General features: G+C 63.6%; 56 protein-coding genes (2 of these 56 cut by a window edge). 40 read left to right on the forward strand and 16 right to left on the reverse strand.

Annotated features, from left to right (window positions below):
* Together minD and minE are read left to right on the forward strand one after the other, a co-directional pair.
* On the forward strand, positions 1-77 hold the final stretch of the coding sequence (minD, locus tag ACTJK6_RS22070) for a septum site-determining protein MinD (RefSeq protein ID WP_232041433.1). 742 nt of this gene lie to the left of the window's left edge; the window shows 77 of its 819 coding nt (coding positions 743-819); its start codon lies off the left edge, out of view; its stop codon occupies positions 75-77.
* A gap of 12 nt (positions 78-89) precedes the next feature.
* Positions 90-344, forward strand: a complete 255-nt coding sequence (gene minE / locus ACTJK6_RS22075) for a cell division topological specificity factor MinE (RefSeq protein ID WP_147214336.1) — start codon at positions 90-92, stop codon at positions 342-344.
* 16 nt (positions 345-360) lie between these two features.
* Here the strand turns inward: minE and ACTJK6_RS22080 are convergent, their stop codons facing one another.
* Entirely contained in the window at positions 361-1,593 is a 1,233-nt protein-coding gene (locus ACTJK6_RS22080; RefSeq protein WP_440840179.1) for a citrate synthase family protein, read from the reverse strand.
* 107 nt (positions 1,594-1,700) lie between these two features.
* Between ACTJK6_RS22080 and ACTJK6_RS22085 the strand changes: the two genes are divergently transcribed.
* Positions 1,701-3,134: a CoA transferase gene (locus ACTJK6_RS22085; RefSeq protein WP_440840180.1), complete on the forward strand. Its 1,434-nt coding sequence runs from the start codon at positions 1,701-1,703 to the stop codon at positions 3,132-3,134.
* 60 nt (positions 3,135-3,194) lie between these two features.
* Positions 3,195-4,052, forward strand: coding sequence for a 23S rRNA (adenine(2030)-N(6))-methyltransferase RlmJ (locus tag ACTJK6_RS22090; protein ID WP_232041436.1), 858 nt, complete (start codon positions 3,195-3,197; stop codon positions 4,050-4,052).
* 27 nt (positions 4,053-4,079) lie between these two features.
* On the opposite strand, the gene ACTJK6_RS22095 is transcribed toward ACTJK6_RS22090, so the two are convergent.
* Positions 4,080-5,351 carry an AVRPPHE avirulence protein gene (locus ACTJK6_RS22095; RefSeq protein ID WP_440840181.1) on the reverse strand — a complete coding sequence of 424 codons (1,272 nt, stop codon included), beginning with the start codon at positions 5,349-5,351 and terminating at the stop codon, positions 4,080-4,082.
* Between the two features lie 168 nt (positions 5,352-5,519).
* On the opposite strand from ACTJK6_RS22095, the gene ppk2 reads away from it, so the two are divergent.
* Entirely contained in the window at positions 5,520-6,422 is a 903-nt protein-coding gene (gene ppk2, locus ACTJK6_RS22100) for a polyphosphate kinase 2 (RefSeq protein ID WP_440840182.1), read from the forward strand.
* A gap of 16 nt (positions 6,423-6,438) precedes the next feature.
* Here ppk2 and ACTJK6_RS22105 read toward each other — a convergent pair whose 3' ends face one another.
* Entirely contained in the window at positions 6,439-6,726 is a 288-nt protein-coding gene (locus tag ACTJK6_RS22105; protein ID WP_440840183.1) for an acylphosphatase, read from the reverse strand.
* A 289-nt stretch (positions 6,727-7,015) separates the two neighbouring features.
* Here ACTJK6_RS22105 and ACTJK6_RS22110 point away from each other — a divergent pair, with 289 nt between their 5' ends.
* From ACTJK6_RS22110 to ACTJK6_RS22145, 8 genes are all read left to right on the forward strand, one after another.
* Entirely contained in the window at positions 7,016-8,800 is a 1,785-nt protein-coding gene (locus ACTJK6_RS22110) for an ABC transporter permease (RefSeq protein WP_316880692.1), read from the forward strand.
* A gap of 149 nt (positions 8,801-8,949) precedes the next feature.
* Entirely contained in the window at positions 8,950-10,323 is a 1,374-nt protein-coding gene (locus ACTJK6_RS22115) for an ABC transporter ATP-binding protein (RefSeq protein WP_232041441.1), read from the forward strand.
* A gap of 749 nt (positions 10,324-11,072) precedes the next feature.
* Complete coding sequence (locus ACTJK6_RS22120) at positions 11,073-11,546, forward strand: hypothetical protein (RefSeq protein ID WP_260798525.1); 474 nt, start codon at positions 11,073-11,075, stop codon at positions 11,544-11,546.
* A 719-nt stretch (positions 11,547-12,265) separates the two neighbouring features.
* Entirely contained in the window at positions 12,266-13,228 is a 963-nt protein-coding gene (locus ACTJK6_RS22125) for a mannuronate-specific alginate lyase (protein WP_440840254.1), read from the forward strand.
* Between the two features lie 208 nt (positions 13,229-13,436).
* Entirely contained in the window at positions 13,437-14,399 is a 963-nt protein-coding gene (locus tag ACTJK6_RS22130; RefSeq protein ID WP_232043070.1) for a chromate resistance protein ChrB domain-containing protein, read from the forward strand.
* Positions 14,400-14,425: 26 nt separating this feature from the next.
* Positions 14,426-15,598 (forward strand): chromate transporter, encoded by a 1,173-nt coding sequence (locus ACTJK6_RS22135; protein ID WP_440840184.1) that lies wholly within the window; start codon positions 14,426-14,428, stop codon positions 15,596-15,598.
* Positions 15,599-15,776: 178 nt separating this feature from the next.
* Entirely contained in the window at positions 15,777-16,952 is a 1,176-nt protein-coding gene (locus ACTJK6_RS22140; RefSeq protein WP_440840185.1) for a DUF4382 domain-containing protein, read from the forward strand.
* A 39-nt stretch (positions 16,953-16,991) separates the two neighbouring features.
* Positions 16,992-17,141 (forward strand): hypothetical protein, encoded by a 150-nt coding sequence (locus ACTJK6_RS22145; protein ID WP_186829252.1) that lies wholly within the window; start codon positions 16,992-16,994, stop codon positions 17,139-17,141.
* 75 nt (positions 17,142-17,216) lie between these two features.
* On the opposite strand, the gene ACTJK6_RS22150 is transcribed toward ACTJK6_RS22145, so the two are convergent.
* From ACTJK6_RS22150 to ACTJK6_RS22165, 4 genes are all read right to left on the reverse strand, one after another.
* Positions 17,217-17,456, reverse strand: coding sequence for a hypothetical protein (locus tag ACTJK6_RS22150; protein ID WP_440840186.1), 240 nt, complete (start codon positions 17,454-17,456; stop codon positions 17,217-17,219).
* 134 nt (positions 17,457-17,590) lie between these two features.
* The gene (locus tag ACTJK6_RS22155) at positions 17,591-17,896 is read right to left on the reverse strand and encodes a panthothenate synthetase (RefSeq protein WP_440076431.1); all 306 of its coding nucleotides are present in this window, start codon (positions 17,894-17,896) and stop codon (positions 17,591-17,593) included.
* A 175-nt stretch (positions 17,897-18,071) separates the two neighbouring features.
* Positions 18,072-18,893: a hypothetical protein gene (locus ACTJK6_RS22160; RefSeq protein WP_440840187.1), complete on the reverse strand. Its 822-nt coding sequence runs from the start codon at positions 18,891-18,893 to the stop codon at positions 18,072-18,074.
* Positions 18,894-18,915: 22 nt separating this feature from the next.
* Positions 18,916-19,908: a lysozyme inhibitor LprI family protein gene (locus ACTJK6_RS22165; RefSeq protein ID WP_440840188.1), complete on the reverse strand. Its 993-nt coding sequence runs from the start codon at positions 19,906-19,908 to the stop codon at positions 18,916-18,918.
* 312 nt (positions 19,909-20,220) lie between these two features.
* On the opposite strand from ACTJK6_RS22165, the gene ACTJK6_RS22170 reads away from it, so the two are divergent.
* From ACTJK6_RS22170 to ACTJK6_RS22205, 8 genes are all read left to right on the forward strand, one after another.
* Positions 20,221-20,520, forward strand: a complete 300-nt coding sequence (locus ACTJK6_RS22170) for a hypothetical protein (protein ID WP_440840189.1) — start codon at positions 20,221-20,223, stop codon at positions 20,518-20,520.
* A 293-nt stretch (positions 20,521-20,813) separates the two neighbouring features.
* Positions 20,814-21,164, forward strand: coding sequence for a lysozyme inhibitor LprI family protein (locus ACTJK6_RS22175; protein ID WP_260803624.1), 351 nt, complete (start codon positions 20,814-20,816; stop codon positions 21,162-21,164).
* Positions 21,165-21,651: 487 nt separating this feature from the next.
* Entirely contained in the window at positions 21,652-21,975 is a 324-nt protein-coding gene (locus ACTJK6_RS22180; RefSeq protein WP_260803625.1) for an ArsR/SmtB family transcription factor, read from the forward strand.
* Positions 21,976-21,986: 11 nt separating this feature from the next.
* A complete protein-coding gene (locus tag ACTJK6_RS22185) occupies positions 21,987-22,475 on the forward strand; it encodes an ArsI/CadI family heavy metal resistance metalloenzyme (RefSeq protein WP_440840190.1) in 489 nt (162 codons plus the stop codon).
* Between the two features lie 10 nt (positions 22,476-22,485).
* Complete coding sequence (locus ACTJK6_RS22190) at positions 22,486-22,980, forward strand: arsenate reductase ArsC (RefSeq protein WP_260803626.1); 495 nt, start codon at positions 22,486-22,488, stop codon at positions 22,978-22,980.
* A gap of 15 nt (positions 22,981-22,995) precedes the next feature.
* Positions 22,996-24,069, forward strand: coding sequence for an ACR3 family arsenite efflux transporter (gene arsB / locus ACTJK6_RS22195; RefSeq protein WP_440840191.1), 1,074 nt, complete (start codon positions 22,996-22,998; stop codon positions 24,067-24,069).
* Between the two features lie 255 nt (positions 24,070-24,324).
* Positions 24,325-25,233 carry an alpha/beta fold hydrolase gene (locus ACTJK6_RS22200; protein WP_440840192.1) on the forward strand — a complete coding sequence of 303 codons (909 nt, stop codon included), beginning with the start codon at positions 24,325-24,327 and terminating at the stop codon, positions 25,231-25,233.
* A gap of 60 nt (positions 25,234-25,293) precedes the next feature.
* Positions 25,294-25,623, forward strand: coding sequence for a hypothetical protein (locus tag ACTJK6_RS22205; RefSeq protein WP_440840193.1), 330 nt, complete (start codon positions 25,294-25,296; stop codon positions 25,621-25,623).
* A 55-nt stretch (positions 25,624-25,678) separates the two neighbouring features.
* Here ACTJK6_RS22205 and ACTJK6_RS22210 read toward each other — a convergent pair whose 3' ends face one another.
* Entirely contained in the window at positions 25,679-26,050 is a 372-nt protein-coding gene (locus ACTJK6_RS22210) for a hypothetical protein (protein WP_316870473.1), read from the reverse strand.
* Positions 26,051-26,826: 776 nt separating this feature from the next.
* On the opposite strand from ACTJK6_RS22210, the gene ACTJK6_RS22215 reads away from it, so the two are divergent.
* On the forward strand, positions 26,827-29,052 hold the full coding sequence (locus tag ACTJK6_RS22215; protein WP_440840194.1) for a copper-transporting P-type ATPase: 2,226 nt from the start codon (positions 26,827-26,829) through the stop codon (positions 29,050-29,052).
* A 41-nt stretch (positions 29,053-29,093) separates the two neighbouring features.
* Here the strand turns inward: ACTJK6_RS22215 and ACTJK6_RS22220 are convergent, their stop codons facing one another.
* Both ACTJK6_RS22220 and ACTJK6_RS22225 read right to left on the reverse strand, forming a co-directional pair.
* Positions 29,094-29,261, reverse strand: coding sequence for a hypothetical protein (locus ACTJK6_RS22220; RefSeq protein ID WP_440840195.1), 168 nt, complete (start codon positions 29,259-29,261; stop codon positions 29,094-29,096).
* A gap of 347 nt (positions 29,262-29,608) precedes the next feature.
* Positions 29,609-29,983, reverse strand: a complete 375-nt coding sequence (locus tag ACTJK6_RS22225) for a hypothetical protein (RefSeq protein WP_440840196.1) — start codon at positions 29,981-29,983, stop codon at positions 29,609-29,611.
* 670 nt (positions 29,984-30,653) lie between these two features.
* Here ACTJK6_RS22225 and ACTJK6_RS22230 point away from each other — a divergent pair.
* Positions 30,654-31,127 carry a hypothetical protein gene (locus ACTJK6_RS22230; RefSeq protein WP_316880728.1) on the forward strand — a complete coding sequence of 158 codons (474 nt, stop codon included), beginning with the start codon at positions 30,654-30,656 and terminating at the stop codon, positions 31,125-31,127.
* An 84-nt stretch (positions 31,128-31,211) separates the two neighbouring features.
* Here the strand turns inward: ACTJK6_RS22230 and ACTJK6_RS22235 are convergent, their stop codons facing one another.
* A complete protein-coding gene (locus ACTJK6_RS22235) occupies positions 31,212-31,742 on the reverse strand; it encodes a hypothetical protein (RefSeq protein WP_440840197.1) in 531 nt (176 codons plus the stop codon).
* A gap of 209 nt (positions 31,743-31,951) precedes the next feature.
* Between ACTJK6_RS22235 and ACTJK6_RS22240 the strand changes: the two genes are divergently transcribed.
* The 14 genes from ACTJK6_RS22240 (at position 31,952) to ACTJK6_RS22305 (ending at position 48,153) form a co-directional block, all read left to right on the forward strand.
* Entirely contained in the window at positions 31,952-32,311 is a 360-nt protein-coding gene (locus ACTJK6_RS22240; RefSeq protein ID WP_440840198.1) for a CHAP domain-containing protein, read from the forward strand.
* A gap of 9 nt (positions 32,312-32,320) precedes the next feature.
* On the forward strand, positions 32,321-32,776 hold the full coding sequence (locus ACTJK6_RS22245) for a DUF3828 domain-containing protein (protein WP_316880732.1): 456 nt from the start codon (positions 32,321-32,323) through the stop codon (positions 32,774-32,776).
* Between the two features lie 96 nt (positions 32,777-32,872).
* A complete protein-coding gene (locus tag ACTJK6_RS22250; protein ID WP_440840199.1) occupies positions 32,873-33,196 on the forward strand; it encodes a type II toxin-antitoxin system HicB family antitoxin in 324 nt (107 codons plus the stop codon).
* A gap of 513 nt (positions 33,197-33,709) precedes the next feature.
* On the forward strand, positions 33,710-34,732 hold the full coding sequence (locus ACTJK6_RS22255; protein WP_440840200.1) for an SGNH/GDSL hydrolase family protein: 1,023 nt from the start codon (positions 33,710-33,712) through the stop codon (positions 34,730-34,732).
* Between the two features lie 232 nt (positions 34,733-34,964).
* Complete coding sequence (locus tag ACTJK6_RS22260) at positions 34,965-35,762, forward strand: TorF family putative porin (protein WP_440475798.1); 798 nt, start codon at positions 34,965-34,967, stop codon at positions 35,760-35,762.
* Positions 35,763-35,793: 31 nt separating this feature from the next.
* A complete protein-coding gene (locus ACTJK6_RS22265; RefSeq protein WP_004628489.1) occupies positions 35,794-35,919 on the forward strand; it encodes a hypothetical protein in 126 nt (41 codons plus the stop codon).
* Entirely contained in the window at positions 35,916-36,005 is a 90-nt protein-coding gene (gene kdpF, locus ACTJK6_RS22270) for a K(+)-transporting ATPase subunit F (RefSeq protein ID WP_037026363.1), read from the forward strand. Before ACTJK6_RS22265 ends, kdpF begins: the two co-directional genes overlap by 4 nt.
* A gap of 19 nt (positions 36,006-36,024) precedes the next feature.
* On the forward strand, positions 36,025-37,797 hold the full coding sequence (gene kdpA / locus ACTJK6_RS22275) for a potassium-transporting ATPase subunit KdpA (RefSeq protein WP_440840201.1): 1,773 nt from the start codon (positions 36,025-36,027) through the stop codon (positions 37,795-37,797).
* Positions 37,798-37,837: 40 nt separating this feature from the next.
* Positions 37,838-40,075, forward strand: coding sequence for a potassium-transporting ATPase subunit KdpB (kdpB, locus tag ACTJK6_RS22280; protein ID WP_440840202.1), 2,238 nt, complete (start codon positions 37,838-37,840; stop codon positions 40,073-40,075).
* Between the two features lie 15 nt (positions 40,076-40,090).
* On the forward strand, positions 40,091-40,705 hold the full coding sequence (kdpC, locus tag ACTJK6_RS22285; RefSeq protein ID WP_440840203.1) for a potassium-transporting ATPase subunit KdpC: 615 nt from the start codon (positions 40,091-40,093) through the stop codon (positions 40,703-40,705).
* A gap of 643 nt (positions 40,706-41,348) precedes the next feature.
* On the forward strand, positions 41,349-44,165 hold the full coding sequence (locus ACTJK6_RS22290) for a DUF4118 domain-containing protein (protein ID WP_440840204.1): 2,817 nt from the start codon (positions 41,349-41,351) through the stop codon (positions 44,163-44,165).
* A 132-nt stretch (positions 44,166-44,297) separates the two neighbouring features.
* Positions 44,298-45,104, forward strand: coding sequence for a MetQ/NlpA family ABC transporter substrate-binding protein (locus ACTJK6_RS22295; protein WP_232041467.1), 807 nt, complete (start codon positions 44,298-44,300; stop codon positions 45,102-45,104).
* Between the two features lie 944 nt (positions 45,105-46,048).
* Complete coding sequence (locus ACTJK6_RS22300) at positions 46,049-47,263, forward strand: EAL domain-containing response regulator (protein WP_322017219.1); 1,215 nt, start codon at positions 46,049-46,051, stop codon at positions 47,261-47,263.
* Positions 47,264-47,505: 242 nt separating this feature from the next.
* Positions 47,506-48,153, forward strand: a complete 648-nt coding sequence (locus ACTJK6_RS22305) for a response regulator transcription factor (RefSeq protein WP_260803641.1) — start codon at positions 47,506-47,508, stop codon at positions 48,151-48,153.
* Between the two features lie 10 nt (positions 48,154-48,163).
* Here the strand turns inward: ACTJK6_RS22305 and ACTJK6_RS22310 are convergent, their stop codons facing one another.
* On the reverse strand, positions 48,164-48,943 hold the full coding sequence (locus ACTJK6_RS22310; protein WP_440840205.1) for an aquaporin: 780 nt from the start codon (positions 48,941-48,943) through the stop codon (positions 48,164-48,166).
* Positions 48,944-49,077: 134 nt separating this feature from the next.
* Positions 49,078-50,544, reverse strand: a complete 1,467-nt coding sequence (locus ACTJK6_RS22315; RefSeq protein WP_440840206.1) for an MFS transporter — start codon at positions 50,542-50,544, stop codon at positions 49,078-49,080.
* 124 nt (positions 50,545-50,668) lie between these two features.
* Here ACTJK6_RS22315 and ACTJK6_RS22320 point away from each other — a divergent pair, with 124 nt between their 5' ends.
* Complete coding sequence (locus ACTJK6_RS22320) at positions 50,669-51,505, forward strand: helix-turn-helix transcriptional regulator (protein ID WP_260803643.1); 837 nt, start codon at positions 50,669-50,671, stop codon at positions 51,503-51,505.
* 4 nt (positions 51,506-51,509) lie between these two features.
* Here the strand turns inward: ACTJK6_RS22320 and ACTJK6_RS22325 are convergent, their stop codons facing one another.
* Positions 51,510-52,109 carry a hydrolase gene (locus ACTJK6_RS22325; RefSeq protein ID WP_433865827.1) on the reverse strand — a complete coding sequence of 200 codons (600 nt, stop codon included), beginning with the start codon at positions 52,107-52,109 and terminating at the stop codon, positions 51,510-51,512.
* 23 nt (positions 52,110-52,132) lie between these two features.
* Positions 52,133-52,567, reverse strand: coding sequence for a PaaI family thioesterase (locus tag ACTJK6_RS22330; RefSeq protein ID WP_232041473.1), 435 nt, complete (start codon positions 52,565-52,567; stop codon positions 52,133-52,135).
* Between the two features lie 291 nt (positions 52,568-52,858).
* On the opposite strand from ACTJK6_RS22330, the gene ACTJK6_RS22335 reads away from it, so the two are divergent.
* Complete coding sequence (locus ACTJK6_RS22335; RefSeq protein WP_440840207.1) at positions 52,859-53,986, forward strand: porin; 1,128 nt, start codon at positions 52,859-52,861, stop codon at positions 53,984-53,986.
* An 18-nt stretch (positions 53,987-54,004) separates the two neighbouring features.
* Here ACTJK6_RS22335 and ACTJK6_RS22340 read toward each other — a convergent pair whose 3' ends face one another.
* Entirely contained in the window at positions 54,005-55,054 is a 1,050-nt protein-coding gene (locus ACTJK6_RS22340) for an ABC transporter substrate-binding protein (RefSeq protein WP_260803647.1), read from the reverse strand.
* A gap of 147 nt (positions 55,055-55,201) precedes the next feature.
* Here ACTJK6_RS22340 and ACTJK6_RS22345 point away from each other — a divergent pair, with 147 nt between their 5' ends.
* Positions 55,202-55,742, forward strand: partial view of a response regulator gene (locus ACTJK6_RS22345; RefSeq protein ID WP_232041476.1) — the 5' portion only. Its footprint extends 140 nt past the window's final position; 541 of the gene's 681 nt are visible here — the first part of the coding sequence; it begins with the start codon at positions 55,202-55,204; the stop codon falls past the right edge of the window.

Genomic DNA, 55,742 nt, shown 5'->3' on the forward strand with positions numbered 1-55,742 from the left:
GCAAGGAGAAGGAACTCCGTTACGTCGAATACAACAAGCCCGGTTTTCTGCAGCGCCTGTTCGGCGGCGGCAAGTAAGGAGACGCCTCAATGTCGATTCTGTCTTTCCTGCTGGGCGAGAAGAAGAAGACTGCAAGCGTTGCCAAGGAACGCCTGCAGATCATCCTCGCCCATGAACGCACCGGCGGCGGTGCTCCGGCCGACTACCTGCCCGCATTGCAACGCGAGCTGGTGGCGGTGATCTCCAAATACGTGAAGATCGGCAACGACGACATCAAGGTGAACCTCGAGCGCCAGGACAACCTGGAAGTGCTGGAGGTGAAGATCGAGATTCCGCAGGCCTGACCCTCGGCCTGCGTCGTTACCTCACGCGAATGATGCGGCCCGCCGGTGTGTCCGGCGCGGCTGGCATCGGCCCCACATAGGCGGCTCTCGGGCGGATCAACTGCCCTGCCGCGCGCTGCTCAAGCGCGTGTGCAATCCACCCTGCCGTACGCCCCGCTGCAAACAGGCCAAAGCCGGCACCTTCCGGCAGCGCCAGCACACGCCGGGTGGCCACCAGCGCGAAATCCACCGATGGCCCATCGCCCGTCAATCCGGCCACGGCATCCATCACGGTTTGCAGCCGCTTGCGCACCGCGCCCGTCTTCGGCAACTGCGCCAGGATCGCATCCGCGCGCGGGTCGGCCTTGCGATACAGCGGGTGGCCAAAGCCCGGCAGCGTATCGCCGCGATCCAGCCGTCGGCGCAATGCCGTTGTCACGGAGCGCTCCCCTTCCAGCTCGTCCAGTAACGCCTCCACACGCGCCGTGGTGCCGCCATGCCGGCCACCGGTGAGCGCGGCCAGCCCGGCGCTGACCACGGCGCCCAGGCTGGCGCCGGTCGATGCCACCACGCGCGCCGCAAAGCTCGAGGCATTGAGTTCGTGATCGGCACACAGCACCAAGGCGACGCGGATGGCCTGGGCGGCGTGCGCGTCAACATTCCACGCCGCCTGGCATTGCAGGTGCACGGGCGCGGCATCGGGCTTGCGGCCGAGCATGGCGGCAAACACGACGCGCAGCAGCGCCCCGGCATCGCGCGCCGTGCGTGCAGCGTCCTGCCGCCACGCGGCTTCATCCAGCGCCGGGAGGGCGAGCGCGCACAACGCCATGCAGCGTTGGCGGATGTCCGCGTCTGCCAGCGACGTGAGCGCCGCGTACCAACTTTTCGGCAACAACGGGGCAGACGTGTTGAAGGCGGCCGCCTCTTCGCACTGCCACAGCCGCGCCGCCACGGTTTCCAGCGTGGCGTGTTTGGCCAGTTCCAGAGCCGGCATGCCGCGGTAGAACAACTGCCCGTGATCGATGAGCGTGATGGCCGACTCCATCACGGGCAGGCCCCAGTCCAGCGCATGGCGCACCACCTGGCGCGGGCGCCGTCCGCCGGAACGCTGATCGGCAAGCCGCGCCACATCGGCCTCGCGATAGCGGCTGCCGCGTCCGTCGGGCGACGGGTACGCCGCGAGCAGCCCGCGGCTTACATAGGCGTACAGCGTTGGACGCGAGACGCGCAGGCGCTCGGCGGCTTCGGCGGCATTGAGGTAAGTGGTCATCAGGCCGGATGCGGTGGGCGGCAATCGAGGTTGATCAGTCTAGTCAATGTTGACGCTATCGGCCGCACAGGACTGTAATGGGCGCACCTCGCTCGCGGAGCCCCGCCATGCCGTCACCCGTTGCTGATGTGGTTGATCCTTCCATGCAGACTGTCAGCGCCACAAGCGCACTCGGCCAGTTGTGGACCGTGCTCGGTCAGCCGGCCGATGTGCTGTCGCGCGCCACGCTCACGGGCGCCGAGCCGGCGCTGCCGTCGTCGTTTGCCGTGGGCACACTGGCGCAGAGCACCATTGCCGCCGCTGCACTGGCGGCCGCACAGGTCGACACGTTGCGCAGCGGAAGGCAGCAGACCGTATCGGTCGACATGCACCACGCAGCGCTGGAATTCCGCTCCGAGCGCTACTTCCGTGTCGATGGCCAGTTACCGCCCGAACCGTGGGACAAGATCGCTGGGCTCTATCGCTGCGGCGATGGCCGCTGGGTGCGCCTGCACACCAACTTTGCGCATCACCGTGACGGTGTGCTGAAGCTGCTCGGCTGCGCGTATGACCGGGCCGCTGTAGCCGCCGCGTTGAACCAATGGCAGGCCGAAGCGTTTGAAGAGGCGGCCGCGCAGGCGGGGATGGTCGTCACCGCTGCGCGCACGTTTGAAGAGTGGGACGCGCACCCGCAAGGCATTGCCGTCGCAAGCCAGCCGCTGATGACGATCGAACGCATTGGCGATGCGCCACCGCAGCAGCTGCCGGCGCATGCCGACGGCCGACCGCTCTCGGGCGTGCGCGTGCTCGATCTCACGCGCGTGATTGCCGGCCCCGTTTGCGGCCGGACGCTGGTCGCGCATGGGGCCGATGTGCTGCTCGTCACGGGGCCGCATCTGCCCGCCATCCCACCGCTGGTGATCGACACCGGGCGCGGCAAGCGCTCTGCGCAGCTCGACTTGCGCGATGCGGCCGGTGCCGACCAACTCCGCACGCTGCTGCGCGACGCCGATATCTTCGTGCAGGGCTATCGGCCCGGTGGCCTGGCTGCGTTGGAGTTTGGTCCCGAGCAGGTTGCCGCGCTGCGCCCTGGCATCGTCTACGTGAGCCTGTGCGCATACGGCTATGACGGCCCCTGGGCCAATCGCCGAGGCTTCGATTCGCTCGTGCAGACCGCCAGCGGTTTCAACTGGGCCGAAGCGCAAGCGGCCAGCGATGCCAAGCCGCGCCCGCTGCCCGCGCAGGCGCTGGATCACGGCGCCGGCTACCTGATGGCGGCGGGCGCCATGACTGCGCTCGCACGCCGCATGACAGAAGGCGGCAGCTGGCACGTGCGTGTGTCGCTCGCCCAGACGGCGCACTGGCTACGTAGCTTCGGCCGCATGGCCAACGGCTTCGATGCGGCCGATCCGCGCTATGAAGAGATCGGTGCGTATCTGGAAACGTCGCCGTCTGGTTTTGGCGCGCTCACGGCGCTGCGCCACGCGGGGCAGCTCTCCGACACGCCGCCGCACTGGACGCTGCCGAGCGTGCCGCTGGGGACGCATCCCGCACGGTGGTAGGATTCGCGCCTACCGTTTTCTCTGCCCGCGCCTGATACTCCGGGCGCACATGGCCCGCCGATGCTCAGTTACCGTCACGCCTTCCACGCCGGCAATCACGCCGATGTCCTCAAGCACGCCGTGCTTGTGCAGATGCTCGATTACCTCACGCAGAAGGACAAGCCGTTCTGGTACATCGACACGCACGCCGGTGCCGGCCTCTACGCGCTGGACCACGAATGGGCGCAGAAGAAGGCCGAATTCGATACCGGCATTGGGCCGCTGTGGCGCGCGGCAGAAGCCGGCGAAACGCTGCCGCCCCTGCTTGATGCGTACCTCGACCAGGTGCGCGAGCTGAACCCCAACGGCGAACTCAGGCACTACCCGGGCTCGCCGTGGCTGGCGTGGCAGATGCTGCGCGACGCCGATCGCCTGCGCCTGTTTGAGCTGCACAGCTCCGAAATCAAGGTGCTGTCCAACAACTTCCGTGGTGCAGGCCGCAAGGTCATGCTCTACGACGGCGACGGCTTTGCCGGCATCAAGGCGATCCTGCCGCCGCCGCCGCGCCGCGCGCTGGTGCTGATCGACCCTTCGTTTGAAGACAAGCAGGATTACGCCCGCACCGTGCACGCGCTGCAGGACAGCCTGCAGCGCTTCGCCACCGGCATGTATGCGGTCTGGTATCCGCTTGTGCAGCGGCGCGAAGCCGCGCAGTTTCCCTCGCGCCTGAAGCAGTTGCGCCCCAAGGATTGGCTGCACGTCACGCTCACCGTCAGGCACCCGGTCGAGGGTGGCCTAGGCTTGCACGGCAGCGGCATGTTCATCGTCAACCCGCCGTGGACGCTGAAGGCGCAATTGCAGGAAGCCATGCCCACGCTGGTGCGCCTGCTCGGCCAGGACGACGGCGCCAAGTTCATGCTGGAAGGCGAGTCGAGCTGAGGCGGCCGCCTCGGCCGGGCCGTACGCCTAGAGATTTTCGGGCGCGGTCTGCGCCGGGTGCGATGCCAGCGGATAGTTCTCCAGATCCGCGGCAACCTGGGCGATGCGTGCAGCCGCTTGCGTGACTTCCCGTATGCCGCTTGCGCCCAAGGTCCGCGCCGTTTGCGTGGCGTGGATTTCCTGACGCAACGGTGCCATCCGGGGTTCGCCGGTGCGTATCCGTTCCTTCGCCTGCCGCACGAGGCGTCGGTTCTTCGGTGCCAGCTTGGCAGCGTCCGGTGCCGCAAACATCTTCTGGTTGACACGTTCAGCAAATTCGCTGGAGATCACCGGCGTGACGGCAAAGATCGCGCTGTCCCTGAGCCGGAAATCAGGGCCCAGATGCGCCATCGCCACATGCAGATTGGTTTGCATCTGCTGGTGGTGATCGCGCTGCAGTTCGCTCATGTCCGCATGGGCCTTGGCACCCGTACTCTGGTCGTATTCGCGCTCGATCCCGACGTCGCGCTCGCCGCCAGCAAACTCACCATCCACCGCGAAAATGGCGGGGCCTTTGCCCCACGGGTCCATGACGAGGTCGTGGTCGGGGTCGCGCCCCCTGGCGGCGTGCCACTGCGCCCAGCGGTGGTCGATTGTCGTGCTGCCCACGGCATACGCGTATTCGCCGCTGCCCAGCTTGGCGGCATGCAGAAACGCCGCCACGTTGGCATGTTCGCCGCAGTTGCCGGCCTGCGCCGCCATGGCGCTCGCCGCGATGCTGACCCCTGGACCGTAGTTGGATGGAAGCTGTGTCCTCACAACACGGCCGGCCACGGCCCGGATCGTGCTCTGGCCGTTGCTGTCATGGATATCGTCGACGACATTGCCGCGGCCATGCGACAGGGCTTGGCGGGTCTCCATGACGGTTTCGTTCGCGCGCACGAGCCGGTCCAGTTGTCGGCCTTCAACGGGACGGCCGTCGGTCTGCCGGGCGTGTACATAACCGCCCAGTTGGCATTCGCCATCGGACAGCGCCCTGCGCGTATCGGGCTCCAAGGCCTTGATCTCGACCTGCCGCTCACGCATGCGTTGGGCAGCAAAGCTGGCCAAGCCCTGCAACGTCACTGGCGCACGGCGTGGCGCGTGGGCGGCCGGATCGGCCGGGCGGCTGTTTGATGTGGAGGCGTGTTCTTCGGCCGGCGGCGTCGGACGGAGGCAGCTTAGGATCGATCGCAATGGGGACGGCATGGGCAGCTCCAGCTCCTGTGGTCCGCCGGATACGCGGCGGCGCAGGCAGATTACGGGCGTGCTGCCGGGCAATAGCGGCGGGAGCCGAAAACCTGGCGCGATGGGCGAAGCTGCCATGTCACTCCCCTGCCACATGCCCGTGCTACCTAGTCGGGCTTAGACTTGCACTGCGTTGTCCGTGCGCAGCGCCCCCCTCGGCAACATCGGCAATATCCGCAAGATCGGCAGGAGCAACACACCATGAGCGAACGCGACGCAGCCCGCCAGGCGCGCCTGCAGGAAGACCTCCTCGACACGCTTGACGAAGAGCTGGAGATGGAAATCGACGACCACCTGCTCGGTGGCGGCGAAGGCATCAGCGACGAAGCGCGCGAAACGCGGCGCATGTACTTTCGCGAGCTGTTCCGCCTGCAGGGCGAGCTGGTCAAGCTGCAGGACTGGGTGATCGAGACTGGCCACCGGCTGGTGGTGATCTTCGAAGGGCGCGATGCCGCCGGCAAGGGCGGCGCCATCAAGCGCATCACGCAACGGCTGAACCCGCGCGTGTGCCGCGTGGCTGCACTGCCCGCTCCCACCAACCGCGAACGTACGCAGTGGTACTTCCAGCGCTATGTGGCGCACCTGCCCGCCGCCGGCGAGATCGTCCTGTTCGATCGCAGCTGGTACAACCGCGCCGGCGTCGAGCGTGTGATGGGTTTCTGCACCGACGAGGAATACGACGAGTTCTTCCGCTCGGTGCCCGAGTTCGAAAAGATGCTCGTGCGCTCGGGCATCCAGATCGTCAAGTACTGGTTCTCGGTGACGGACGAAGAGCAGGAAGTGCGGTTCCAGAGCCGCATCGATGATCCGCTCAAGCAGTGGAAGCTGAGCCCGATGGATCTGGAGAGCCGCCGCCGCTGGGAAGCCTATACGCAGGCCAAGGAGGCGATGCTCGAGCGCTCGCACATCCCCGAATCGCCGTGGTGGGTGGTGCTGGCTGACGACAAGAAGCGCGCGCGCCTGAACTGCATCCACCATCTGCTGGGCCAAGTGCCTTATCACCCGGTGCTGCATCCGCCGGTATTGCTGCCCGAGCGCGTGCACCACGCCGAGTACATCCGCCACCCGGTGCCGGAAGAGATGATCGTGCCGAACGTGTACTGATCCGGCGGGGCGAAAACTACACCGTCGGGCGGATCTCGAAACCGGGGACCGGCGCTTCATGCTCGCCCGTGACCACCTCCAGCTGCGTGACCAGTGCACTGTCCGGTCCCTCCCACATCCATTCCCGCATGCTCAGCACATGGGCCTCGGGTCCGGCCAGGAACGCCTCGACGGCGCCGTTGCGGCGGTTGCGTACCCAGCCGCGCAACCCCAGCAGGCGCGCGCGGTCCGCACAGGCAGCGCGGTAGCCGACACCCTGCACGCGGCCCTGTACGGTAACGATCACTTGCGCAATAACGGACATGGCGGGCCTCCGGTGCAACACGGCAGGAGATGTGTTGGGTAAAACATGACAAACCGACGCTGTCGCATCTCTGTCACATTTCTGGAATGTGACGTCGTCAGACTGACAACCGCGCGGCGGGCTCTGACGTTACGCAAGGTAAACTAGGCGGCTTGCCGCCGAGTGCCAAGCGACGCTTGCGCAAAAGCACTGCGCCCAGCCCCGTAGTACGCCATGCCATGTATTGCGCCTGGGCCTTTGGCTTGAGGCGCCCGAATTTCGTCCGCGGTTTCCGTCCCGGTTATCCAAGATGCAGCAGAACGACAACGAAACCACCATCCGGGGCCGTTTGGGTACCACCTTCGGTACCAACTTTGGCGTCAACTTCGGCCACCTGCTGACGGCGCCGCCCAACCGGTTTGACCTGGCGCTGCTGCCGATCATCCTGGCCGCCATCGTGCTCGTGGCCTATGCCGCCAAGCAGATGAACGTGCCCTACACGCCCGGCGAGCACCTGGACGTGAGTCTGGACATCATTGAGCTGCCCTATTACCTGCTGCGCACCAGTATCCGGATGCTGCTGGCGCTGGGCGCGTCGCTGGCGTTTTCGTTTGCGTTTGCCGCCATCGCTTCCAAAAACCGCACGGCTGAGAAGGTGATGGTGCCGGCGCTGGACATCCTGCAATCGATTCCGGTGCTGGGTTTTCTGTCGATCACGGTCACGGGGTTCATCGCGCTGTTCCCGGGCAACCTCGTCGGCGTGGAATGCGCGGCCATCTTCGCCATCTTCACGTCGCAGGCGTGGAACATGGCGTTCTCGTTGTACCAATCGTTTCGCACCATCCCGACCGACCTGGAAGAAGCCGCCACAGTGTTCCGCCTGTCCAAGTGGCAGCGCTTCTGGCGCCTGGAAGTGCCGTTCGCCATGCCGGGCCTGCTGTGGAACATGATGATGTCGATGTCGGGCGGCTGGTTCTTCGTGGTGGCGTCGGAAGCCATCTCGGTGTCGGGCCACGACATCAAGCTGCCGGGCATCGGCTCGTACATCTCGCTGGCGATCCAGCAGCAGAACCTGCCGGCCATCGGCTGGGCCATCCTGGCCATGCTGATCGGCATCATCCTGTACGACCAGCTGCTGTTCCGCCCGCTGATTGCCTGGGCAGACCGCTTCCGCTTCGACACGATGTCGTCGGAGCGCGAGCCGCAATCGTGGCTGCTTGACCTGCTGCGCCGCTCTGAGTGGGTCAAGGCCCTGCTTGAGCGTACCGCCGCGATGGCCGAGCGCACGCTGTCCTGGGGTGCCGAACGCACGCGGCCCACGGCTGCTGGCAGCAATGGGTTCCTGCCGCGCTTCCCGTGGTCGCACCGCATCGCCGATGTCGTCATCATCCTGGCTGCGCTGGTGGCGGTGGCGCACGTGCTGCAGTTCGTGCGCTCCGAGGTGGGCTGGGCCGAGGTCGGCCACGTCTTCTGGCTCGGCTTCCTGACCATGGTGCGCGTGATCCTGCTGATCGCGCTGGCCGCGCTGGTGTGGGTGCCGATCGGCATCCGCATCGGCCTGAACCCGAACGTGGCGCGCATCGCGCAGCCGGTGGCGCAGTTCCTGGCGGCGTTCCCCGCCAACCTGATGTTCCCGCTGGCGGTGATGCTCATCGCGCGCTTCGCGCTCAACCCGGAAATCTGGCTGAGCCCGCTGATGATTTTCGGCACGCAGTGGTACATCCTCTTCAACGTGATTGCCGGCGCGTCGGCCATCCCGACCGAACTGAAACTGGCCGCCCGCAACTTCGGCCTGCGCGGCTGGCTGCTGTGGAAGCGCTTCCTCATCCCCGCCGTGTTCCCCAACCTGCTCACCGGCTTGGTGACGGCCGCCGGCGGCTCGTGGAACGCCAGCATCGTGTCGGAATACGTGTCCTGGGGCGATCGCACGCTGGTGGCAACGGGCCTGGGCAGCTACATCGCCGAGATGACATCGAAGGGCGACTTCCCGCGCATTGCACTCGGGATTGCCGTGATGAGCCTGTTCGTGGTCGGCTTCAACCGGCTGCTGTGGAACCGCCTGTACGACATCGCGCAAGAGCGCACCCGCCTGTAAGAACATGCTCATGATCCTGCTGCGCACCCGATCTTGACCCTGCGATGCTCGCCGTACTCATGTACGGCTGCGCGTCTCGGGCCAACCTCGGGGCGCTCGCTACGGATCCTGGGCACGTTCCAAGACGACCTATTTAGCTGAGAACACACATGGTTACCACCAGCACCCATAGCCAGAGCGCTGAAAGCGTCATGGAGCTGCGCGGCGTCTCGAAGATCTTCCGCACCGCAGACCACACAGACCGTGCCGTGCTCGAAGGCGTGGACCTCAACCTGCGCCAGGGCGAGATCGTCGCCATGCTGGGCAAATCGGGCTCGGGCAAATCGACGTTGCTGCGCATCATGGCAGGCCTGGTGCGCGCCGATCGCGGGCAGGTGCTGTTTCGCGGGCGTGAATACTCCGGCCCCGTGCAGGGCATTGCGATGGTGTTCCAGTCGTTTGCGCTGTTCCCGTGGCTGACGGTGCAGCAGAACGTCGAGCTGGGCCTGGAAGCGCAAGGCGTGGCCAAGGCCGAGCGGGAAGAACGCGCTGAACAGGCCATCGACCTGATCGGCCTGTCGGGCTTCAACAGCGCCCTGCCCCGCGAACTCTCTGGCGGCATGCGCCAGCGTGTGGGCATTGCGCGCGCGCTGGTGACCGAGCCCGACCTCTTGCTGATGGACGAAGCGTTTTCCGCGCTCGACGTGCTGACCGGCGAGAACCTGCGCGACGAAATGCTCGACCTCTGGGAAGACCGCCGCACCAACATCAAGAGCATCCTCATCGTCTCGCACAACATTGAAGAAGCGGTGATGATGGCCGACCGCATCGTCATCCTCTCGAGCGATCCGGGGCGTATCCGCGCCGAGGTGCGCGTGCCGTTCCCGCGCCCGCGCAACCGGGATTCCGCCGCCGTGCGCAACCTCATCGACGAGGTGTACGGCCTCATGACCTCGCCGGAGCGCGTGGGCGTGCACGTGGGCGTGGAGCCCGCAGCCGAGCAGCTTGCCTACCGCCTGCCCGATGCCGAGATCGGCCAGATGGAGGCCATTCTCGACCTGCTGGTCGAGGCGCCATTCAACGGCCGTGCCGACCTTCCGCACCTGGCAGAAGAAGCCGGTGTGACCGACGACGATCTGCTGCCCGCGTGCGAAGCGCTTGCCCTGCTGCAACTGGCCACCATCGAACGCGGCGACATCATCGTCACGCCGTTCGGCAAGACCTACATGGAAACCGAACCGCCCGAGCGCAAGGTGCTGTTCGGCCAGAAGCTGCTGGAGCGCGTCGCCCTGGCCGCGCACATCCGCGCCGAGCTGGACGCTAACGAAGACGGCGAGATCCGCGAAGAGCACGTGCTGCGCGAGCTGGAGGCGTACCTCAAGCCCGAAGAAGCCGAGCGCGTGCTCAAGATCGGCATCGAATGGGGCCGCTACGGCGAGGTGTATGAGTACGTCTACAACACCGGCATGCTGACCCTGCCCCGGGAAGAGCGCGAGGAACGTGAAGAGCGTGAGGCGCAGGAAGGTGGGGATAATGCGGGCTGAGGTAGCCGTGAGCAGCAATAGCGCTCGCCCCGTGTTCCACGGAACACCCCACTGCACGTGCATGAGCAAACTCTGATCTGTTCTGCCTCTGCCGCCCATTGCTTCAATAGGCGGTGGCGCCGTATTCGCGGTGCTGCTTTTGTGCCATGCGAGAAAGCGGCCGAGGACTGGGACCCCCGGCGGTAACCGACAAGGACTAAGGACAAGTACTTGCCGCCACTCTCGTGTGGCCGCTCCCCTTTATGGGCGAACCCGGTAAGGACGGCTTTACATCGGCTTTACACCGATCGAGCGCTACCGCTCACGTTCCAGCCTTGCTTGTACTCGCCCACCCTCTCCCCGCGTGGCGACCTTCCTCAAGCGTGCTGAACAGCGACCATCGCGTTCACGACGGCCTTCGCCAAGATCAGAACCACAACGATTGCGTTTGGAACCCTCCCCATGGCGTTCGGAACCCAATGGGATGGCGTTCAGAACGCGATAGGGTCGCGTTTCAGACGCATCAGATTCGGTTCTGAACCTCATACATGGCGTTCCGAACGCCAAATGTCGGGCCACAAACGTCATGCATGACGTACTGAACGTGGAGGTGTCGCGTTCGAAACTGCATCGACGTGGTTCCGGACACGGTCTGCATCAGCATTTTCTGAAAAGCGCTGGCTGGCATTGCGTACGGCGTGGGCAGCGTCCACTCTCGCGCAGTCATGCCCCTGAGGCATGACGCTGCCAACCCGTAACAGAGGAATGTGATGTCGCAAAACCTGATTTCATTTCAGATCAGTGCAACCGATCTGGCCGCCGTGGACGGCGCGCTGAAGACGCTGGAAGACAAGCTCACCGGCTTGATCGACCTGACCATCGAACAGCGTCGGTTTCTGACCAAGATGGGCGGCAAATCCGAAGCGTTTGCCCGCACGGCGGTCGAGGTGCTCGGTGCCAACCCAAACGTGCTGCCCGCCAACTTCAACATTGCAGAGCTGCGCCGCGATCTGGCGGCGTTCGACCTGTTGCGCAGCCGCGTGATGCGCCTGGGCCGCATTCACGAACGGATGGCCGATTCGCAACTGGCGCTGGGCAGCGACGTAATGAACGCTGCCTTGGAGGGGTATGCCTTCCTCAAGGTGGCCGGCCACGGTGAGGGGCTGGATGCCGCCCGCAAGGAACTGTCGGTGCGATTTGCCAAACCGTCGAGGAAAAAGGAGGACGCGGTAGGCGTGGAGTAAGGCTCCCTGCGCAAGGAAAACCGCCGCAAGGCGGTTTTCTGCTGTATCCGACCGAAGAATCTAAAGAGGGGCACTCGAAATGAGCACGTCAGACAAGAAGATACATCTCTAGTGCGGGATGAAATTGAGACTGATTAAGGCGATTTTTATCCTATTTGTCATTGCTCTTGTTGCTCAGTACGCTTTCTTTGTCAGAAGTCGGATATATGCGAATGAGTGCAGAAAAGAGGTGGATGACCTTCGTCGATATATTGGCGAGGTTTGCTATCTTCCTTATCGAGACGGTGCGTTGTTCAGGCTGTATGACGCAAAAACAAATAAGCTAGTCGCGGAGAGGACATATAGTGATATCTACCCCCAAATGCTCTTTGATGGTGACCGTGTTTATTACCATCTTGGAGTCTCTCCTGAGGAGTACGTGCCGCTGCCGCCGACATTGCTAGATCGCCTCAGAGCCAAGCTCCCATGACCAAAAAGTGGTGAGGCGCTGAGCCTGCTGCGACGGGCCACAATCGAACGCGGCGTAAGTGCGCGTTGCCGCTGACATAAGAAGAGCCGCTCGATGCGGCTCTTTTTTCATCGTCACTACAGTTTGTAACCCTCGTCAACGTTGCCGCGAACCACGTCGTTTTGCGTGGGCAGGCATCGATTCTCGCAAGCCCGCTCGCTCCAGCCTTCCCTCGCCAGCCGTCCTTTGCCGTCCCGTCCCGGAGGTCGAAATGCGTCGCGCGTACGTTCGAACGTTGTTAGCCGTTTCGCTGGCCGTCGGTGCAGGCTTCGGCCTGGTGCATGCAGCCCGCGCCTGCGAGATCCCTGCCCCAGTGCGGACGATCGATCCCCCAGGCTTTTACGACGACGCAGCGGGCTATGCGCGCGACGTGAAACCAATGCGCAATTTCATCGCGCACCTCAACGCCTCAGCCGACAAGGGCGATTGGACCTGCGCCCTGGCCCAGCTTCGAACCTGGGCCGATGCCGATGCGCTGATGGGCAAGATTTCCGGCTATCAGGGCCACTACGAGCGGTCGTGGGCGGGAACGGATTTCGCCATGGTGCTGCTGCGCATGCCGAGCGACATCCGCAAGCGAAACCAGGCGCAGCTCGATGCCATCGCACCGTGGCTCGAACGCATTGCGATCGCCACCCGCAACGCCGAGGCGATCAATCATCTGCATAACAACCTGGTGTATTGGGCCGGCCTCAACCTGATTGCCATCGGCACCGCAACCGACAACAGCGACCTGATCAACTCCGGACTCCTGCGCGTTCGCGAGGGCATTCGCGATATCGGCCCCGACGGCGCACTCGTACGTGAGATCAAGCGCGGTGATCGCGCGTTGCACTACCACACGTTCGCGCTCATTCCGTTGGTGTTTGCCGCAGAGCTGGTGCAGCGGCGGAATATCGATCTGTATCGAGAGAACGACCACGCCATCGGCCGCCTGGCGAACCTCGTGATCGACGCGGTGGTTGATCCGGCGAGCTTCGGAAAAATCTCGCCGATCAAGCAGGCGCTGTTTCCGTGGACCTTCCAGGATGAGCTGTGCTGGTTGGAGCCCTACTACGCCCACGTGCGAGACCCGCGGCTGCCTGCGCTGATTGCACCGCGCCGCCCGTTTTCTGAATGGCGGCTCGGCGGCAACGTTACGGCGGTGTGGGGCGCGGAGCTGCCCGGCCGCTGAGGGGGGCGGTGTTGTGTGGAATCCCGCTACCCACAAGCGCGCAACCGCGACCCCAGCCCACCGCCAGGCTTCCTCATGAGAAGACTCTCGACCGTCGGCTTGTTGCGCGAACTGTCCCGCGTTGCTTCCGACATGGCGCTGGTCTCCGCGCTGATGTAGGAACCTCTACAACATTGCAGCGGTTATGACGCGCGCCTATCCTGCCGTCATGACCGCCTCCCCCGATTCCTGGCTGCTGCTGATCGTCAGCCTGCCGACTGCCCGAGCGACCGCGCGCATGCGTATCTGGCGCGCCATCAAGGCCATCGGCTGTGCGGCCTTGCGTGATGGCGTCTACCTGCTGCCTGCGCGTGCGGAACACGCGGCGCAGCTCAACGAACTGGCAGACGAGACGTTGCAGGAAGACGGCCAGGCCTGGGTACTGCGCGTGCAGGCCAGCGATGCGGCGGAAGACGCGGCCTACCGCGCCCTCTTCGACCGCACGCCCGACTACGCCGAGTGGCTGGCCGAGCTGTCTGAAGCACGCAAGACGCTTCCCGAGCTGCCCAGCGCCGAGCGCAACCGGCTGCTGCGCCGCCACGCCCGCGCCTACGAGGCCATCCGCAAGATCGACTTTTTCTCCAACGAAGCGACCGTGCGCGCCGATGCGCAATGGCGCGACTTTGCTGCGGCGGCCGAAGCCACGCAATCGCCGGGCGAACCGCGCGCCGCTTCCGGCGGCATCCCGCGCCGTGATCGCACGCAGTACCAAGGCCGCCTTTGGGCAACACGTCGGCACCTGTGGGTGGACCGCGTTGCCAGCGCCTGGCTCATCCAGCGCTTCATCGATCCGCACGCGCGCTTCCTGTGGCTCGACAGCCCGGCCGATTGCCCCGCCGATGCGCTCGGCTTCGACTTTGACGGTGCCGCCTTCACGCATGTGGGCGAGCGCGTTTCGTTCGAGGTGCTCATCGCCAGCTTTGGGCTGGACGACGATGCGGGACTCGCGCACGTAGGCGCCATGGTCCATGCGCTCGACGTGGGCGGCGCGGCCACGCCTGAAGCCGGCGGGTTCGAAGCCATCATGGCGGGCGCCCGCAAACGGCTGGCCGATGACGATGCGCTGCTCGCAGAGATCGGCACCGTGCTCGATTCGCTGTACGTGCACTTTTCCGCCAGCCGGAAGCCATGACCGCTCTCACCCGTTGCAGGTAGCTCATGAACAATGCCCCCGAACGCCCCACCTACACGCTGCGGCAACTGCTGCTGTATTTCCTGCGGCTTGGCGCACTCGGCTTTGGTGGCCCGGTGGCGCTTGCCGGCTACATGCGCCGCGACCTGGTGGAAACGCGCCAGTGGATCACCGAGGCGGACTACAAGGAAGGCCTTGCGCTCGCCCAACTCGCGCCCGGGCCGTTGGCTGCGCAACTGGCCATCTACCTCGGCTACGTGCACTTCCGCATCGTTGGGGCCACGCTGGTCGGCATTGCGTTCGTGCTGCCTTCATTCCTGATGGTGGTGGCGCTGGGCTGGGCCTATGTGCACTTCGGCGGGCTCACGTGGATGCAGTCGGTGTTCTACGGCGTGGGCGCCGCGGTGATCGGCATCATCGCGATGAGCGCGCACAAACTCACCACCAAGAGCGTTGGCAAAGACAAGCTGCTGTGGGCCGTCTACCTGTTGCTGGCGGCAGTGACCGTGTTGACTGAATCCGAAGTGGCGTGGCTGTTTCTGGCGGCTGGCGTTCTGGTGTGGTTCTGGCGTGCGCCGCCCAAGTGGCTGCGCCAGGGCCGCATCAACGCGGTTGCCCTCGCACCCGTCGCGGCCGCCAGTGGTTTGTTGAGCGCAGTCGATTCACCTCTGCTTGCGCAGCTTGGCGCGTTCTTCGCCAAGGCCGGTGCGTTCGTATTCGGCTCGGGGCTCGCCATCGTGCCGTTCCTTTACGGCGGCGTGGTCACGGAGCACCACTGGCTCAACGATAAGCAATTCGTCGACGCGGTGGCCGTGGCGATGATCACGCCCGGCCCGGTGGTCATCACCGTTGGCTTTATCGGCTATCTGGTGGCGGGGCTGCCCGGCGCGTGCGTGGCCGCGCTGGGCACGTTTCTGCCGTGCTACCTGTTCACCATCCTGCCGGCGCCGTACTTCAAGAAATACGGCAAGCTGCCCGCCATCCTGGCCTTTGTCGATGGCGTAACGGCAGCGGCCGTGGGCGCCATTGCCGGCGCGGTGATCGTGCTGGCCAAGCGCTCCATCGTCGATGCGCCGACGGCACTCTTGGCCGTGGCCACCGTGTTGCTGCTGGTGACGTTCAAGAAGCTTCCCGAACCGGTGATTGTGGCGGGGGCAGCCTTGCTGGGCCTGGCGCTGTATCCGCTGCTGCATCGCTGATACACGATCGGCGCCCCCTGTCGCGCGCCGCAATATCTTCGGCGCGCCGCAAGCGTTTGCAACCCAAATGGGTGAGACCACACCCGCCCAAGCAGCGTTACGATTGGTTTCAATTCGACCAAAGTGCGTGCCATGGCCGGGACTATGCTTCGGGCACCCCCAAACTGAGGAGACAACCATGAAAACAACTTATCGGAACATCCTCCTTGCATTGCCCCTGCCATTCCTCATCGCTGCATGCGGCGGCGGGGATGGCGGTACGGCTGCCGGCACGGGCACCCTCCATGTCTCGATGACGGACGCACCGTCCTGCGGTTTTGATCACGTCTACGTCACCGTCAACAAGGTGCGCGTGAACGCCAGCGCGTCAGCCGCCGACACCGACGCCGGCTGGACCGACATCGCGTTGGCCACGCCGCAGAAGGTCGATCTGCTATCGCTCACCAACGGCGTGCTGACTGACCTCGGTACGGCCCCGCTGCCCGCCGGGCAATATCAGCAGTTGCGCCTGGTGCTGTCTCCCAATCAGGGCAACACACTAGCCAATTCCGTGGTGGTGACGGGCTCGTCGACCGAGCAGGCGCTGGCCACCCCGAGCGCCGCACAGAGCGGCTACAAGATCATCCAACCCTTCACGGTGCAGCCCAACACGCTGGTCGATCTGGTGCTGGATTTCAATGCCTGCAAATCGATCGTGCAGCAGGGCAATGGCGGCTACAGCCTCAAGCCGGTCGTCACGGCAACACCCACAGTGGTGAGCGGTTCGATTACCGGCTACGTGCCCACCGCACAGGCCGGCACCACGGTGTATGCCGAACAGAACGGCCAGGTCATCCGCGGCACGGTGGCAGACGCCACGGGCAAGTTCGTGCTGTCGCCGCTGGTGCAGAGCAGCACCAATGGTGCGTATGACGTGGTGATCGTCGATAACGCGCTGCCGACCGGCCATGCCACCGGCATCATCCGCACCGTGCCTGTCACGGCCAGCACGACGACCACGGTCTCCACCACGGGCGCGCCGATCACGCTGCCGGCCTCCACCACCAATACCGCCTCCGGCACGGCCACCGCATCGGCGCAGGCCACGTTGCGCGCGCTGCAAACGGTGAACTCGGTGTCGTACGAGATCACCTCGACCAATGCCAACCTCGATACCGGCGCGTACTCGCTGGCATTGCCCGCAGCCGCGCCGTTGGTCGGCACGTACAGCGCGACGCTGCCGATCGCGCTGTCGGCGGTGTCGGCATCTGCCGGCCAGTATTCGGTGCAGGCCACCAGTGCAACGGGCGCCACGCTGAGCAATCCGGTCAATGTTTCGGCCGGCAGTCAGACCGGGGTCAACTTCAGTTTCTAACCAGGGAAAAAAGGGGCGGAGCCCGCCCCTCACAACACAATGAAGAACATCATCCTCATCCTGTCTTTGGGTGCGTCGCTGCTGGGCGGTTGCGTCTACGTGCCGGTCGATGGTCCGGTCGCACGCCCGCAAGGTGGCCCGGGCAATGGCTTCTGCCCGCCTGGACAGGCGAAGAAGGGCAATTGCTGAGCCTTTGACCTCAGCGCTCGCGCAACAAAAAAGCCGGTCTGCGTGACCGGCTTTTTCTTTGCCGCGTTGCGGTGCTTACTTGCCCTTGCCCGCGTGTTTGTGCTGCGTGGATTTGCCATGCTGATGCGCACGGTCTGCCGCACGCGCCTTGCCTTTATCGCGGTCCAGGCTGTCGGGGCCGTTGGTGTTCGACATGCCGCGGCTGCTCATATGTGCTGCAGAACCACCACCGGCATTGCCCTTGGCCTGCGCCGACAGCGAAACGGTGCACAGCGCTGCCATTGCGGCCGCCACCATCCATTGTGCTCGGGTCATCTGCTTCCTCCTCCTGGTTTTTGGTTCCACCGATTCTAGGCAGGCACAGATGAGAATGTGCGTTTCAGTGCAACCAAACGTAACCACCATCGCGAGCGTGCAGCACTATGGGGCCAGGGCCTCTGGGTCTGACCTCATTTCCACTTGGCGCCAATCTCCGCCAACCCCGCCTGCTGCAAATCCTCCGCACTCATCACGATGCGGAACTCGCAGTCTGCGTTGAACAGCAGGAACCACGGCTCGGCCAGCGCGGGAATGTGCGAAGCCGATTCCACGTTCACGATGAGCACCGCGCCGCGATGGCCGTTCTGCTCGGTGAAGTACACCGCCTCGGGCTTGCTTTCGGCCATCACGCGCGGGATCAGCTCGGCGATGGAACCATCGCGCACGTAGGTGTTGAAGGGTTCGTGCGGGATCCGCACGTTCACGAGCATGCGCATGATTTGCCTCCTGGGTGATGGCCAGGGCAAGCGCCGCGGCAGGGCCGCCACGGCCATGCATGGCCGAACACCGTAGGTATAGAACGGGCGCCGCGTTAGCGTTATCAGCCGTCGGCTAGGCGAGATGGCCTAGAAGCCAGGATGAGGGCGCAGCAAATCCGGCAGCGTCTGCCCCTCAATCCAGCGGCACCAGCGCCTTCGGCACGACGTATTGCTTGCCGTCGTACGCAAGCCGGTAGGTGGTGCGTTGCGGCTTGGCGTCGTGCGTCTGGCATTCGCCGGCCTTGTCGACCGTGTTGGTGGAGGAAGACTTGGTTTCCGACACCGCGATATCGGCGTAGCCGTTGTGGGTGTCCGATGTCATGGTCAGCGTGCGCTTGGTCTGCTCGAACGTGCCGGCGCAGTTGGTATCCCATTCACCGCCCCCGCTTTCCACGACAACGCCGTTCAACACCGGTTTCAGTTGATTGCCCTGCACGGTGTAGAGCCACAAAGTGGTCTCGCTGAAAGGATTGGGCCGCGAGCTGCCCTCCTTGCCGATGCGCACACCAAACGCCATCTGCCCGGGTGCGACCACATAGCGCGCGGTATCGAAGGTGACGGACCGAATGCGCACCGCATCGTCCGACATGCGCGCGGGCAGGCGCAGACGTTGCCGGATGCTGCCGTTGGCCGTGTCGAGCACGAACAGTTCAAGGTCGCCTTCGTTACCTGCGTCAGCATCCTCCTGTTGCATCAGCGGCACCGCCATGAGCGTGAGTTCCGGGTGCGCGGGCCACGTACGGCACACCACTGCATGCGGGTTGAACGCCTCCGACAACTGGATGCGGGCGCCGTCGACCTTGTAGCCGCTGCCCGTGCGCTTCGCAGCGGGGTACGCCCGCTTGATCGCACCTCCTACCTGCGCGGTGCAGGCATCTTCAGCGGCATGGGGGGTTTGCGTGCCGAGCAGCAGGCCAGCAATGCACAGCAGATGAGATACGTTAGCGTGTTTCATGTTTGTTGATGGTGGCGTTCGTTCACTTCGGTATCGGCTCGTAATGCACCTTGCTGCGCCATTTGCCGTTGACGAGCGTTTCCTCTGTGATCTTCATCTTGTCGCCGGAATTCATCACCTCTTCGCTGTAGCGCCCGACGGCGACCGGCACATCGTGGTCGACGCGGTACGTGGTGGTCTCGTGATAACAGCAACCGCCCTTCGCAAAGGTCCGCAGACGCTTGTTTTTGGCATCGACCTCAAAGAAGCCGAGTGTCGAAAGGATCAGCGACGTCATCTCGCTGTTGCGCACAAAGCGCTGCGCCCGCGCATTGAACAGATAGACGTCATAGCTCGGGCCGCCGTAACTGCCTTCGTTGCCGGTCTGGATGCCGAAGTCTTCCTGGCCATCGAAGTTGAAATCGCCAACGTTGATCACGCCCTGGTAGTCATAAAGGTGCGCTGAGTTGACCAGCGGCCCCATGCCCCCCTTGGGCAGGGCGACGAAGACCCTCGGCAGGTTGATGACCTGGCGCACCGCGCGTTGGCCCTTGTCATGAATGACCAACTGGGCGGGGCCTTCGCAGGTGGTGTCCTCTTTGTCGCTTTGCGCCGGGCAGGCTTCGAGCATGCGCAGCACGAAGTCGTGCTGCTTCGCGATCGCCGTCAGCGGAAAGACCTGACCATTGACCGGCTCGCTTGGCTCCGGAAAAGCGGGTTGGGCTTCCAACTCGTCAATCCGCGAGCGGTATGCGGACTTCAATTCTTCCACGTCGATTTGGCCCGATGGCGCGCGCTGTTTCAGCCAATCGCGTTGCGCGGCCTTCAATTCACCGGTGTCGACACCGTGCTTGCTCAACGCAGCGCGGTACGTATCGGCCAGTTCGCTATCCAGCGCGGAGAGTTGCGCGTCAGTGCAGATGGCATGCTCGATTGGGCTGCGCGCAGCGGCGCAATCAAAACTGGCTGCATGCGCGGCCGCGGGCAACACAGCGATGGCAAAAGCGATGGCGGCAATGCCGCGAAATGGCGTCATTGGATAAACCCTTGGGGGCGGGATATGAATGTGTGCGCGATTGTGCTGGGGAATTGGGCGAAGTGGTGTGCTTTCTTTCCGCCATTTGCCGTTGCAAGCATCGTTGGCGAGAACCGCAACCGCGCGAGAACGTTACGCCGACTGCGCACGACCCCAGCGTGATGGCCGCTCAACTGGCCCCATCGTTCTTGAGCCAGAGCAAAGCAAGCATGAGGGTGCCTTCTAACATGGGCTGGCGGAGGCCATGAAAGCAACGATGTTCTGCTGTCGGCGTGCCGCATCGGTTCCAGACACGTTGATAGGAGAGCAACCATGTACAGATTCATCCGCACCGCTACCGTCAAGAATGCCGCGGTGCTGCCGTCGGCATTGGCTTTTGCGGCAGAGGTCACGGCCCACCTCAACAAGGCGTACGCGCTCAACATGCGGTTCGGCGCCGAGCAATTTGGGAGCGGCAATGTTCATTGGCACTTCGATGCCGATAGCCTCGACAAGATGCAGCAAGTGAACGAGAAACTACTGGGGGATCGGGACTACGCTGCCTTGCTCGAAAAGTACAAAGATGTCTGGGCCGAAGGCTCCATGCAGGACACCGTCGTCCGGCTGGCGTGAGATCCAAGCGCAGAAAGAATGTCCCTCTCCCGGCCCGAATGTTCGACTGACCGAGCGCTGGCCGGGCCCGCAGCGACTTCGACAGGTATTCAGCCAGTGCGGCACGGCAAGACTTTTCCTACCATGGCAAGCACCCCCGCAGCGACAACAAAACGAGGTATGCGATGGCCCTTTCTGTCTGCGCACGATGCCCGGCACAAGGCACTTACCTGCCGAACGACACACGCCATCCGGTCCGCCCTGGTCTACGTAATTTCGTAACCGCGTTATCACTCGCGGCGGCGCTGCTCCCCTTGGCCACATGGGCTGCCGACCCCGTCGACGACGCGCTGGAGCAGTGCCTGAAAACCCCACACGGCCAAACCACGGCCGGTATGACCGAGTGCACGCACACCGCGTATCAGGCCTACGACCGCCAGATGAACACGCTGTATCAGGCCGTGATGGCTAAATCCGACCCCGTATCGCGCGAGGCCATCCGCAACGCCCAACGTGCGTGGCTCGCCTATCGAAACGCCCAGAAGACCGCCGACAACGCGCCGTGGCGAGCAGACAGCGGCTCGATGGCGAGCCCCGATATCGAAGGCCTGAACGTCGAGGCGATCCGGACGCGCATTGCAGAGCTGGAGTACTACCCGCACTAGCCGGGCGGGGGAAGACTCCACTGTGGATAACCGCCCTTCCCCCTGTGAATAACTCCAGGGACAAGCGTGTTGGTTCTCCGGGGTCAGCGTGCAGACAGCACGGGAACAACTTCCCACCGTGTCGGGAGGGCCCAACGCGATCCCCCGCACTCATCCACGCAACGGCACACGCTGTCCGATGGGTTGTCCGTTCTGCAAGCCTTTGATGTCAAAGCGCTTTTGGTACTTGTCCACAGGACTTATCCACCGTTATCTACTACTACTATCTGTATACATAAAGAAGTAAACCTATAAACCCTCTGTCGGGCATCGAGCCCGTGGCTGGGTTGTGGGCAAAGCAGCATGCAGGTTCTGGCGATGGGTGGAGCAACCACCGGACGCCACCGCCCAATCTCTCGCGCAACAGCGTCAAGTGCTCCCCAAGCGGTTCCCGATATCGCAGACTGACCGCCTTGCTGTAGCTCTATATTTCGAATATATTGGAAATATGGAAGAAAACGACGTTATCCGATCCCTCGCCGCGCTGGCCCACGGCCTGCGCCTCCAAGTGTTTCGCATGCTGGTGGTCGCAGGGCCTGCGGGCATGACGCCAGGCGCGATTGCCGAACGGCTCGACGTGCCGGGCGCCACGTTGTCGTTCCACCTCAAGGAACTGACGGCCGCGCGCCTTGTGACGCAAGAGCGTGACGGCCGCAACCTGATTTACCGCGCGGCATATGACCACATGAACGCCCTGCTGGGCTTCCTGACCGCCAACTGCTGCCAGGGCGAAGCCTGCCTGGAAGCGAGCGCCACCGACTGCAAGTGCTGAAGGAGCATCCCATGAAACGATTTCACGTCCATCTCCACGTTGACGACCTGAGCAAGAGCATCGCCTTCTACTCCAAGCTCTTTGCCGCCGAGCCGACCCGCGTGGAAACCGACTATGCCAAGTGGATGCTGGATGATCCGCGCATCAACTTCGCCATCTCCACACGTGGCAATGCCCCGGGCGTTGACCACCTTGGCTTCCAAGTCGATGACGCTGCCGAACTGGCCGACCTGAAGGCCCGTGCGGAAGCCGCAGACATGGCGCTATTGGATGAAGGCGAAACCACCTGCTGCTATGCCCGCAGCGACAAGCACTGGATCACCGACCCGCAGGGCATCGCCTGGGAGCACTTCCATTCGCTCAGCAACATCCCGGTCTTCAGCGAAGACAAGAAGGAAGACGCCGCCCCGGAGGCTTCTGCCTGCTGCGCACCGCGTACCCCAAAGGGCAAGCCGATCGGCATTGCCGTGAAGTCGGGCTCCGGCTCATCCTGCTGCTAAGGGCGAACGCATGACCACCAACGTCCTCATCCTCTGCACCCACAACTCCGCACGCAGCGTGCTGAGCGAAGGGATGCTCAACCACTGGGCCAAGCAACTCGGCAAAGACGTGCGCGCCTACAGCGCCGGCAGCGCACCGAGCGGCCGCCTCAACCCATTCGCACTCGAAGCCCTCACCAACGCAGGCATCGACACCACCGGCTACCGCAGCAAGAGCTGGGACGAGTTTGTTGCGGACGGCGCCCCGCAGATGCGCATCGTCATTACCGTATGCGACAGCGCTGCAGCCGAGACCTGCCCGTATTGGCCGGGCAGCCCCGTCAAGGTGCATTGGGGCTATGCCGACCCGTCAAACGCGACCGGCGGCGACGAAGGCAAGCGCCTCGCCTTTGACCTCACACGCCAAGCCATCGGCTATCGCATGCTGCAGTTGCTGGCCCTGCCGCTCGACAGCATGAGCAATGCCGAGCTGCAAACGGCGTTGGAAGGCATCTCGCAAAACTGATCTGCACTCCGTCCAATGACTGCATCCAACGTAGCGCCGCCGGCACAGGCCGAGGCCAAGCCTTCCATCAATTTCTTCGAGCGCTACCTGACCGTCTGGGTGGCGCTGTGCATCGTTGCCGGCATCGTGCTCGGCCAGGTGCTGCCTGACGTGTTTCAGCAGATTGGTCGGATGGAATACGCTCAGGTCAACCTCCCGGTCGGGTTGTTGATCTGGGTGATGATCATCCCGATGCTGGTCAAGGTCGACTTTGGCGCATTGCATGAGGTGCGCCAGCACGTCAAAGGCATCGGCGTCACGCTTGTCGTGAACTGGCTCGTCAAACCGTTCTCGATGGCGTTTCTCGGCTGGCTCTTCATCCGCCATCTGTTTGCGCCGATGCTGCCGGCAGACCAGCTCGACAGCTACATCGCAGGCCTGATCCTGCTGGCCGCCGCACCGTGCACCGCAATGGTGTTCGTCTGGAGCCGGCTCACTGGCGGCGATCCGCTGTTCACGCTGTCGCAGGTCGCGTTGAACGACAGCATCATGGTCATTGCATTCGCGCCGCTGGTCGGCTTGCTCCTGGGCATGTCCGCCATCACGGTGCCGTGGGCGACGCTGCTGACTTCGGTCGTCCTCTACATCGTCATTCCGGTGATCCTCGCGCAGATCTGGCGCAAGGTGCTGCTCGCGAAAGGCCAATCGGCGTTCGACGCCGCAATGGCGAAGATCGGCCCGTGGTCGATCGCGGCGCTGCTGGCAACGCTGGTGCTGCTCTTCGCCTTCCAGGGCGAAGCCATCCTGAAGCAGCCGCTCGTTATTGCACTGCTGGCGGTGCCGATCCTGATCCAGGTGTTCTTCAACTCGGCGCTGGCCTACTGGCTTAACCGTGCGGTGGGCGAAAAGCACAACATCGCCTGCCCGTCTGCGCTGATCGGGGCGTCAAACTTCTTCGAACTGGCCGTCGCGGCCGCGATCAGCCTGTTTGGTTTCCATTCAGGTGCAGCGCTGGCCACCGTTGTCGGCGTGCTGATCGAAGTGCCCGTCATGCTGCTGGTGGTGCGCATCGTCAACCAGACGCAGGGCTGGTACGAGTGCCGGACGTAGCGGTACACGTTTCAATCCGGCGGTCAGCGCGCTTGAATCGCCTGGCGGGCACCCACCCCGGCCATAACGCCTGAGGCGTCAACGCGCGCCTCCTCCTCCCCCTCTCCTTCACGCTTGCGTCACGCGCGGCGCGTACTACTCTTTACGAGGCCCCGCGCTGCCCGTTTGCCCGCGTCGCGCACGGCCCGTACGACCTGATCCACAGGCTGCTTCCTCATCGGCCCGGCCAGCCACCTGCCCCCCGGAGAGAAAGCCATGCGAAAACTGTTTGCCGCCGTCGCGCTCATGCTGGCCATGACGCCCTTTGCGCAAGCGCAGGTCAAGCCCTATCCACCCGGCTTCCGGCACCAGAACATCCAGACTGACGGGGCCACGCTGTTTGTGCGCGTAGGCGGCAGCGGCCCGGCGGTGGTGTTGCTGCACGGCTTTGGCGACACGGGCGACATGTGGGCGCCGCTGGCCGCCGAGCTGGCCCGCACGCACACCGTGGTGGTGCCGGATCTGCGCGGCATGGGGTTGTCGTCGCACCCCGAAGGCGGCTACGACAAGCGCACGCAGGCTGCAGACGTCCGCGCCGTGCTTACCCAGCTGAACATCGACCAGGCCGATGTGGTCGGCCACGACATCGGCACCATGGTGGCGTTTGCCTACGCGGCGCGCTATCCGGACAAGACCACGCGGCTGGTCGTCATGGACGCCCCCGTGCCGGGCGTGCCGCCGTGGGAGCAGATCGTCCGCTCGCCCAAGCTCTGGCACTTCTCGTTCGGCGGCCCCGATGCCGAGCGGCTCGTCAAAGGCCGCGAGCGCATCTACCTCGACCGCTTCTGGAATGAGTTTGCCGGCACCCCCTCCAAGATCGACGAAGCCACGCGCGTCCACTACGCCCGCCTCTACGCCAAGCCGGGCGCCATGCATTCAGCGTTTGCGCAGTTCCTGTCGATCCCGCAAGACGCGGAAGACAACCAGAAATCCATCGCCACCAAGCTGCCCATGCCGGTGCTCGCCATCGGCGGCGCCAAGTCCTTCGGCGAGAACGAAGCCATCGTCATGCGCAACGCCGCCACCAACGTGCAGGAGCTGGTGATTCCGGATGCGGGGCATTGGTTGATGGAGGAGCAGACGCAGGCTACGGTGAATGCGGTTGTTAAGTTTTTGGCGCAGTAGCGTCGGCCTTCTGCATTTTCTTTATTGGTGTTTCACGCATCTCAACGAAAGGAGTTTCCAATGCAGCCAGTCGTCCGAGTTTCGATTCTGCGGTGCCCGCCAGACAAGTTTGCCGAGATGCGGCAGATGATGAACGACCTCGAACCCGTGCTCCGGCCCGGTATCGAAGCCATGCGGGGGTTGGTCGCGTTTTATGTGGGCGAAGACGAGTCGACATCGTCGCTATCGAACGTGAGCCTGTGGACTGACCTCGACGCGGCCAAGCAACTCGATACGTTCCGGCCGATGCTGGATTCGGGCAAGCCCTTTATCGACAAGGGCGGCACGTTTGAGCGGCCGATCATGAACTACCTGCCGATGTGGGAGTTGAAGCCGGTGGAGAGGGTTTGAGGGCTTGCAGGCACCATGGCATTCCCGCCCGTCACGGGAATGCGTCAATCTGTTGTTATTGGCTGTAGCCACGCCGCTCTATGGCGGCTAACACATCCCACGTCTGCGGATCGACATCGCGGCCCCCGAGCGACATCGATACGTACGCATCAATCGCATCCATAAAGCCTTTGATAAAAGCCGGCGGGAACGCGTGTGCAGAGAGGTGTTGAAGCTGCTCACGCAGCATGCCTGGGCGGCATTGGCCGTGTGTGCACATGGCGGTGCGCGTGCGCTTGAGATACGCCTGTGCTGCGATGGCGCCGTTCAGGTACGTGCGGTTCTTGGTGAGCCTGCCTGTGTCGGAGGACGTGGGCGTCGGGCTAGATGGTGCTTGGGGTGGGGATGGATAAGACGCGGGGCGGTGCCCGCTTTTGACAGATGGCATGTCGGCCTCTCTAAGTTGCATCAGAGGCTCGCCATCTCGTTGCTACACGGGGTGGCGGGCCTGACGGCGGGGGTAGCAAACCGGCCCTTAGAGAACGACCGGCAGACCCGAAGGTCTCCCCGCCCGGCCCGCCATGAAAAACACAAGCGAACGAAGGCGGACCGTCGCTGGCGCGACAGTCTCTCTAAGGATGCTATGCGGGTTGCTACGCCCGGCTGCCGTTGGTGCGGCAGCGGGGGAATTATAGCGATGGGGGCCCGTTCCAACTTCTGATTCTGTGCGTTGACGTCAGGGCCATTCCAGGGCGCTAGCGCAACAGACGATCGCTCGCGCGCACTCCACGCAGGCGCATCCAGAGACGGCTTGACGTGCATCAACGGCGCATTTCCTCCGTCCTCTACATTGGCAGTGTGATATCTGGAGCAAATAACACTCAAGGATGGTCATCATTTCAAACACCGGACGGCCCCTTATTGCAACCGCCTCGACCGCCGTCGTATGCATGTGGGCTTCTCTGGCGCTCGCTGCGGGCCCATCGAGCTGTAACGGCTGTGCAGCAACGCAATGCCGACTTTGATGCCCAGCATGAGTAGCGGAATGGGCGGCATGATGTCGAAGTAGGTAGATGGTCGAGTCGCGCAGTGCTGCGCTGGCGCAACGCTCACCGTTGACCCTCCCCGCATGGGAGGGTTTATCGTTTCCTGAGCACCGGAAACGCATGTTGCCCCTCAAGCTAGTGCATTTGGCAGCATGCGAACTGATAGGAGCCGATGTCGATGGAAGAGCACCGCCACATCCACGCAGCCGAGCACGATCACACGCACTCGCATGGTCGGCACGCCGGTCATCGCCTTGACGGACAAAAAGACACTGCCGTGCCCGTCCGCGCGGAGTCCACAACAGGCACCGTCTACACGTGCCCAATGCATCCTGAAATCCGGCAGGACCGCCCAGGGAATTGCCCGATCTGCGGCATGACGCTGGAGCCGGTCATTCCGGAGTTGGGCGAAGAAGAGAACCCGGAACTTATCGACTTCCAGCGCCGCTTTTGGTGGACGCTGCCGCTCACCATTGCAGCGTTCATCCTCGCGATGTTCGGACACCGATACGGCTGGATGGATGCTTCGCAACAAAGCTGGGTCGAGCTGGTCCTGTCGACACCCGTGGTGCTGTGGGCGGGTTATCCCTTCTTCCAGCGGTGCGCACGTTCGTTCATGCATCGCAGTCCGAACATGTGGACGCTGATCGGGTTGGGAACCGGAGCCGCATATATCTACAGTGTGGTCGCGACCGTGGTGCCGGGTGCGTTTCCTGAAACGTTCACCGACCATGGCCGGATTGGCGTCTACTTTGAAGCGGCCGCGGTCATCATCTCCCTCACGCTGGTGGGCCAACTGTTGGAACTGAAGGCGCGGTCGCAGACGTCTGCCGCCATCAAATCACTGCTTGGCCTTGCTCCCAAGACAGCCCGGCGCATCAACGCGGACGGCACCGAAGCCGATGTACCGTTGAGCCATGTACACGTTGGCGACCGGCTGCGCGTGCGACCGGGCGAGAAGGTGCCCACCGACGGTATCGTTGTCGAAGGCACAAGCTCGCTCGATGAATCCATGATTACCGGCGAGCCCATCCCCATTACCAAGCGGGTGGGTGACCACGTCATTGGCGCGACGATGAACACGGCGGGAAGCTTGATCATCGAATCCGAGAAAGTGGGATTCCAAACCGTCCTTTCGCAGATCGTCCAGATGGTTGCGCAGGCTCAGCGCTCCAAGGCGCCCATGCAGCGCATGGCGGACAAGGTCGCGGGCGGTTTCGTTGTCGCTGTGGTGGCCGTTGCCGTGCTGACCTTCTTTGCCTGGGGCTTCTTTGGGCCGCAGCCAAGCTGGGTGTATGGCCTCATCAACGCGGTTGCCGTGCTGATCATCGCCTGTCCATGTGCGCTGGGTCTTGCCACACCAATGTCGATCATGGTGGCGAGCGGCAAGGGCGCATCGAACGGTATCTTGTTTCGGGATGCCGCCGCCATCGAGAACCTGCGCAAGGTTGACACCCTGGTGGTCGACAAGACGGGAACGCTCACCGAAGGCAAGCCTGCTTTTGAACGCAGTGTGGGCGCCAACGGTTTTGACGACGTGGAAGTGCTTCGCTTGGCGGCCAGTCTGGATCAAGGCAGTGAACACCCATTGGCTGCGGCGATTGTGGAGGCTGCCAGAGGGCGCGGACTGCCTTTGCAGAACGCAGATCACTTCGAATCCAGCAGCGGCATTGGCGTACGCGGTTCTGTCGCCGGCAAGAAGCTGGCGCTGGGTAATACGGTGTTGATGGAACAAGAACGCATCGATTCAGCTCCGCTGGCCCACGCCGCAGACGAGCTACGCGCCCGAGGCGCGAGTGTTATGTACCTAGCCGCAGACGGCAGGCTTGCTGGTCTGCTTGCCGTCTCCGACCCGGTCAAGCCGACAACGGCGGAAGCGTTGGCGCAATTGAAGGAAGCGGGCATTCGTGTGGTGATGGCCACTGGTGACGGCACGGCAACCGCCAGAGCGGTCGCTCAATCGCTGGGCATCGACGAATTTCACGGGGAAGTCAGGCCCGCCGACAAATTGGCACTCGTGACGAAGCTTCAAAGCGAAGGCCGGACGGTCGCCATGGCCGGCGACGGGATTAACGATGCGCCCGCGTTGGCAAAGGCCGATGTCGGTGTTGCCATGGGCACGGGCACGGATGTCGCCATGAATAGCGCGCAGGTCACGCTCGTGAAGGGGGATCTGCGCGGCATCGCACGGGCGCGGAACCTGTCCGAGGCAACGATCGCCAACATGAAGCAAAACCTTGGGTTTGCGTTTGTCTACAACGCCCTGGGCGTGCCGCTTGCCGCTGGTGTTCTCTACAGCGCAACCGGGTTGCTGCTGTCACCCATGATCGCAGCGCTGGCGATGAGCCTGAGTTCAGTCTCGGTGGTATCGAATGCTCTGCGTCTGCGTCGGCTAACTATTTAACTCCGGCAGCAGTTGCCATGCTGCCGCGCCAAGCCACCGATTCAATTTTCTGGCGGAAGCTTTGCGCTCAGCCAAGCGAAGAAGGTCGCCGCAACAAGCGCCCAGACCCCAAGGATGACATCGGCATGGGCCGTGCTCCCGAGCGTTGCTTTTCCACTCTGCAGTGTGTGGAAATCGATGCCATGGAACAGCGCCGTCATGAACTGCATGAACGGCTCTGGAAATGCGTACCAGACCATCTTGGCGGGGCGCGGAAACAGGAATTGACCCCGATCAACACGGCAGCCAATGACGTGTTCCCATGCGATACGACATTCACCGAGCCCTTTCTTGCTCGGGCGGTAGCTGCCGTATCCGATCAGTCGCTGAAGTCTCTATCCCCGAGAGAGGCTAGGTCGGGAATGAAGCCGCCGCATCGGGATAGCCGTGGTTTCGTTGTCCTGATTTAGAGGCCGGAAGGCGAGCAGCCTGGGGCTTTCCTTTGGCCACAGCCGACTTCACTGCGCCCTACCCGCTCCGGCATTCCCGCCCGTCACGGGAATGCGTCAATCCGTTGTTATTGGCCGTAGCCACGCCGCTCAATGGCAGCTAATACATCCCACGTCTGCGGATCGACATCGCGCCCCCCGAGCGACATCGATACGTAGGCATCAATCGCATCCACAAAGCCTTTGATGAAGGCCGGTGGAAATGACTGCGTCGAGAACACTTGAAGTTGTTCGCGCAGCATGCCCGGCCGGCATTGGCCGTGTGTGCACATGGCGGTGCGCGTTCGCTTGAGATACGCCTGTGCTGCGATGGCGCCGTTCAGGTAGGTACGGTTCTTGGTCAGCCTGCCTGTGTCGGAGGACGTGGGCGTTGGGCTGGGTGGTGCTGTTGGGGGAGATGGGTAAGACGCGATTCTCCGCGCCGTCTGCTCACTGGTAGACATAAGGACCTCTCGGAGATGGTGAAAGGCCCGACTTTCGTCGCTAAACGAGGGAGGCGGGCCCGACGATGGGGTTAGCGATCCGGCTCTCCGAGAAAACCGGTAGACCCGAAGGTCTCCCCACCCGGCCCGCCATAGAAAGCGCGCGAGTGTGCTGAGGCCTGCCGCGTGTGACGGCGGCCTCTTCGGAGAGTTACGGATCGCTAAACCCGTGCTGCCGTTGGTGCGGCAGCGGGGGAATTATAGCGATGGGGGTCGGCTTTAGCGTCTGATTTGCAGCCAATGGAGTCCCCAACAGCAACGGTGGGGTTCGCAACTGCAACCTTGAGGTTCGGAACCGCAATCGTGTGGTTCCGAACCTCACGCATGGCGTTCTGAACTCGGATGGTGGAGTTCAGAACGCGACCCTATGAAGTTCTGAACCTCTCGGTTGAGGTTCGGCACCTCACCCATGGGGTTCTGAACCCCAACCGCGAGGTTCAGAACCTCACACTTGGCGTTCCGAACCCGGGGCCATGGCGTTCCAAACCGCATCGATGGCGTTCAGAACCCCATCGACGTGGGCAATTTGTGAAAAGGGGTGGCGAACCATTGCTGCTGAGCCAAGCAACGTCCAATCTGCGGCCGTCGTGCCCCCCGGCATGACGTTGCCAACCCCTAAAAAAGGAATGCAATGTCGCAGAACCTGATTTCACTTCAACTCAGCGCAGCAGATTTGGCCGCTTTGGATGGTGCCCTCAAGACGATCGAGGACAAGCTCACCGGCTTGATCGACCTGTCGATCGAGCAGCGCCGGTTCCTGAACAAAATGGGCGACAAGTCCGAGGCGTTCGCCCGTACGGCGGTCGAGGTGCTGGGTAACAACCCCAACGTGCTGCCTGCCAACTTCAACCTTGCGGAAGTCCGCCGCGACCTGGCGGCGTTCGACCAGCTCCGGAGCCGCCTGGTGCGCGTGAACCGCATCCAGGAACGGATGGCCGACTCGCAGCTCGCGCTAGGCAGCGATGTCATGAACGCCGTGCTGGAGGGGTATGCCTTCCTCAAGGTGGCCGGCAAAGGCGAAGGGCTGGATACGGCGCGTAAGGCGTTGTCGGCGCGGTTTGCTAAGTCGCCGAGGAGGAAGGAGGGCGAGACTGTCGTCGAGTGACACGAGGCGTAGTTGCTGCACGTGACGGAAGCCGCCTTGCGCGGCTTCCATGCAGTGAATCCCCCTAGGGCATCGCCCGGTTTTCTATTTCGCCTTGTTTTCGAAATTCCGAATATCCCGCACACCGTAATAGACCGCTTCCATGCGACCACCGCTATGAGCGACTTTCAACGGTGCTATGTAGGCTTGCCGAACATTTTGGAATGATCCGCTCCGACCCAGTCCGCCGAAATTCGACGCAATGCAGAAGTAGTTTTTATGCGCCTTGGTCAGGACAGAATAAATCGCTTTTGAAGAATCAATACGCTGTGGGCGATCCCTTCCTAGCCTCGTTGCTCGAAAAATCGGAACCCGCATCGCTCCAACAACGATCAGGTCACGCGATCCCTTGTTTGCCGTCGCATAGCCGAAAATTACGTCATGACGAGCATAGGAAAAAAGCGAGTAGCCAGGGATTTCGTCGTCGCTGATTGTTCCGTTGCTATCAAGCTCGCTGTATTCGACGTCCGGGCCGCTACTTTCCAGAAGCATGCAGCTTCTCACGACTGATTCTGGGATCTGAGCAAGCGCATTGAGCGAAAACAATCCGAAGAACAACGCTACCAATCGCTTCACAAATGCTCCTGAGGTTCCATGCCCGCATGTCCTAGCTTGTTGTGCATCGCCTTCACATTGCCGTTCTCGGCAAGCTGAAATAGTCACGATCAATCCCAGCTGCAAGGAGGTCTTCGACCTCGGTTGAATTTTCAGAAACGGCTCATGCATTTGCCGATGCGCACCCCGTAAAAGAGAAAGTCCTTCACCAACTTTCTCAGGAGCACGCAATGTATGACGGCATCTTGGCTGCAAACTATGCAGCAAGCAATATCGAGCCGAATAGTGTGGGCCGCTGCGCAGAATACGTGCGCAAGGCGATTGAATGGGGCGGCATTTCTTTGCAGCGCACCCGTTCTGCAAAGGACTACGGCCCATCATTGCTGGCGGCGGGGTTTCATGAGGCGATAGGTTCACCGGTAAAGGGAGACGTGATCGTGATTCAACCCGCCCCCGGTCATCCTCACGGGCACATGGCGATCTACGATGGCTCCCACTGGATATCGGACTTCAAGCAGCTACACGGCTTCTATCCTGGCCCGGCGTACAGAAGCGCCCAACCGGCCTACAAGATCTACCGTTATCACTGAGGCAAGCTCATGACCCGCTTCCTTTCCCTGCTCATGGCTGTGGTTTGCGCCGTCGCGGTTTCGTCGGCGTGCGCTGCACAGGCGGCCGTCTCGCAAAACACGCCAGAAGCCGCAGCCAGCTCGTTCTACACCTGGTTCATTCAGCACGATTCGGATCAAACGTATCCGCTGCGCGAACCGGACATTGAGCGCTATGTCGCCACAGATACCGTTGCCCGGTTGCGCAACGACTACGCACACGCCGGCCCGCCAAATGGCGTGGACTATTTTCTGAAGGTGCAGGACTACGATAGCCGCGACTGGCTTGCCCATATGCAAGTGCAACGCGCACTGATGCTGGGCGATGTTGCAGTTGTGCCAGTCTCTTTTGGCTCGCAAGACCCAGTGCATGTGCTGGTGTTCATGAAGCGAGTGGATGCTGCCTGGAAGATCATCAAAATCGACGACACCTGGGAGTACAGGTAAGCGGCCGCAGTAGTGAAGGAACGATCCCGGAATGGCGAAGGCTTATCAGGTACGGCAGGTTCTGGATGCCATCCACAGACTCAAGGAGCAAAAGTCATGAGGCAAGACCACTTCACTTACCGAGTGACGTGGTCCCCTGAAGATGGGGACCACGTTGGCCTCTGCGCAGAATTTCCGTCGCTCTCGTGGCTCGCTGCCACGCCGGAAGGTGCGCTCGCCGGCATTCGCAAGGTTGTTGCGGAAGCGGTGCGCGACATGGAGGCGAATGGGGAGACAGTCCACGCCCCGATTGCTGACCGTACCTACGGCCGCGAATTCAAGGTCCGAATCCCGCCGCAGGTGCATCGCGCTCTGATCATGCCGGCCGCTGAACAGGGCGTCAGCTCGAATCGCCTCGGGAGCCCCAAGCTCTGTGCATAACTGAGGGATATCAACAGCCCTCTGTAGCCCGCGCCAGCGGGTTTTTTTCTTCGCAGCTCCCGCTAGGCAGCGATGTCATGAATGCCGTGCTGCAAGGGTATGCCTTCCTCAAGGTGGCCGGCAAGGGTGAAGGGTTGGATGCCGCGCGTAAGGCGCTGCCGGTGCGGTTTACTAAGTCGCCGAGGAGCAAGGAGGGGCGGCGACGGTAGAGTGAGGTGATTCGAAGTTGCTGCGCGTAGAGACGCCGCCCCCTAGGCGGCATTTTCGTTTGTGCACTACGCCATCGAGGGCAGTACCTAGATCCCGCATCCACCATTTCTTTGCACCAATGGCTTCTCTGATAAAGCGAGCAGAGGTGTCTCATCGCCCTTCTCGGGTGGCATTTCCGCTTTCAGCAGCGTTCCGGGCATCTTCTATGCTGAACGAAAGTGCCCATCGCACCAGCGATCAACAGGCAGGCAATCTTCCCGCAACGTGAATGCAACGACCCGGCCGACTGGCAAGGGAGGCGCTATGCAAGGAATCAATCACAAGGTTTGTGCAGCCATGCTTGCCGTGATGATTGCGCTACTAAGTGCATGCGGCGGGGGGGGCGAGGGCTCGGATAGCGGCACTGGCGCTGCAGCGCCGGCAAGCGGCGTTCATCTACAGGTCGTCTCGTTCGGCGACAGCCTGTCGGATGTCGGGACGTACGCGCCGATCGCAAGCGCGGTGGGTGGTGGGCGTTTCACGACCAACCCGGGGCAAGTGTGGACGCAGAACGTCGCGCAATACTACGGCGATACGCTGAGCCCGGCGTTCACGATCGGCATTACACATGCGTTGACTGCGCAAGGCGGGCTCGGTTACGCGGAGGGGGGCGCGACGGTAGCAACGCCGGCCAACCTCTACGACTTTCTTACCGACGTGATCGGTAACGTTGAAATGCCCGTCAATGAGCAGGTTTCAAGCTACCTGGCTACCCATGGGAGCTTCAACGCGAATCAACTGGTGCTTGTCTGGGCTGGCTCGAATGACGTGCTACGCGCCGGAGCATTGCCCGCCGCGACGCCGATCGTGCAGACGGCGGCTACCATCCTTGCGCAAATCATTGCGCGGATCGTGCAGAACGGCGCCTCACATGTCGTCGTCGTCAATGTTCCGAACGTTGGGCTATCGCCCAAAGGCGTCACCGCGGGCGATGGCGGAGCCAACCTGACCCAGTTGTCGCAGATATTCAACGACAGCCTAAACGCTGCCCTGCAGGCCAATGGTGTGCAAGGCAAGGTCATCCAGGTCGATTCCTATACCTGGGTGAACCAGATCGTCGCTGGCTTTCAGGCCAACGGCTTTGTCGTGTCAAACACCGGTGTCGCCTGCGACCCCGCGAAAACGCCTCGTGCGACAGCATTGCTATGTTCGCCGGCGACCTACGTAACGGCCAACGCCGATCAGACGTACATGTTTGCCGACGATTTGCATCCGACGACGCACATGCATGCCTTGTTTGCCCAATTCGTGGAACAGCAGATCGCCAAGAGCGGTCTTGGTCATTGAGCCTGCGAAATAATGCGATCGCTCGCCTGCAGACAGCCTGCTGCCAAGGCAATCGTTTACACGGCGTTTACACCCCTCCCCCCCAACCTTTACCCCGTTTTTATCCCCCTTTCCCTACTGTTGCACTGCACGCAGGCCCTGTGACGGGAGCCTGCCTGCACGCCGCATCCGACCCCGTTGACGCGCACCTGCGCCGGGCCGGGCGGCACCCAAAACAACAAGGGAAAGGTCCATGCAAGCCAAGGTTTCTTTGCACGCCACCGTCATCGGTGGCGTTGTCTTCTGTGCCGCAGCGCTGTCGAGCGCGGCCGCTTTTGCGCAGGCGACTGACGCTGCGCCGGCCCCCGCCGCTACACCCGCCAGCCCGTTGACGGCCAACGTCACGCTGGCCAGCCAGTACCGCTATCGCGGTCTCATGCAGACCAACAACAAGCCTGCCATTCAGGGCGGTGTGGATTACGCGCTGCCCAACGGCTTCTACGTGGGCAACTGGAACTCGTCGATCAGCTGGCTGGGGGATTCCAACCCCAACGTCTCCGCCCCCATCGAGATGGATTTCTACGGCGGCTACAAGACCGAGCTGATGAAGGACGTGCCGATTGATGTGGGCGTGCTGCAGTACTACTACCCGGGCAGCTACCCCGACGGCTACACGCGCCCGCACACCACCGAGGGCTATGCGCAGATCGGCTATGGGCCGGTCTCGTTCAAGTACTCGCACGCGTTCTCCAACCTGTTCGGTTTTGCCGACAGCCACCACAGCCAGTACTTCGATCTGTCGGGCAACTTCGACACCGGCTTCTGGGGCCTGACGCTGAACCTGCACGTGGGCTACCAGCAGGTGCCGCATCAGGTGGTGCGCACGTCGTATGCCGACTGGAAGGTGGGCGTGACGAAAGATTTCGGCAGCGGTTGGACGGCATCGCTTGCGTACATCGACACCAACGCTGCACGCGCCGCGTACACCAACACGCGCGGCAACTACATGGGCAAGGCCACCGCGCTGCTGGCCGTGACCAAGACGTTCTGACCAAGACGACCTGAAGGAAAGGGGAGCGCAAATGGACCTCGTTTATCTCGCCGGCCTTGCGGTGCTGGCCCTGGCAGTGGGCGGCTTGCTCGCCCTCTCCGGCCGGCTTGCCACCAAAGACCAACCCACCACGCACGCGATGGAGAAACAGCAATGACCTGGCTCTATGTGCTGTCCGGGGCCATCACGGTGGCCTTGCTGGTTTATCTGTTCGTGGCCCTGCTGTGGCCCGAACGCTTCTAACAACACTGCGAGGCACACCATGAATGCGTTCCTCCTCCAGCTGGCGATCTACCTGGTCGTGCTGCTGGTTCTGGCCAAACCGCTGGGCGCGTATATGACCGGCGTGTTTGGTGACAAGCCATCGCGCGCACATTGGCTCGGCCCCGTCGAGCGGCTGTTCTATCGCGTGGCCGGCGTCAACCCGCAGGCCGAGATGGGCTGGAAGCGCTATGCGCTGGCCGTCATCGTCGTCAACGTGCTGGGCGCGCTGGCGGTGTATGCGCTGCAACGCGCGCAGCAGTGGCTGCCGCTCAACCCACAGGGCTTTGGTGCCATCACGCCGGATTCATCCTTCAACACGGCCATCAGCTTTGTGAGCAACACCAACTGGCAAGGCTATTCGGGCGAAAGCACGATGAGCTATCTCACGCAGATGCTCGGTCTGGCGGTGCAGAACTTCCTGTCTGCGGCCACCGGCATTGCGGTGGTGATTGCGCTCATCCGTGGTTTTGCGCGGCACTCGGCCAACACCATCGGCAACTTCTGGGTCGACTTCACGCGTGCGACGGTCTATGTGCTGCTGCCGCTGTCGATTCTGGTGTCGGTGTTCTTCGTGAGCCAGGGTGTGATCCAGAACTTCGACGGCTACAAGGAGGTGACCACCGTCACCGCCACCACGTACGACAACCCGAAGATGGACGCGCAGGGCAATCCGCTCAAGGATGCCCAAGGCAACCCCGTCACCGAGAAAGCCACCACGCAAACGCAGACCCTGCCGATGGGCCCGGTCGCGTCGCAGGAGGCGATCAAGATGCTCGGCACCAACGGTGGCGGCTTCTTCAACGCCAACTCCGCCCACCCGTACGAGAACCCCAACGCGCTGACCAACTTTGTGCAGATGCTGGCGATCTTCATCATCCCGGCGGCGCTGTGCTTTACGTTTGGCGGCATGGTGGGTGATGGCCGGCAAGGCTGGGCCGTGCTGGCGGCGATGACGGTGCTGTTTGTGGCGCTCGCCACGTTCCTGGCCTGGGCCGAGCTGCATGCCAACCCGATGCTCGCCAACCTCGGCATCGACCAGGCCGTGGGCAACATGGAAGGCAAGGAAACGCGCTTTGGCATCGTGGCCTCGTCGCTGTTTGCCACCATCACCACGGCAGCGTCGTGCGGGGCGGTCAACGCCATGCATGACTCGCTGACGGCGCTGGGCGGCTTCGTGCCGATGTTCCTGATGCAGCTGGGCGAAGTGGTGTTTGGCGGGGTGGGCTCGGGCCTGTACGGCATGCTGGTGTACGCCATCCTGGCCGTGTTCATTGCGGGCCTGATGATCGGCCGCACGCCGGAATACCTGGGCAAGAAGATCGAGGTGTTCGAGATGAAGATGACGTCAATCGCCATCCTCGTAACGCCGCTGCTGGTGCTGGTGGGCACGGCCATCGCCGTGGTGGTCACGCAGGGCAAGGCGGGCATCTTCAACCCCGGCACGCACGGCTTCTCTGAAGTGCTGTACGCCTTCTCGTCCGCCGCCAACAACAACGGCAGCGCGTTTGCCGGCCTGTCTGCCAACACGCCCTTCTACAACGTGGCGCTGGGCATTGCGATGTGGCTGGGCCGCTTCTGGATCATCGTGCCGGTGCTGGCGATGGCAGGCACGTTTGCCGCCAAGAAGCGCCTGCCCGTGACGGCCGGCACGCTGCCCACGCATGGGCCGCTGTTTGTGGTGCTGCTGATCGGCTCGGTGCTGCTGGTGGGCGCGCTCACGTACATCCCGGCCCTTGCTCTCGGTCCGATCGCAGAACACCTCGCACGCTAAGCGCACGGCGAGTCGTCTACCCCATATCAACAGGTGCCTTATGGCTATCCGTTATCCCGAATCCGAACCGGCTGTGCGTACGGTCAAGCACAAGCTTGAGCCGAGCGCCGGTACTGGTACTGCTGCGGCCGCCGAGCCGCACGCACGCAGCACACATACGACGCTGTCCGCCAAGGATGTGCGCAAACTGTCGATGTTCTCGTCGGCGCTGGTCAAGCCCGCCATTATCGACAGCTTCCGCAAGCTGTCGCCGCGCGCGCAGGCCAAGAACCCGGTGATGTTTGTCGTCTACGTCGGCAGCATCCTCACCACCATCCTGTGGATCATGGCGCTACGCGGCCAGGCCGAAGCGCCGGCGGGCTTCATCCTCGCCGTATCGGTGTGGCTGTGGTTCACGGTGTTGTTCGCCAACTTTGCCGAAGCGCTGGCCGAAGGCCGCAGCAAGCAGCAGGCCGCATCGCTGCGCGGCATCAAGACCACGGTGCAGGCGAAGGTGTTGGCAGACCCGCATCGCCACGATGGTGCCAAATCGCGCGTAGAAGCACGCGCCGCCACCGCGCTGCGCCGTGGCGACATCGTCCTCATCGAAGCCGGCGACATGGTGCCCGGCGACGGTGAGGTTATCGAAGGCGTGGCCTCGGTGGACGAAAGCGCCATCACCGGCGAATCGGCTCCGGTCATCCGCGAATCGGGCGGGGATTTCTCGTCCGTGACGGGCGGCACGCGCGTGCTGTCGGACTGGATCGTCGTGCGCATCACGGCCAACCCCGGCGAGAGCTTCCTTGATCGGATGATCTCGATGGTGGAAGGCGCCAAGCGCCAGAAGACGCCCAACGAGCTGGCGCTGACGATCCTGCTGGTGAGCCTGACCATCATCCTGATGCTGGCGACCGTCACGCTGCTGCCGTACTCGATCTTCTCGGTCGACGCGATGAAGGCCGGCTCGCCGATCACGATTACCGTGCTCGTCGCGCTGCTGGTGTGTCTGATCCCGACCACCATTGGCGGGCTGCTCTCCGCCATTGGCGTGGCGGGCATGAGCCGCATGATGCAGGCCAACGTGATCGCCACCTCGGGCCGTGCAGTGGAAGCCGCCGGTGACGTGGATGTACTGCTGCTCGACAAGACCGGCACGATCACGCACGGCAACCGCCAGGCGTCGCGCTTCATTCCCGCGCCGGGCGTGACGGCCAAGCAGTTGGCCGAGGCCGCGTGGCTGTCGTCGCTGGCCGATGAAACGCCGGAAGGCCGCAGCATCGTCACGCTCGCGCGCAACCTGGGCGAGGCGTCCATCGATGAAGCCGCGCTGGCGAAGACGCAGCCGGTGTACGTTGCCTTCTCTGCGCAAACGCGTATGAGCGGCATCAATGTTGGGCAGAACGCGCAGGGGGACTCGGCACGCCAGATCCGCAAGGGCGCGGCCGATGCGATTCGCACGCATGTGACGTTGCTGGCCGGCAAGTTTCCCGATGCCGTGTCGACAGCCGTGGATGACGTCGCGCGCCAAGGCGGCACGCCGTTGGTGGTGTCCGACAACGACCGCGTGCTCGGCGTGGTGGAGCTGAAGGACATCGTGAAGGCCGGCATTCGTGAGCGCTTTGCCGAGCTGCGCCAGATGGGCATCAAGACGGTGATGATCACCGGCGACAACCGCCTGACCGCCGCGTCCATCGCAGCCGAAGCCGGCGTTGATGACTTCATTGCCGAGGCCACGCCCGAGACCAAGCTCGCGCTCATCCGCGAGCAGCAGGCGCAAGGCCGCCTCGTTGCCATGACCGGCGACGGCACCAACGATGCCCCGGCGCTGGCACAGGCCGACGTGGCCGTCGCCATGAACAGCGGCACGCAGGCCGCCAAGGAGGCCGGCAACATGGTCGATCTGGATTCCAGCCCGACCAAGCTGATCCAGATTGTCGAGATCGGCAAGCAGATGCTGATGACGCGCGGCTCGCTCACCACGTTCTCGATCGCCAACGACGTGGCGAAGTACTTCGCCATCATCCCGGCTGCGTTTGCGACGACGTATCCGCAGCTTGCCGCGTTGAACGTGATGCATCTGGCGACGCCCGCATCGGCCGTGATGAGCGCCGTGATCTTCAACGCGCTGATCATCGTGTTCCTGATTCCGCTGGCGCTCAAGGGCGTGAAGTACCGCGCGCTAGGGGCCGCTGCGCTGCTGCGCCGCAATCTCTTGGTCTACGGCCTGGGCGGCCTGCTGCTGCCCTTCCCGGGCATCAAGCTCATCGACATGTTCCTGGCCGCGATGGGCTGGGTTTAAGGAAGGAGTGCATTCATGGCAACCACAACGCAAACCGTGCAGAGCGATGTGCCGCAACAAGGTGGGCTGCTGCGTGCGGCGCTGGTGGTCTTCGTCGGGCTGTCGCTCATCACCGGGGTGCTGTATCCGGTGGTGGTGACGGGCATCGGCAAGGCGCTGTTTCCGGCGCAGGCCGGGGGCTCGATCATTGAGCGTGGCGGCAAGGCTGTTGGGTCTTCGTTGATCGGGCAGAACTTTGACACCCCGGAATATTTCTGGGGGCGGATCTCGGCGACTGCGCCGAATCCGTATAACGCGCAGGCTTCGGGTGGTTCGAACTTTGGGCCGAGCAACCCGGCGTTGACGGAGGCGGCGAAGGCACGTATTGCGGCGCTCAAGGAAGCGGACCCGACGAACAGTGCGCCGATTCCTGCTGATCTTGTCACGGCTTCTGCGAGTGGGCTGGACCCGCACATCAGTCCGGCTGCTGCGGCCTATCAGGTGGAGCGGGTGGCGCGGGCGCGGCACCTGTCGGTGGAAGTGGTTCAGCGGGTTGTGGCTGAGAACACCAAGGGGCCGATTCTTGGGGTGTTTGGGGAGGCTACTGTGAATGTGTTGGAGGTGAATTTGGCGTTGGATGATTTGAGGTGAGGTTGGTGGACTGCTGGGTTTGATGTTGGTGGTCCATCCCCCTTTCGTTCCCTGCCGGGACCGACTTACTTTTCTTTGTCTTGCCAAAGAAAAGTAAGCAAAAGAAAGGCGCGCCCGAGATGGCGACACCCCCTTGGATTTGTGTCGCGGGGAGGGAGGGGAGGCAAACTCGCTGCGCTCAGACAGGCCTCCCCTCTTGATCCTCCCCGCAACAAAAATCCAAGGCGCCATCTAGGGCAGGAACGTCAAAGGCCAAAACGGTGGTTTGCGTGGTCTGTCGGAGTTTCGTTTGTTGCGGTGTGCTGCTTCGCTTCGCTCGCGGTCTCCACCCGGTCTCACTGCTTTGCCTCGCGCGTTGCTGTGCACCCACTACTGCGTTTGTGCTTCGCCGGTGTGGCCGTACCCTGCCCTAGATGGCGCCTTGAATTTCTGTTGCAGGGAGGAAAAAGGAAGGGAAACTGTCTGAGCGCAGCGAGTTTTTCCCTTCCCCTCCCTGCGACATAAATTCAAGGAATCTTTCGCCATCTCGGGCGCGCCTTTCTTTGCTTACTTTCTTTGGCAAGACAAAGAAAGTGAGTCAGCCCCGGCAGGGGATGAAACAAGGGATGCACCACAAGAACAAAAAGCACCCAAAATACAAACCATGCCAGCCGACCAGCGCCCCAACCCAGACCAACTCCTAGCCGAACTCCAATCCGGCAAGGAGCACGCTGCCCGCGGCAAACTCCGCATCTATTTCGGCGCCTCGGCCGGCGTAGGCAAAACCTACGCGATGCTGGCTGCAGCAAAAGCCGCCCGCGCCGCCGGCATCGACGCCGTCATCGGCCTGGTGGAAACCCACGGCCGCGCCGAAACCGCCGCGCTGGTCGCAGACCTCGAACACCTCCCCACCCGCCAGATCGAATACAAGGGCCGCACGCTGCCCGAGTTCGATCTGGATGCCGCGCTAGCCCGCCGGCCCGCGCTCATCCTCGTCGACGAACTTGCGCACTCCAACGTGGCAGGTTCGCGCCACCCGAAGCGCTGGCAGGACATTGAGGATTTGCTCGCTGCTGGCATCGACGTCTGGACCACCGTCAACGTCCAGCACCTCGATAGCCTGAACGAGGCCGTCGGCAGCATCACCGGCATCCGCGTGTGGGAAACCGTGCCGGATGCGGTGTTCGATGCGGCCAACGAAGTCATCCTCGTCGACCTGCCCGCCGATGAACTGCTGCGCCGCCTGGCCGAGGGCAAGGTCTATATGCCCGAGCAGGCGCAGCATGCGGCGCGCAATTTCTTCCGCAAGGGCAACCTCATCGCGCTGCGCGAACTTGCCCTGCGCCGCACCGCCGACCGTGTGGACGACGACGTGCAGGCCTACCGCCGTGCGCGCCGCATTGAAAACGTCTGGCGCACCCGCGAGACCGTCGTCGCCTGCCTGGACCCGCAGGGCGATAGCGAACAGGTTATCCGCAGTGCCGCGCGCCTGGCCGCGCAACTGGAATGCGACTGGCATGCCGTGGCCGTGGTGATGCCGCATCTGCGCGCCGCCGATGCGCGCGCCGAGCGCCTGCACGCGTTGCTCAAGCTGGCCGAAGACGCGGGTGCGCGTGTGGAAACGCTGGCCGGCACCAACGCCGTCGAGGCGATCACCGGCTATATCCGCCGCCACAACATCACCAAGGCGGTGATCGGGCGGCCGCCGGAGAAGCGCTGGCGATCGGCGCGCGCCATCGTGGTTGCGCTGCGATTGGCGATCGGGCTGGAGCGCCGCCTGCCGAGCGGTGACTTTGCCGAAGCGCTGGCGCGGCATTGCCCCGAGGTCGACGTGATCCGTGCGGCGGCGGACCCGGCGCATATCCAGTTGCCGCCGCGCGCGGCGGACATTGGCCGTGCTGACGTGCGCAGCGAAGCGCAGCGTGCAGCGGATGCCCAGGCGGGTTGGCTCCAGCCGGCGTATGTGGCCGCGTGCGTGTACGTGGGCGTGGCGACGGCGCTGTCCAGCCTCGTGCGGCCGGTGTTCGACCTGGCCAACATCGTCATGCTGTTCTTGGCCGCCGTGGTGGCGGTGGCGATGCGCCATGGGCGCGGGCCGGCGGCGCTGGCGTCGGTGCTGTCGGTGGCGCTGTTCGATTTCTTCTTCGTGCCGCCACGTTATTCCTTTGCCGTGAGCGACGTGCAGTACCTGCTGACGTTTGCGGTGATGCTGGCCGTGGGCATGCTGGTGGGCCAGTTGACGGCGGGCTTGCGTGAACAAGCCGAGGTGGCGGTGCAGCGCGAGGCGGCCGCACATGCGCTGTATGAGGCCGCACGGGAGTTGTCCGCCGCGCTCACGCTGGACCAGATCGTCAGCATCGGTGGGCGCTTCGTCAACGCGACGTTTGGCGGGCGCTGCGCGTTCTTCTTCGTCGGACTCGATGGACGGCTTGGTGCGCCGCAGGTCGCCAAGCCGGAAGGCAGCACCGATGCACCGTCCGGCATGCCGAATCTTGACCGCGTGCTGGCCGATTGGACGTATCAGCACGGCCAGCCTGCCGGCACGGGCACGCACACGCTGCCGTCGGGCTCGGTGCTGTATCTGCCCTTGAAGGCGCCGATGGCGATTCGCGGTGTGCTGGCCGTGGAGCCCGAAACCTTCCACGTGCTCGCACAGCCCGACAACCGCCGCCAGATCGACGCCTGCGCCACGCTCATCGCCATTGCCATCGAGCGCGTGCATTACGTGGAAGTGGCCCGCGACGCCCTGGTGCGCATTGAATCGGAGCGGCTGCGCAATTCGCTGCTGGCCGCCGTGTCGCACGATTTGCGCACGCCGCTCACCGGGCTGGTGGGGATGGCTGAGACACTGTTGCGCACGCAGCCACCCCTGCCTGCGCTGCAGGCTGAAGCTGCCGCTGCAATCGGCCAGCAGGCGCAGCGCATGCGCACGATGGTCACCAATCTGCTCGACATGGCGCGCCTGCAGAATCAGGACGTCAAGCTGCGGCAGGAGTGGCAATCGATCGAAGAGCTGGTTGGGGCGGCGCTGCAGGCGAATCCGCTGCCCGATCATCGTGTGGTTGTGGATAACCTCGCGGCCCTGCCGCTCATTCGCTGCGATGGGCCGTTGATGGAGCGTGTGCTGTCGAATCTGCTGGAGAACGCGGGCAAATTTGCGCCGGCCGGCACCGAGGTGCGCATCTCGGGCGAGATCGCCCACGACGAAGCGCGCGGCAACGAATTGCACCTGCGTGTGCGCGACCACGGGCCCGGCGTGCCGGCGGGCTCGGTGCGCACCATCTTCGAGAAGTTCACGCGCGGCGAGAAGGAATCGGCCACCACCGGCGTCGGCCTGGGCCTGGCGGTGTGCGAGGCCATCGTCAGCGCGCATCACGGCAGCATCTGGGTGGAGGCGCCGGCCGATGGCGGCGCGTGCTTCGTCATCGCCCTGCCCGCTGCCGAGCCGCCGCCTGTGGAAGACGCCGAGCCCCTCGCCTAGCTGCACCGTAGTTGGGCATATGGACATGCCGAAAAAGTCGTTCGGTTACGTTCGCCGCTATGACAGGATTTCGTCACATGCCCGCTACCCGCGGGCGGATTTCATTCACGACAAGATCCACGAGGTTTCTCCATGTCTTTGTTCTCCCGCCTTGCGCGCGTGGCCGTACCGGCCATTGCCTTTGCCGTCGCTACCGCCGCCAATGCCGATACCAAGCAGATCAAGCTCGGCACCATGAGCGGCCCCGATGCGCAAATCTGGGAAGTCGTGCAGAAGGTCGCCAAAAAGGACGGCCTGGACGTCAAGATCATCGAGTTCAACGACTACGCTCAGCCCAACCCCGCACTGGATTCGGGCGACCTGGACGCCAACGGCTTCCAGCATCAGCCCTTCCTCGATGGCCAGATCAAGGCGCGCGGCTACAAGATCGTCAACGTCGGGCTGACCTACGTGGCGCCGATGGGCTTTTACTCGAAGAAGATCAAGTCACTTGCCCAGCTCAAGGAAGGCGCCAAGGTCGGCATCCAGAACGATCCGTCCAACGGCAACCGCGCGCTGCTTCTGCTGCAGAAGGCGGGCGTGATCAAGCTCAAGGCGGGCGCCGGCACGAACGGCAACAATGCGACACCGCGTGACGTGGTCGAGAACCCGAAGAAGATCAAGCTGATCGAGCTGGATTCGGCGCAACTGCCGCGCTCGCTGGATGACCTGGACGCCGCTTCGATCAACACCGACTACGCGGTCAAGAACGGCCTGACGCCGGCCAAGGACGCCATCGCACTGGAAGATCGCCAGGGGCCCTATGCCAACCTGATCGCCGTGCGCGAAAAAGACAAGAACCAGCCGTGGGTGAAGACGCTGGTGCACGCCTACCAATCGGAAGACGTGCGCAAGTTCATCGACACGCAGTTCAAGGGTGCAATCCTGCCGGCGTTTTAAGCAGCAGGCGCTAAGTCAGCGGTTACTTTCGCGGATTGTCCCGCGAGTGAGGCGCGGCAGGTTTGGAGCTGGAAGAGTTTTTTAGCGCGCCGCGTTGTTTTGCTGCGCTGCGTCATCGTGTGACAGATGCAATCGTTTTCGTCACGCGTGGCGTTGCGGCAACGCTTGTAGCTTCTCGTTACATTAAGTAGTTCTACGTTATTGCAACGCAACAAACGATTCGCTATAGTAGGAACTGTCTCCTCCACCCTCCTTGGTGGATTGTGGCCCGAGCACCTGGTGCTCGGGCTTTTTTCTTTGGCGCGCGGCTTTTGCTGTTCTTCTGGCCGCCTTGCATCTCAGCCGGTTCCGGCTACCCTGAATTCTCAATTTTTCTGCGCGTTTTGCTCAGCGACGTTGCCCGATAGCAACGAGCGACGATTTTTCAAGCGTGCGCTTCGAGTCGCCCCTCGAACACCTACACGTCTCTCGGTAGGAAAAAGGCAAAGCGCTGCTTGAATCACGTCAACGTGTCGAATGTGCGCGTAACCGCCTGCTTTGTGCGGCTAACATCGCGAAATATCGTCAGCTTTTGTCCTACAAGCCTTTCGGCCAACCCCGGACAGTCTGACTTCACCCCCTCCACTAAACTTCACCTTGCTCTCTCTTTAGAGAGCACTCCCCCCCTTTTGAGCCCGCCCCTGTTGCGGGCTTCATTTTTTTCGGGCACGATTTCCTCCATCCCGACGCCGTCGACACCGGCGCCGGAAGCTCAAAAGGTTGGGGGAATCGCTCAAGGCCCGCGCAGTTGAAAAGCTGCGCGGGCTTTGTTTTTTCTGTCGCCGCGCATCGACTTCGCCTGACAAGGCGCGTGGCCGGTGCTTCAATGGCGGCTGACGGCGGCGTCACACAGCGCAAGCGAGATGCGCCTTGCCTCCGATCCCTACAACAACAAGGACTGGCCGATGGAAGGTTTCGCGCAACTCGCCGTGCTGGTGGTGGACGACCACCCCGTGCAACGGGCCGCGGCCCGGCAACTGCTCCATACGCTGGGTGTGCAGCAGATCCTGACCGCCTGCGACGGCCGCGAGGCGCTCTACCTCCTCCAGCTTTGCCACGTCGATCTCGTGCTGTGCGACATCGACATGCCCGGCATGAACGGCCCCGAACTGATGGAGCAGATGCACCTGCGCGGCGGCCACGTCTTTCCGCGACAGGCGCCTGTGTGGGCGTGGGTCAGCGCGATGGACGCGCCGATCGTCGAGTCGCACATCAGCCTGGCCGATGCGATCGGCTTGACGCGCACGCGCGGCGTGCACAAGCCGCTACGCCCGGCACACGTGCTGCCGCTGCTGGAAGAAGCCGCCGCGCGGGAGCGGGACGGAGCACCGGCTGCAGCCGCTGTCTTGCCGCAATTTTCCGACGACGAGCTGGCCGCGCTCATCCAAGAAACGCCTGAACAGATCGAGGTCGTATTCCAACCCCAGCACGATCTGGCCACCAACCAGATTGCCGGCGCCGAGGCGCTCTGCCGCTGGATGCATCCGCTGCATGGGCGTGTGTCGCCTGCGGCGTTCGTGCCGCGCCTGGAGGCGCTCGGGCTGGCTGATGGCCTGTTCTTCCATGTGCTGGAGCATTGCGTGCGCGTGCAGCACGCGCTGGCCGCGCATGCATATCCCGTTTCGATCGGCGTGAATGCGTCTGCGCAGACGCTCAGCCGCGCCGGCACCATCGAGCGCATCGAAGCCATCGTGCGCGAGGCCCGCATTGCGCCGGCCGCCATCGCCATCGAGCTGACGGAGGATTCGCCCGTGCACGATGCCACGCAACTCACCATCGCACTCAACCGCCTGCGCCTGCTGGGCCATCCGCTGGCCATCGACGATTTTGGTGTGGGCATTGCCACGCTCAAGCTGCTCGCCGACCTGCCCTTCACCATCCTGAAGATCGATCGCTCGTTTACCGCCGCGGTGGACCAGACCAGCCAGCGCGGCGTGATCTGCCGCACGATGATCGAACTGGCGCGCACGCTGCATCTAGAGTGCATTGCCGAAGGCGTGGAAACTGAAGCACAGCGCCAGACGTTGCGCGCGCTGGGCTGTGCGACGGGCCAAGGCTATCTGTGGGCGGCCCCGCTGTCTGTCACCGCGTTTCTCGCACACGTGCAGGCGGCGGCATAAGTACAAACGCTGCAGGGCCATTCAGTTTCTCTCAACCCAGATAAAAGCAGCTTCTGCCCCGAAAGGTTACGCGGCGCCAAAGTAAGAAAAGTCTGATCCCGCAGGGCATATCCGGTGAGTAAGGTACCGGCTCCTTTCAGCGGTGCTCCTGACCTCCATGACGGCTCCGATCTCTTCCACCCTGTTGCTCGTCACGCCGGCCAAGTCTTCCCCGGCGACGCGCCCGGCCTGACGGCGTGCGCATGTGCCCTGTCCTCTCGGTCGTGCTGGCGGACGATCATCCGGTGATCCTCATGGGGCTGGCCGCGGCCATTGGGCAGTTTCCACAGCAGCAGGTCGTCGCGCAGGCGCACGACGGGCGCGAGCTGATGCAGGTGCTCACGTCCGTCGACAGCAACGTCATCGTGACGGACTACAACCTGGGTGGCGAACCGGCCTTCGATGGCATGCAATTGCTGGCACGCCTGCGCAAGCAGCATCCCAGGTGCGGCATCGTCGTCTGCACGATGGTCCACAACCCGGCGCTGCTGCGCGCCATGCGGCAGATTGGCGTGGCTGGCATTGTCAGCAAGAACGATGATTTTGTTCATGTCGGGCACGCCGTCATGGCGGCCGCGCGCGGTGTGCGCTATGACAGCCCCCGCATCCTGGAAGACACGGGCCTCGGGTCCAACGAACGCGATGCGTTCGAGCGGCTGAGCGCGCGAGAGCGCGAAGTGCTTCGCCTGTATGCGGGCGGCGCGGCCGTGTCCGACATAGCGCTCATGCTCGGTTCGAGCGTGAAGACCGTCAGCACGCAAAAGGCTGTGGCACTGCGCAAGCTTGGCCTGGCGCGCGAGATCGATCTTTTCCAGTACGCCCGCGCCAGCGGGCTGACAGCGCTCCGCTGAGCGTCCAGCGTCAGCTTGCCTGGCGGTGCATCGGCACGGCTTGAGCCGGCGCGATGGCGGTGCTGGATCCTTGCGCGGGCGGCGCTTCCACGCCCATCAGCCAACTGAACGACGGCGTTGCCAGCAGCGCGCCGACCAGTTGCGCCAGCATGTAGCCCGGGACATCGCCGGGGCGGATGCCGGAGGGGCCGTCGGTCAGTGCGCAGGCAAAGGCCAATGCCGGGTTGGCCAACGATGACGACGACGTGAACCAGTACCCCGCCGCAATATAGGCGGCCACCACCAGCGGCAATTGCTTCGGCGCGTGACGCCCGCATGCGATGCCCACGCCGATCAGTCCGAACGTTGCCAGCGCTTCGCTCCACCACAGTGCAGGCCCCGTGGTGGCATGCGTGCCCGGCGCCCACGCCGGCATGCCGAACATGGCGTGCGCAGCGGCCACACCCAGCGCGGCGCCCAAGGCCTGTGCAGCCAGATAGGCCAGCGCCTCATGCCCACGCAAGCCGCCCCGCAGCAACGTCGACAGCGTGACCGCCGGGTTCAGGTGCGCCCCAGACACCGGCGCGAACACCGTCAGCAGTGCCAGCAGACCAGCGCCACCCGCCAGTGATTGCGCCAGCAGCGTCCACGTGGCATCGCCGCCGGAGAGCCGGCTTGCGTGGATGCCGGTGCCGATCACCACCGCAATCAACAAGGCCGTACCGAGCCCCTCCGCGACGATGCGGCGCGCCAGGGATGGTGCAGCGGACGCGGCCGAAGCCGCGGTACGAAGGTGGGACACAGTGGTCATGCGGGAAGGAGGCGAACGATGCCAAGCGCATCGCGCGGGAGTTTGGAACCTCCGCCGGGGCCGATCAATGCACAGGGGCGCGCTTGTGTCGCGCGCCCGAGTATCGAATGTCGGGGGTGGTTTGATAGCGTGGTTCAGGCAGGGCTTGCAGCGCCAGCGGCGGCCAGTTGCCGCTGCTGTGCGGCCAGTCGCGCAAAGCCGATGGCCGCTGCGCCAAGCGCTGCCAGCATGGCGATGCATCCCGCCATCGTGCCGTGCGCCATGCCGTTGGCACCGCCGGCAGCGGCAAAGTTGAAATACAGCCCGCCGATGCAGGCGACGCCCAGTGCGCCCGCCAATTGCTGTGCGGTAATCAGCAGGCCTGCTGCGGCGCCTGCCTGCGTACGCACGACACCAGTCAGCACCAGGCCGATCAACGGGACGACGACCAGGCCTTGCCCGGCCCCGTACAGCGCCACCGCAATGCCGATGCGCGCCATGCTCGGCGTGGCGGGATGCGCCCACTCCGTGCCGAAACCCGACAGCAATGCCAGCAAGCCCAGCGCCATCAGGCCGAGGCCTGCCAGCAGGGCGCGGACACCATAGCGCCGCACCAAGGCATTGGCTACCCGCGACGTGATCAGAAACGTGATGGCCAGCGGCAGGATGGCAACCCCCATGCGCACCGCAGACAGCTGCCGACCGTTTTGCAGATACAGGGTCAGCACCAGGAAGAACGCCATCATCCCGATGTAGTGCAGCGCAGACGCCGTCAGGCCCGTCATGAAGGCGCGATGCCGCAGCAAGGTGGGCGGCAGCAGCGGCGTACCGCCGGCACGATCGACACGGGCTTCAAGTTGCTGGAACGTGGCCATGCCCAGCACGCCTACGACAAGCAATGCCAGGGTCCACACCGGCCAGTGCAGTTCGCGGCCGAACAGCAGCGGCACCAGCACGGCAGCCACGCTCACGGCCATCCACGCCACGCCGGCTGTATCGAGATGCACCTTCGCTGCGTTGGCGCTCGGGTGCGGAATCCAGCGCCAGCCCAGCAGCGCGGCAGTCAACCCAACCGGCACGTTGATCAGGAAGGCCGAGCGCCAGCCCAGCCCGGCGATGTCGGCGCTGGTGAGTGCGCCGCCCACCAGCAGCCCGGCCGCGCCGCCGGTGCCCATCACCAGGCCGAAGATCGACAGCGCGCGGTCACGCTCGGCGCCGGCAAAGAGCGCCTGCACGCTCGCCAGCACTTGCGGCACCATCATCGCGGCCGACAGGCCTTGCGCAAAGCGCCATGCAATCAGCGCCGCCGCACTGCCCGCCAGCCCGCAGCCGGCCGAGGTGGCGGTAAAGGCCATGAGGCCAAACAGGAACACGCGCCTGCGCCCGAACAGATCGCCCAGGCGGCCGCCGGTGATGAGCAGAATCGCGTAGCCAAGCTGGTACACCGCCAGCACCGCCTCCAGTTGCGCGGGTGTGGCGTGCAGGCTCGTGCGGATGCTCGGGATCGCCACATTGGCAATGAACGCATCGACGATGAACATGAATTGCGCCGTCACCATCACACCAAAGGCGAGCCAGCGGCGGGGTTCGGATACTGAGGGGGCAGAAGAAACTTGGGTCACGATCGGCTCCGGAGAGAGGGATGAACGCAGCGTAGGTGCGCGAGCCGATTCGATGCAGAGCTAGGATTAACCTAGGATTGGGTTGTCCCTCCCACCTTCACGCGCTGTCGTGTGTAATGCCCCCATGGACGATTTCACCGCCGACCTTGCCCCCTTCCCTGCCGCGCCGCGCAACGAGCTGGGCGAATTCCTGCGCAGCCGCCGCAGCCACCTGCGTCCGCAGGACGTGGGGCTGCCCGAAGGCAGCGGGCGCCGCCGCACCGCTGGCCTGCGCAGGGAAGAAGTCGCGCAGTTGGCCAACATCAGCATCGATTGGTATGTGCGCATCGAGCAGGGGCGCGACGTGCGGCCCTCGGTGGCGACCATCGAGGCGATCGGGCGCGCACTGAAGCTGTCTTCGGATGAGCGCGCGCACATGCGTGGCCTGGCGCGCGCGGAATCGGTCTTTACTGCGGCGGCGACCGGGCGTTCGGCCGCCGAAGCGGTGCCCGATGTCTTGCGCCGCGCCGTTGCCGGCATGGTTTTGCCCGCTCACGTGCGCAGCTACCGCACCGAACTCCTGTGCTGGAACGAGGCGACCTCGCAGCTCTTCATGGATTTCGGCACGATGCCGCCCGAAGACCGCAACTCGCTGGTCTACATGTTTTTGTACGCCAATGCGCGCGAGCGTTTTGTCGAGTGGGAAAACGAGGCGCGGCGCATGCTGGCGAAGTTTCGCGCGGTGTACGATCCGCACGCAGACGACCCGGTGCTCGTGGCGCTGGTCGACCGGCTGCGCAGCAGCAGCCGCGAGTTCGATACGTGGTGGCGCCAGCACGAAGTGCGCGCCCAGCGCGCGGAGCACAAGCTGATCCGCACGCCCGGCGGCAAGGTCGTCCGCTACGACTATATCGGCCTGCCGGTGATGGAAGACCCGCGCCTGCGCATGGTGCTGTACGTGCCGGTTGAGGACGGCGCCTGAACGTTCAGGCCGTCAGCGCCGCCAGGATGGTCTGCGTGTCGCGTACGCGGCCCAGTCGCGGGAACACGTTCTCCACCGACGATCGATGCATCGCCGCATCGTTCGAGCTCATCGCATCTTCGGCCAGCACCAGCGCGTAGCCGTGTTCCCACGCGGCGCGCGCGGTCGATTCCACGCCCACGTGCGTCGAGATACCGCCCAGCACGATGGTGGTGATGCCGCGACGGCGCAGTTGCAGATCGAGTTCGGTGCCGTAGAACGCGCCCCACTGGCGCTTGGTGATCTGGATGTCGGTGGCCGCCACTTCCAGCTCGGCCGGTTGTTCCCACCATTGCGGCGGCAGGCCGCCCGGCTGTGTGGGCGCGGGGCGGTCGACGGGCTGGCGCGGCGCATCGGCGTAGTCGGCCGCCCAGCCCACACGCACCAGCACCACGGGCGCACCCAGCTCGCGAAAGCGCTTGGCGAGCTGTGCAGACGCGCCCAATACCTGCTCGGCCGTGTACGGCCCCTGCGCAAACGGCAGGATGCCGCGTTGCAGGTCGATCAGCACCAGCGCGGTGGTTTTCGCAGACAAGTCGGACAGGGTTTGCAGCGGTTCAGACATCAGGTGCTCCAGGTCAATCGGATTTACGGACGGCGGATCACACACGTTGCGGTGGCATGCGCCAGCAATGTGCCGTCCTGCGTTTTGAGCGTGCCTTCCGACACGCCGATCGTGCGCGAGACATGCAGCACGCGTCCAACGGCCACCAGCGGCGTATCCACCGGCACGGCCTTCACCATCTTCACGTTCAAGTCGACCGTGCCGTAACCGACGCCGGCTTCGAGCATCGAATGCACGGCGCAGCCCGTCACGGAATCCAGCACCGTCGCCGCAAAGCCGCCGTGCACACCACCCAGCGGATTGAGGTGGCGCTTGTCGGCTTGGGCGGTGAAGTGCACGGTGCCCGCTTCGATGGAATCCATCGTCATCGGGATGGTTTCGCTGATGGACGCGCGCGGCAGATCACCGTGCGACATGGCCTGCAGCAATTGCAGGCCGGTCATTTGGGACGGATGCATGGGAAAGGACCGGTGGAGTTGAGATGGGGGCGACTCGACACTCTACCGCGAGGCCGATTGCCAGGGCTGCAATGCGTTGCATTGTCTGGCGCAACAACCCTCGCCTCTGCACATGTCCCAATGCGGGTAGACCCTAGCGTTGCACCTACGCCGACGCGAAAGGCTCCAGAAAGGTGCCCCCTTCTACGCTCGCCCAGCGATTGCATCGGCGGCCTGACCAACCGCTGTTGCGCGTTTCCCAAAGCCGGCATCACGACCGGACACCATCACCCACAAAGGAAGGAGACTTCAATGTCCCGCATCAAGTTTGCCCTTGCGGCAACAGCAGCCGCTGCGGCCACGCTGGCCACTGGCGCCGCCCATGCCCAGTCGAACGTGACGCTCTACGGCCTGATCGACACCACCATCAGCACCGTCAACAACACCAACGCTGCTGGCGCGCGCACCACCGGCTTCCAGATCCCCTGGTTCTCGGGCAGCCGCTGGGGCCTGACCGGCAAGGAAGACCTGGGCGGCGGCACGTCGGCCATCTTCAAGCTGGAATCGGAATATGAAACGCCGACGGGCAACATGGACACCCCGGGCGTGCTGTTCAACCGCGATGCCTGGGTGGGCCTGTCGAGCGAATCGCTGGGCAAGCTGACCTTTGGCCGCCAGAACGCGATTGCCCGTGACGTGTCGGGTATCTACGGCGACCCGTACACCAGTGCGAAAGTCGGTCTGGACGAAGGCGGCTACACCAATACCAATAACTTCAAGCAACTGATCTTCTACGCAGGCAGCGCCACCGGCACGCGCATGAACAACGGTGTGGTGTGGAAGAAGATGTGGGGCGGCCGCTTCCTGACGGCCCTGGGCTATCAGTTTGGCGAAGTGCCGGGCCAGTTCACGCAAGGCACCACCGAGTCGCTCGCACTGGGCTACAACGGCGACAACTTCCATCTGGCGGGCTTCGCGCAACAGGCCAAGGTGGGCGGCTTCATGGACCGTTCGTACTCGGTGGGCGGCAACGTGATCATGGGCATGTTCCGCGTCAACGCCGGCTACTTCCACTACACCGGCGAGCAGCCGGCCGCGATCGGCAACCGCAGCGACAACGCGTACACCGTGTCGCTGAAGGTGGCACCCCCGGGCGCGTTCGACTATGAAATCGGCTACCAGATCATGAAGGCCAACAACGCCGCCTTCAACGCCGATGGCAACACGCTCAACGCATATGCCAGCGTGGTGGGGGCCACCGCAGCGGGCAGCGGCCGCAAGAACACGCTGTACGGCTCGGTGTTCTACCACGTGTCCAAGCGCACGGAGTTCTATGTCGCGGCGGACTACATGAAGCTGAAGGATCAGTACATCGTGGGCGGCACCAACGGCCACAACAGCCAGACCGAGTTCGGCGTTGGTATGCGCACGCGCTTCTAAGCGAGTGTTTGGTTTGAGCTAGCGGCGCTCGCGCACCTGATCGACAAACCTGTTGGTATAGGTGCGCGAGAGATCAATGTGCTTGTCGCGCGCGTTGGCATTGCTGGCGGCGAGGACGCGCAGGACGGTGGGTGGGCCGTCGTCCGGCATGCGTCCGTCGGTGCTGAACGTGGGCAACGCGGCGGCAAGCGCTTTTGTGTACAGCTCTGGATGATCGCGCCTGAATTCAGGCGGCATGCGGGCGGCAATATCTTCAGCACCGTGCGTGCGCATGTAGCGCAGGGTGTGCACGAATGCGCGGGCCAGTCTGGCGGCGACGTCCGGATGCGCTTCCAGCCATTCGGTCTGCAGGTACAGACACGCGGCCGGATACGAACCGCCCAGCGCGGCACGCGTGTTCTCCAGCGTGCGCAGGTCGAGCAGCACGCGGGCTTCGCCGCTGTGCACAAGGCGCGAGACCGTCGGGTCGGTGGTCATGCCGGCATCGATGCGGCCGCCGCGCAGCGCGGTGACGAAGCTGCGCTCAGCGCCGACGGGCAGCATGGTGTAGTCGCCGGCCGACAGCCCCTGCTGCGTCATCAGGTAACGCGTGAGAAAGCTGGTGGATGCGCCCAGCCCCGTCACGCCCAGCGTGCGGCCGCGCAGGTCACGCATCGACTGTACCGTCGCCGGCAACCGTGTCGACACGACTTCCGCCTCGCCCGGCACCTGACTGAATACGACAATGGCGCGCACTTCCTTGCCCTTGGCCTGCAGGTCGATGGTGTGGTCATAAAACCCGACCACGCCTTGCGCAAAGCCGGTGAGCAGTTCACTCTCCGCATCGACGCCGGCGGGCTGCGAGACCAGTTCCACATCGAGCCCTTCGTCACGGAAATAGCCCAGGCGCTGCGCCAGCGTAGCGGGCAGGTAGATCATCTTGGCGGTGCCGCTGACCATGAGCGTCAGGCGCGCCGGGTCTTGCGCGAGGGCATGCGAAGTTGCCACTGCCAGAAGGGCAGCGAGCCACGGCGTGATCCAGCCCCGGACGCCGCGTGCGCGAGCGCTCCTGCAGGTAAAAACACCCATTGAGTTGTCTCCGGCTCTTTTGTAGATATCGGTATCGCGCGGTCCGGATCTGGTGAATGACGCCTCCGGCGCGCGTAGGCAGCCGCCACCATTCTAGGAAGCGGCAACCCACAAATCGCTTTCATTTTTCGGACGCGCTGTTTTCGCATGAAGCTGCTCCTGATCGAAGACAACGCCCCGCTGGCGCACTGGCTGTCTGAAGCCCTGCGCCGCGCCCAGTTCACCGTGGATCACGCCACCGATGGCGAATCCGCCGACACGCTGTTGCTCACGCAACACTACGATGTGGTGCTGCTTGATCTGCAGTTGCCCACGTTGTCAGGGCAAGGTGTATTGCAACGTTTGCGGGGCCGCCGCAACCCGGTGCCGGTGCTGATCCTCACTGCGAGCGGCGGGATCGACGACAAGGTCGCATGCCTGGGTGCCGGCGCCGATGACTACCTCGTCAAGCCGTTCGAGATTCGCGAGCTGATCGCGCGCATCCAGGTGCTGGTGCGGCGCAGCGCGCCCGATCAGTCCGTCGAACTGCAGTGCGGCGACCTCACGTACCACACCGGCAGCCGCACCTTCAATCTGGCCGGCCAGCCTCTGGTGCTGCCCGCGCGCGAGCACACCGTGCTTGAAATCCTGATGCTCAAGCTGGGGCGCACCGTGTCCAAACCGGCGCTGGTGAACGGCGTGTTCGGGA

The organism is Ralstonia sp. 22086 (assembly GCF_052045975.1).
Taxonomy (GTDB): Bacteria; Pseudomonadota; Gammaproteobacteria; order Burkholderiales; family Burkholderiaceae; genus Ralstonia; species Ralstonia wenshanensis.

Bases quoted from the DNA above. Each gene is read 5' to 3' on its own strand.
- ACTJK6_RS22260 (WP_440475798.1), top strand. From the start codon at position 34,965: ATGCAAGCCAAGGTTTCTTTGCACGCCACCGTCATCGGTGGCGTTGTC.
- ACTJK6_RS22325 (WP_433865827.1), bottom strand. From the start codon at position 52,109: ATGTCTGAACCGCTGCAAACCCTGTCCGACTTGTCTGCGAAAACCACC.
- kdpA (WP_440840201.1), top strand. From the start codon at position 36,025: ATGAATGCGTTCCTCCTCCAGCTGGCGATCTACCTGGTCGTGCTGCTG.
- ACTJK6_RS22130 (WP_232043070.1), top strand. From the start codon at position 13,437: ATGACCGCCTCCCCCGATTCCTGGCTGCTGCTGATCGTCAGCCTGCCG.
- ACTJK6_RS22165 (WP_440840188.1), bottom strand. From the start codon at position 19,908: ATGACGCCATTTCGCGGCATTGCCGCCATCGCTTTTGCCATCGCTGTG.
- ACTJK6_RS22320 (WP_260803643.1), top strand. From the start codon at position 50,669: ATGGACGATTTCACCGCCGACCTTGCCCCCTTCCCTGCCGCGCCGCGC.
- ACTJK6_RS22330 (WP_232041473.1), bottom strand. From the start codon at position 52,567: ATGCATCCGTCCCAAATGACCGGCCTGCAATTGCTGCAGGCCATGTCG.
- ACTJK6_RS22300 (WP_322017219.1), top strand. From the start codon at position 46,049: ATGGAAGGTTTCGCGCAACTCGCCGTGCTGGTGGTGGACGACCACCCC.
- ACTJK6_RS22080 (WP_440840179.1), bottom strand. From the start codon at position 1,593: ATGACCACTTACCTCAATGCCGCCGAAGCCGCCGAGCGCCTGCGCGTC.
- ACTJK6_RS22265 (WP_004628489.1), top strand. From the start codon at position 35,794: ATGGACCTCGTTTATCTCGCCGGCCTTGCGGTGCTGGCCCTGGCAGTG.
- arsB (WP_440840191.1), top strand. From the start codon at position 22,996: ATGACTGCATCCAACGTAGCGCCGCCGGCACAGGCCGAGGCCAAGCCT.
- ppk2 (WP_440840182.1), top strand. From the start codon at position 5,520: ATGAGCGAACGCGACGCAGCCCGCCAGGCGCGCCTGCAGGAAGACCTC.
- ACTJK6_RS22115 (WP_232041441.1), top strand. From the start codon at position 8,950: ATGGTTACCACCAGCACCCATAGCCAGAGCGCTGAAAGCGTCATGGAG.
- ACTJK6_RS22135 (WP_440840184.1), top strand. From the start codon at position 14,426: ATGAACAATGCCCCCGAACGCCCCACCTACACGCTGCGGCAACTGCTG.
- ACTJK6_RS22155 (WP_440076431.1), bottom strand. From the start codon at position 17,896: ATGCGCATGCTCGTGAACGTGCGGATCCCGCACGAACCCTTCAACACC.
- ACTJK6_RS22145 (WP_186829252.1), top strand. From the start codon at position 16,992: ATGAAGAACATCATCCTCATCCTGTCTTTGGGTGCGTCGCTGCTGGGC.
- ACTJK6_RS22120 (WP_260798525.1), top strand. From the start codon at position 11,073: ATGTCGCAAAACCTGATTTCATTTCAGATCAGTGCAACCGATCTGGCC.
- ACTJK6_RS22220 (WP_440840195.1), bottom strand. From the start codon at position 29,261: ATGCAGTTCATGACGGCGCTGTTCCATGGCATCGATTTCCACACACTG.
- ACTJK6_RS22190 (WP_260803626.1), top strand. From the start codon at position 22,486: ATGACCACCAACGTCCTCATCCTCTGCACCCACAACTCCGCACGCAGC.
- ACTJK6_RS22160 (WP_440840187.1), bottom strand. From the start codon at position 18,893: ATGAAACACGCTAACGTATCTCATCTGCTGTGCATTGCTGGCCTGCTG.
- ACTJK6_RS22310 (WP_440840205.1), bottom strand. From the start codon at position 48,943: ATGACCACTGTGTCCCACCTTCGTACCGCGGCTTCGGCCGCGTCCGCT.
- ACTJK6_RS22170 (WP_440840189.1), top strand. From the start codon at position 20,221: ATGTACAGATTCATCCGCACCGCTACCGTCAAGAATGCCGCGGTGCTG.
- ACTJK6_RS22185 (WP_440840190.1), top strand. From the start codon at position 21,987: ATGAAACGATTTCACGTCCATCTCCACGTTGACGACCTGAGCAAGAGC.
- minE (WP_147214336.1), top strand. From the start codon at position 90: ATGTCGATTCTGTCTTTCCTGCTGGGCGAGAAGAAGAAGACTGCAAGC.
- ACTJK6_RS22245 (WP_316880732.1), top strand. From the start codon at position 32,321: ATGACCCGCTTCCTTTCCCTGCTCATGGCTGTGGTTTGCGCCGTCGCG.
- ACTJK6_RS22225 (WP_440840196.1), bottom strand. From the start codon at position 29,983: ATGTCTACCAGTGAGCAGACGGCGCGGAGAATCGCGTCTTACCCATCT.
- ACTJK6_RS22210 (WP_316870473.1), bottom strand. From the start codon at position 26,050: ATGCCATCTGTCAAAAGCGGGCACCGCCCCGCGTCTTATCCATCCCCA.
- ACTJK6_RS22200 (WP_440840192.1), top strand. From the start codon at position 24,325: ATGCGAAAACTGTTTGCCGCCGTCGCGCTCATGCTGGCCATGACGCCC.
- ACTJK6_RS22090 (WP_232041436.1), top strand. From the start codon at position 3,195: ATGCTCAGTTACCGTCACGCCTTCCACGCCGGCAATCACGCCGATGTC.
- ACTJK6_RS22105 (WP_440840183.1), bottom strand. From the start codon at position 6,726: ATGTCCGTTATTGCGCAAGTGATCGTTACCGTACAGGGCCGCGTGCAG.
- ACTJK6_RS22230 (WP_316880728.1), top strand. From the start codon at position 30,654: ATGTCGCAGAACCTGATTTCACTTCAACTCAGCGCAGCAGATTTGGCC.
- ACTJK6_RS22205 (WP_440840193.1), top strand. From the start codon at position 25,294: ATGCAGCCAGTCGTCCGAGTTTCGATTCTGCGGTGCCCGCCAGACAAG.
- ACTJK6_RS22290 (WP_440840204.1), top strand. From the start codon at position 41,349: ATGCCAGCCGACCAGCGCCCCAACCCAGACCAACTCCTAGCCGAACTC.
- ACTJK6_RS22140 (WP_440840185.1), top strand. From the start codon at position 15,777: ATGAAAACAACTTATCGGAACATCCTCCTTGCATTGCCCCTGCCATTC.
- ACTJK6_RS22250 (WP_440840199.1), top strand. From the start codon at position 32,873: ATGAGGCAAGACCACTTCACTTACCGAGTGACGTGGTCCCCTGAAGAT.
- ACTJK6_RS22215 (WP_440840194.1), top strand. From the start codon at position 26,827: ATGGAAGAGCACCGCCACATCCACGCAGCCGAGCACGATCACACGCAC.
- ACTJK6_RS22340 (WP_260803647.1), bottom strand. From the start codon at position 55,054: ATGGGTGTTTTTACCTGCAGGAGCGCTCGCGCACGCGGCGTCCGGGGC.
- kdpF (WP_037026363.1), top strand. From the start codon at position 35,916: ATGACCTGGCTCTATGTGCTGTCCGGGGCCATCACGGTGGCCTTGCTG.
- ACTJK6_RS22295 (WP_232041467.1), top strand. From the start codon at position 44,298: ATGTCTTTGTTCTCCCGCCTTGCGCGCGTGGCCGTACCGGCCATTGCC.
- ACTJK6_RS22085 (WP_440840180.1), top strand. From the start codon at position 1,701: ATGCCGTCACCCGTTGCTGATGTGGTTGATCCTTCCATGCAGACTGTC.
- ACTJK6_RS22125 (WP_440840254.1), top strand. From the start codon at position 12,266: ATGCGTCGCGCGTACGTTCGAACGTTGTTAGCCGTTTCGCTGGCCGTC.
- kdpB (WP_440840202.1), top strand. From the start codon at position 37,838: ATGGCTATCCGTTATCCCGAATCCGAACCGGCTGTGCGTACGGTCAAG.
- ACTJK6_RS22255 (WP_440840200.1), top strand. From the start codon at position 33,710: ATGCAAGGAATCAATCACAAGGTTTGTGCAGCCATGCTTGCCGTGATG.
- ACTJK6_RS22305 (WP_260803641.1), top strand. From the start codon at position 47,506: ATGTGCCCTGTCCTCTCGGTCGTGCTGGCGGACGATCATCCGGTGATC.
- ACTJK6_RS22240 (WP_440840198.1), top strand. From the start codon at position 31,952: ATGTATGACGGCATCTTGGCTGCAAACTATGCAGCAAGCAATATCGAG.
- ACTJK6_RS22150 (WP_440840186.1), bottom strand. From the start codon at position 17,456: ATGACCCGAGCACAATGGATGGTGGCGGCCGCAATGGCAGCGCTGTGC.
- ACTJK6_RS22335 (WP_440840207.1), top strand. From the start codon at position 52,859: ATGTCCCGCATCAAGTTTGCCCTTGCGGCAACAGCAGCCGCTGCGGCC.
- kdpC (WP_440840203.1), top strand. From the start codon at position 40,091: ATGGCAACCACAACGCAAACCGTGCAGAGCGATGTGCCGCAACAAGGT.
- ACTJK6_RS22110 (WP_316880692.1), top strand. From the start codon at position 7,016: ATGCAGCAGAACGACAACGAAACCACCATCCGGGGCCGTTTGGGTACC.
- ACTJK6_RS22180 (WP_260803625.1), top strand. From the start codon at position 21,652: ATGGAAGAAAACGACGTTATCCGATCCCTCGCCGCGCTGGCCCACGGC.